The following is a 57,671-nucleotide window of genomic DNA, read 5'->3' on the forward strand; positions in this document are numbered from 1 at the left end:
CTGCACGCCGGTGCTGCGGGGCAAGGAAATCATCTGGCGGCGCGCGGCTTCGGCCACCGGACGACCCTATCTCGCCCGCGCCGCGGAAGAGCATTCCGGCCCGCACGAACCCTGGTTCTGGCAGGGCGACAAGCAGGGCGGCGGCGTGCTTTCCGACATGATGTGCCATTCGGTCGAAGTGGCCCGCTATTTGCTCACCGCGCCCGGCGCATCGCGCAATTCGCTGAAGATCAAGTCGGTGAACGGCACCGTCGCCAACCTCAAATGGACGCGGCCCAACTACGCCGACCAGTTGCGCGCGCGCTTCGGCGCGGAAGTGGATTACCGCAACCGGCCTTCGGAGGACTTCGCACGCGGCACCATCGCGCTGGAAGACGAGGACGGCAACGAACTGATGATCGAGGCGACGACCTCATGGGCCTATGTCGGGGCCGGTCTGCGCATCCAGCTCGAACTGCTGGGGCCAGAATATGCGATGGAGTTCAACTCGCTGGCCACCGGGCTCAAGGTGTTCATGTCGCGCGCCGTAACCGGATCGGAGGGCGAGGACCTTGTCGAGAAGCAGAACGCCGAGCAGGGCCTGATGCCGGTGCTGGAGGACGAGCCCGGCATCTATGGCTATACCGACGAAAACCGCCACATGGTCGAATGCTTCCGCAAAGGCGAAAAGCCGATAGAGACCTTCGAGGACGGGCTAGGTGTGGTCGAGATGCTGATGGGCCTCTATCGCTCGGCCGAGATTGGCGAGACGGTCCGTTTCCCGGCGCCTGAACTGGAGCACTACGTGCCGGTTGTCGCCCGCAAGGGTTCGTAAGGAAAAGACCGGTCAGGCCGATCCTGCCGGCCTCATCGCCCGCAAATCCTGAACCGGCTTGAAGCGGATCGCCGCCATCAGCGCCGTGCACAGGACATCGATGTCGGTCCGTTCGTTCGGAGACCAGTTGCAAGGGCAGGCGTTCGGGCCGGAGTGGGTTTCCGCAATCTCGCGATAGATCGAGCCGACCGCCTGTGCGGCAAGCCGCATGACCGCCATAGGCGGCAAGCCGCTGCGGCTCATGACATGGCAGAATTCGGTCATGATCGTCGCGCGAATATGGGCCTGGGCCTCTTCGTGGCGACGTTCGATCTCCATCATGTTCGACAAGGTTCGAAGGCTCCTACATCCGGCGATTGCGGGTTTGCAGAGCCTGCATATTAAAGTAGATAAAAACAATCAAGATTTAATTTCGAAGCTGCCCGCTGAAGCTTCAGGCGGGTTATCCTGCCTTGCAGGCCGCAAAGAACTCGAGGGCGGCTTCGCGGGCACCGTCGAGAGGATATTCCTCAGCACCGTCTTCGATGGTCATGACCAGCGGTCCAGCCGAGGTGATCAGATCCTGGAAACGAGGATCGAGCGAGGTTTCACCTTCGAGAATGAACAGGTCGTCCATTTCAAGCCGGGTGCCGGTCGTTGCAACCGGCACTTCGATATCGCCGGCCGAGAACAGAACCTCGACCCCCACCCCGTCTGCCGCGTTGACGGGTTCGTGCTCGACCGTCACCGCAAGCGTGTCGCCGTTCCCGTCGCAGCGAAACGATATCGGCGCGTAGCCGCTATCCGGCGTCCCATATGCCAGAGTGGCTCCCGGTCCCTCCGCCGGCAAAACGAACCAGGACAGATCCTCGGCCGTGGCAGCGGAAGCGGCCATGAGCAATCCGGCGGTGAAAAGAACGGTCGATTTCACGAAGTGCCTCCTCGAGTGAACTGCAACTATTGCCGCGTCAGAGCGGAACTGCGAGCCCCAAGCGGCATCAATTACAGGAACAAGGCCCGTTCCCGCTCGACGGCCTTGGTAATGAAGCTCGCCACCGTCTGCACCCGGCGCAACGGCCTGACCGTCTCGTGATAGACCAGCCAGTAGGCGCGGCGGATGGGCGCGATGATCTCGACCGGCACCAGTTCCGGCATCGAGCGGGCGACGAAAGTGTGCAAAATGCCGATGCCGGCGCCGGAGCGCACCGCTTCCGCCTGGCCGAGCGCCGACGAAATGGCGAAGGCCGAGCGCCAGTCGGCGCTGAATTCGGCCTCGTAGTCGAGCGAGGGGCTAACGATCAGGTCCGGCACATAGCCGATCAGCGTATGGCCCGAAAGTTCGGCTGCGGACTTGGGCAAGCCGTGCGCTTCGGCATAGGATCGCGAGGCGAACAGGCCGAGCGAGTAATCAACCAGCTTGCCGGCCACAAGCCGTCCTTCCGTCGGCCGCTCGACCGTAATCACGATATCGGCCTCGCGCCGCGACAGCGAAAACGAGCGTGGCACCGGCACGAGCTGGATCGTCAGTTCCCGATGCTGCGCGGTAAGTTCGCCAAGATGCCTGGCAAGAAACGCAACGCCGAATCCATCCGGCGCGCCGATGCGCACCGTGCCGGAAATGTCGTCGCCCTCACCCGCCACGGCGGAGCGTGCGGCGATCACGTCGGCTTCCATCCGCTCGGCGATTTCGAGGAAGCGCTGGCCGGCCGGCGTCAGTTCGCTGCCGGTGGTGAGGCGCCTGAACAGCTTCGCCCGCAGCGCTTCCTCCAGCGTCGCGATCCGGCGCGAAACAGTGGCGTGGTTGAGTTCCAGTCGCTTTGCCGCGCCGAGGATTTGCCCGGCACGGGCGACAGCCAGAAAAACGCGGACATCATCCCAATTCATATGCGCATCCATATGCAGAAAATAATGTTCAATGCAAGAATGCTCTACACTTCATGCACAACGGTTGCGTTTCCGCTCACGTTGCCATCAGCGCCGCGAAAGCCGACAATGCAGCATCGAGATTTCAGGGAGCGATATGATGGATCACTACGGTCACTTTATCGGCGGCAAGAACGTCAAGAGCACCTCCGGGCGCGAGCAGGACGTCTTCCAGCCGCTCGACGGCACGGTGCGCGCCAAGGTGGCGCTCGGCTCGAAGGCCGAACTCGACGCCGCCGTCGCCAACGCCAAGGCAGCACAGCCGGCCTGGGCGGCAACCAACCCGCAGCGCCGGGCGCGCATATTCATGAAGTTCCTCGAACTGGTGGCGCGCGACAATGACGCGCTTGCCGAGTTGCTGGCCCGCGAGCATGGCAAGACCATTCCCGACGCCAAGGGCGACATCCTGCGCGGCGTCGAAGTCGTCGAGTTCGCGCTTGGCATTCCGCACCTGATGAAGGGCGAATACACGGAAGGCGCCGGCCCCGGCATCGACCTCTATTCGATCCGCCAGCCGCTCGGCGTGGTCGCCGGCATCACGCCATTCAACTTCCCCGCCATGATCCCGATGTGGAAGTTCGCACCGGCCATCGCCTGCGGCAACGCCTTCATCCTCAAGCCCTCGGAACGCGATCCGGGCGTACCGATGAAGCTTGCCGAACTGATGCTGGAGGCCGGATTGCCGGCAGGCATCCTCAACGTCGTCAATGGCGACAAGGAAGTGGTCGACGCCATCCTCGACCATGAGGATATTTCGGCCATCGGCTTCGTCGGCTCCTCCTCCATCGCGCAGTACATCTATTCGCGCGGCTGCGCCAACGGCAAGCGCGTGCAGTGCTTCGGCGGCGCCAAGAACCACATGATCATCATGCCCGACGCCGACCTCGACCAGACGGTCGATGCGCTGATCGGCGCAGGTTATGGCGCAGCAGGCGAGCGTTGCATGGCGGTTTCGGTTGCCGTTCCCGTCGGCCAGGCAACCGCCGACAGGTTGATGGAAAAGCTGATCCCGCGTGTCGAGAACCTGAAGATCGGCCCTTCGACCGATCCGGCAGCCGATTTCGGCCCGCTGGTCACCAAGGCAGCGCTTGAGCGCGTGAAGAACTATGTCGAGATCGGCGTCAAGGAAGGCGCCAAGCTTGCCGTCGACGGGCGCGGCTTCAAGATGCAGGGCTATGAAGACGGCTTCTACATGGGCGGCTGCCTATTCGACAACGTGACGTCGGACATGCGCATCTACAAGGAAGAAATCTTCGGCCCGGTGCTCTCGGTCGTTCGCGCGCACGATTTCGAAGAAGCGGTGCGGCTGCCATCCGAGCATGAATACGGCAATGGCGTCGCCATCTTCACCCGCGACGGCGATGCTGCGCGTGAATTTGCAGCCCGCGTCCAGGTCGGCATGGTCGGCATCAACGTGCCGATCCCGGTGCCGGTTTCCTACTACACCTTCGGCGGCTGGAAGAAGTCTGGCTTCGGCGACCTCAACCAGTACGGCCCGGATTCGGTGCGCTTCTACACCAAGACCAAGACGGTGACCTCGCGTTGGCCGTCAGGGGTGAAAGAGGGTGCCGAATTCGCCATGCCGACGATGAAGTGACACCTGACGTCTTTTCGCTTGCGGATCCTCGCCTTCGGCTGCGGGCGCGCGGGCCAATGATGAAGTGACACTCAAGATCACTCCGCACTAGATTCGCATCAAAGCGGGATGGCTATGGCCGTCCCGCTTTTCTTTTGGGCAGCCGCAGCACCATACCGCCTTTTCAACGTGTCGCCGCGGACTCCGCCAGAGAGCGCAGCAGGCTCATGAGCCGGTCCGCATTTGCCGAAGCGGCCTCCTCATCTGCGTCCAGTATCGACTGGATCAGCGCGACATGATGCGCGGCCGAATCCGCCAGCCCGGTATCTGCCCGGAAGCGATACCAGAAGCGGCGGCTGTGCGATTGCAAGGGAGCGGCGACGCGTGCGGCAAAGACGTTGTCGGCGGCCAGCGCCAGCGCCTCGTCCATCGCCTTGTCGGCGGCCAGGAATGCCAGAACGTCGCCGGTAATTACGGCCTTCTGCATGGACAGTGCTGCGGCATGGAACCGATCCGCCGCCTCTCGTGTGACAAAGCGGGCGGCAGAGCGGGCAAGAACGATCTCGACGCCGCGGCGCGCATCGATGACGCGCAGCCAGTCACCGGCATGAAGGGCGGCGATGGCGATACCGGCGCGAGGCCTGACCTCAAGCAAGCCCTCCCAGGCCAGCCGCTGGATCGCCTCGCGCACCGGAGTGCGCCCCAGCCCGAGTTTCTCGATGATCGACCCTTCGGTGACGAAACTGCCGGGTGACAATTCCAGGGTGACGATCATCCGCTCAAGGGCATGATAGGCCTTTGAGGCCGCCGGTTCGGAACCGGTGCTTTCTTCCGTCGTAGTCACATATTTCTCCTTGATATGCTTATGATATATCACACTCAGATTTGGATTGACAGCCTCGTTTGCTCAAGATATGCATGTGATATATCAGATGGAGCGAGCAAATGTGGTCTGGAATATTCCCCGCCGTCACAACCAAGTTCACCGAGGATGACCGCCTCGACCACGCCGAGATGGAACGCTGCTTCGGGCTCCAGATGGATGCAGGCTGCGACGGTATCGTCGCTTGCGGCTCGCTTGGCGAAGGTCCGATGCTTTCTGTCGACGAACAGTTCGAAGTGCTGGGCCTCGCCCGCAAGGTCGCCGGCAAGAAGCCGGTCCTGCTGACCATCAACACCGCCGGCACCCGCGAGGCGGCCAGCATAGCCAAGCGTGCCGCCAAGGAAGGGGCCGATGGCCTGATGGTGGTGCCAAGCCCGATCTACCACACCAATCCCAAGGAGACGGTGGATGCGCTGAAGGCTGTCGCCGCTGCAGGCGACCTGCCGGTGATGATCTATTCGAACAGGGTTGCCTACCGTGTCGATGTCAGTGTCGACGACATGGAAGAACTGGCCAAGGACAAGCGCTTCGTCGCCATCAAGGAATCGTCCGACGACATTCGCCGCTCGACGGAAATCATCAACCGCTTCGGCGACCGCTTCGACCTGTTCACCGGCGTCGACAATCTCGCCTTCGAGGCGCTGTCGGTGGGAGCCATCGGCTGGGTTGCCGGACTGGTCGTGGCATTCCCGCGCGAAACGGTTGCGATCTACCAGTTGATGAAGCAGGGCCGCCGGGACGAGGCGCTGGCCATCTATCGCTGGTTCCGCCCGTTGCTCGACCTCGACGTGTCGACCTATCTGGTCCAGAATATCAAACTTGTGGAGGTCCATGCGATCGGTACGAACGACCGCGTGCGCATGCCGCGCCAGCCGCTGTCGGGCGAGCGCCGCAAGGCGGCGGAAAAGATCGTCAAGGATGCTCTGGCCGCGCGCCCTGCGCTGCCGAAATTCTGAGGCATTCGGTTTGAGGTAATTCCTTCATGCCCCTCACATCTTTCGGTGAGTGCGATCGATGAATGGCGGTCTGGGTGACGACATCACCTCGGAAATCGCCATCGTCGGTGGCGGCATCATCGGCATTTGTGCGGCGGCCTGTCTGGCGGAGACCGGCCGCCCGGTCACCCTCTTCGACCGGACCGGCATCTGCGAGGAGACGAGTTCCGGCAACGCCGCCGCCTTCGCCTTTTCCGACGTGTTGCCGTTGGCCCAGAAGGGCATGATGCGCAATTTACCAAAATGGGTGGCCGATCCGCTGGGACCGCTCTCCATCCCGCCAGCATACCTGCCGAAGCTGGCGCCATGGCTATGGCGTTTCTGGCGTGCCGGCGCCCCGGACAAATATGAGACAGCCCTCGCCGCCCAGGCAAGCATGATGAAACTTGCCGAGACCGAGTGGTCCGGCCTGATGCAGCGTTCCGGCACACGCCACATGTTGCATGAGGATGGCTCGCTCGAACTCTACGAGAGTGAGGCCGAATTCCACGCCTCTCTACCCGGCTGGGCCGCGCGCGACCGTTTCGGCATCGGCTACCGGCATGTCGAAGGAACGCATCTGGCCGAGTTGCAACCGGGGCTGTCGCCGCGCTTCACCAAGGGCACCTTCGTGCCGGGGTGGAAAACGGTGAGCGATCCGAAACAGCTTGGCAAGGCGCTATGGGCTTATGCTGCAGGACTTGGCGCACGCTTTGAGCAGGCTGGAGTCGACAGCATCGAGGCAAGCGCCGATGGCACAAGCCTCAAACTTGCCGACGGCAGCCGCAGGATGGCGACACAAATCATTATTGCCGCCGGCGCATGGTCGCATCTGCTGGCGAAGACGATCGGTGACCGTTTCCCGCTAGAAACCGAACGCGGCTACAACACGACGCTTCCGTCCTCAGCTTTCGATGTGAAGCGCCAGCTTATTTTCTCCGGCCATGGTTTCGTCATCACGCCACTTTCGACAGGCTTGCGCATCGGTGGTGCTGTTGAACTTGGCGGCATCGAGCGGCCGCCCAACTACGCGCGTTCGAAAGCACTGCTTGCCAAGGCCGGGCGGTTCCTGCCCGGTCTCGATGCCAGCGACGGCCGCGAATGGATGGGCTACCGCCCGTCCCTGCCCGACTCGCTGCCAGCCATCGGCAAGGCGCCCGGCGCGCAGGGTATCGTCTACGCTTTCGGGCATGGCCATCTCGGCCTTACCCAGGCCGCCGCAACCGGAGGGCTTGTGCGCGACCTCATCCTGGGGAAGGCTCCGGCCATCGACCTTTCCCCTTTCTCTCCAAACCGCTTCTGACAAGGACAGGACTATGGCGCGTCACTCCTTCTTCTGTATCGACGGCCATACCTGCGGCAATCCGGTTCGCCTCGTCGCCGGCGGCGGTCCGCGCCTTCAGGGCTCCACTATGATGGAGCGGCGTGCGCATTTCCTCGCCGAATACGACTGGATCCGCACCGGGCTGATGTTCGAACCGCGTGGCCACGACATGATGTCGGGCTCCATCCTCTACCCGCCGACACGCGACGACTGCGACATCGCCATCCTGTTCATAGAGACGTCGGGTTGCCTGCCCATGTGCGGCCACGGCACCATCGGCACGGTGACGATGGGCATCGAACACGGCCTGATCAAGCCGAAGACGCCGGGCATGCTGCGCCTCGACACGCCGGCCGGCCTGGTGACGGCCGAATACAGGCAGGTGGGCGAGCATGTCGAGGAAGTACGCATTACCAATGTGCCATCCTTCCTCTATGCCGAGGGGCTGACGGTCGAGTGCCCGGTGCTGGGAGAGATCAAGGTCGACGTGGCCTATGGCGGCAATTTCTACGCCATCGTCGATCCGCAGAAGAATTTCCGCGACATGGCCGACCATACAGCCGGCGATCTCGTTGCCTGGAGCCCGGTGGTGCGCCAGCGCCTCAACGAGAAATACACCTTCGTTCATCCAGAAAATCCCGGCATCGACCGGCTCACGCACATGCTTTGGACAGGCGCGCCGACCCACCCGGAAGCGCATGCCCGCAACGCCGTCTTCTATGGCGACAAAGCCATCGACCGCTCACCGTGCGGCACTGGCACTTCGGCGCGCATGGCCCAGTTGCACGCCAAGGGCAAATTGAAGGAAGGCGACGATTTCATCCATGAATCGATCATCGGCTCCCTGTTCAAGGGCAGGGTCGAAAAGAAGGTTGAGGTAGCCGGCAAGCCGGCGATCATCCCCTCGATCGGCGGCTGGGCCCGCATGACCGGGTTGAACACGATATTCATTGATGACCGCGATCCGTTCGCTCACGGCTTCAGCGTCAAATAATCCATCCGATGCAAGGAAACGGCCATGCAGGCGGCAAAAACGACTAATCTTGATTATCCACACTTGTGCAAAAATCCATCAAGTTGCGATCGACATCCGGAGTTTCCTTCGAAAGAGAGCCGGTAAACGTTCGGAATCATCAATGACATTGCGTTGTGCCAATGATAGGTTCCGCCGCAGTCCAGCAACCAGTTGCACCTCGCGATGGATGCCCGGAAGCACCTTCGAAGTCGCACGCGTGACATGAAATTTGGAGTTGCAATCCGAGCTTGAAACTTTAGGACTAGGGGAAATAAGAGAAGGAATGCGCTGTCAAAGGCGACATTCCAGGGGAGCCGCTTAGACATGCAATATTTCATCCAGCAGCTTATTAATGGGCTGACGCTGGGGTCTATCTATGGCCTGATCGCGATCGGCTATACGATGGTCTACGGCATCATCGGCATGATCAATTTCGCCCATGGCGACATCTTCATGGTCGGTGCTTTTGTGGCGCTGATCGTGTTTTTGATCCTTGGAGCGCTCTTTTATTCAGTGCCTGTGGTCATCGCCCTTTTGATCATGATGGTCGTATCCATGCTGCTGGTGAGCCTTTACAACTGGGTCATCGAGAAGGCCGCCTACCGGCCGCTGCGCGGCTCGTTCCGGCTGGCGCCCCTGATCACCGCTATCGGCATGTCGATCGCCTTGTCGAACTTCGTGCAGGTCACCCAGGGTCCGCGCAACAAGCCGATCCCGCCGATGATCAGCAAAGTCTACGACGTCTACGGCATCAGCATTTCCCTGAAGCAGATCGTCATCGTTCTGGTCACCGCAATTCTGCTGGCGATCTTCTGGTACGTGGTCAACAAGACGGCACTCGGCCGCGCCCAGCGGGCCTGCGAGCAGGACCAGAAGATGGCGGCGCTGCTCGGCGTCAACGTGGACCGCACCATCTCCATCACCTTCATCATCGGCGCGTCGCTTGCTGCCGTCGCCGGTACGCTCTTTCTCATGTACTATGGCGTCGTGGTCTTCTCGGACGGCTTCGTGCCGGGCGTGAAAGCCTTCACCGCGGCCGTGCTGGGCGGCATCGGCTCGATCCCCGGCGCCGTCATCGGCGGGCTTGCCATCGGCTTCATCGAGAGCATCTGGTCCGCCTACTTCTCCATCGACTACAAGGACGTGGCGGCCTTCTCGATCCTCGCCATCGTGCTGATTTTCCTGCCATCCGGCATCCTTGGCCGGCCAGAAGTCGAAAAGGTCTGATCCGATGGCTCTGGCTGAATCAAGCAAAGTCGCCGGCGGCGAAAACAACATCGCGAAGGGTCTTCGGGAAGCGTTCTACGCGAGCCTTATCGCCTTTTTCATGTTCGTTCTTCTGATCGGGCTGAAGACCGACCAGAATATCCACAACGAACTCATTCTCGTGCCGCGCTGGGGCTTGCTCGCCGCCGTGGTGGCGCTGACGGCGATCGGCCGCTTCGTTCATGTGATCTATATCGCACCGTTCCTGGCCGAGCAAAAAGTCGTCGACGCGAAGTCGGGCCTGCTGCCCACCACCATCGCAAAGCGTTTCTTCAGCAAGCGCAACCTTATTATCGGCGCAGTCACGGCGGCGGTTCTTCTCGCCGTCGGCAATGACATTCAGGCCGCTGTCGGACCGTATTGGGGCGTCTATGTCGGCATGGTGCGCGGCTTTGCCATCGTCTATGTCATCGCCTGGGCCATCTTCTACTACCGCCGCTTCATCGGCGCGCATTCCTATTCGATCGGCTTCACCCTCCTGGTCATCTACCCGGTCGCCATGGTCGCGTTGTTCGGCTTCCAGGGCTCGTTGAAGTGGGTCGACAATTTCGGCATCCAGATCCTCATCTACGTGATGCTGGCCTGGGGCCTGAACATCGTCGTCGGCCTGGCCGGGCTCCTCGATCTCGGCTACGTCGCCTTCTACGCAGTCGGCGCCTATTCCTACGCCCTGCTCGGCACGCATTTCGGCTGGTCGTTCTGGATCCTGCTGCCTGCCGCCGGCGCCATGGCGGCGTTGTGGGGCGTCATCCTTGGTTTTCCGGTGCTGCGCCTGCGCGGCGACTATCTCGCCATTGTCACGCTTGCATTCGGCGAGATCATCCGTCTTGTGCTGATCAACTGGCGCGAAGTCACCAATGGCGCCGCCGGCATCTCGGGCGTGCCCAAGATCAGCTTCTTCGGGTTGATCTCCTTCAACGTGTCCGATCCCAACTACGTCGCCAAGGTGTTCGGCATCGCCCAGTCGGGCGCCTACTACAAGATATTCCTCTACTACCTCATTCTGGCGCTGTGCGTGCTGACAGCCTTCGTCACCGTCAGGCTGCGCTCGATGCCGGTGGGCCGTGCCTGGGAAGCGCTGCGCGAGGACGAGATCGCCTGCCGCTCGCTCGGCATCAATACGACAACGACCAAGCTTACCGCCTTTGCGACGGGCGCCATGTTCGGCGGCTTCGCCGGCTCGTTCTTTGCCGCGCGCCAAGGCTTCGTCAGCCCCGAATCCTTCATCTTCCTGGAATCGGCCATCATTCTGGCCATCGTCGTGCTCGGCGGCATGGGATCGCTCGGCGGTATCGCAGTGGCCTCCGTGGTCATGATCGGCGGCACCGAGATCCTGCGCGAGATGCAGTTCCTGAAGATGATCTTCGGACCGGACTTTACCCCCGAACTCTATCGCATGCTGCTGTTCGGCGTTGCCATGGTCATCGTCATGGTGTGGAAGCCGCGCGGATTTGTCGGCAGTCGAGAGCCAACGGCCTTCCTCAAGGAGCGAAAAGCTGTGTCAGGTGAATTCACTAAGGAAGGACACGGCTGATGACCTTGAGTACAGATTCAACCAGCCCCATCCTCCAGGTGGAGCATCTGTCGATGAAGTTCGGCGGGCTGGTCGCCATCGGCGACCTGTCCTTCGACGCCCGGCGCGGCGAGATCACCGCGTTGATCGGCCCGAACGGCGCCGGCAAGACCACGGTGTTCAACTGCATCACCGGCTTCTACAAGCCGACTGAAGGCATGATCCGTTTTACGGGCAAGGCCGGCGGCGAATTCCTGCTCGAACGGATGCCGGACTTCCAGATCACGGCCAAGGCCAAGGTTGCCAGAACCTTCCAGAACATCCGGCTTTTCTCCGGCATGACCGTTCTGGAAAACCTTCTCGTGGCCCAGCACAACAAGCTGATGAAAGCCTCGGGCTATACGATCCTGGGCTTGCTGGGCATTGGCGGCTATCGCCAGGCCTCGGCGGAATCGGTCGAGAAGGCCAAGTACTGGCTGGAGAAAGCCGAACTGGTCGACCGCGCCGATGATCCGGCCGGTGACCTGCCCTATGGTGCCCAGCGACGGCTCGAGATTGCCCGCGCCATGTGCACCGACCCCGAGTTGCTTTGCCTCGACGAACCGGCTGCCGGCCTCAATCCGAAGGAATCGCTGGCGCTCAACAGCCTGCTCAACGACATCAAGACGAACACCGGTACATCCATTCTGCTCATCGAGCACGACATGTCAGTCGTCATGGAAATCTCCGACCACATCGTCGTGCTCGAATATGGGCGCAAGATTTCCGATGGCGATCCGACGTCGGTGAGAACCGATCCGCGCGTCATCGCAGCCTATCTCGGCGTCGACGACGAAGAAGTCGAAGACGTTCTGACCCAGGTTGGCGACGAAAACGTCATCGAAGAACTGGATACGGGCCCAGATGCGGACCACGGTCCCAGCGCCTCTGCGTCAATGCTGGCCGGGCCGGTCAGCGATACCGTCGTCCACGGCAATGGCGAACGCGTTACTGTCGAAAAGGGAGCCTCGAAGGCGGCGCAGGTAAAGCCGGCGGCGAAGACAAAGACTGTTGTAACGCCAAAGGCTGCGGCGGCAAAAGTGGCGCAGGCAAAACCGGTAGCGGTGAAGGCCGCGCCCGTCACCCAGCCCAAGGCCTCAGCGGTCAAGGCACCCGTAGCAAAAGAAGCCGCACCGGCAACCAAGGCGAAGCCGGTACAGGCAACGGTCAAGCCTGCGGCTGCCAAGCCCGCAACCGTCAAGACTGTGGCGGCCAAGGCCGCGCCCAAACCGGCACCCAAGGCTGAGGCGCCGAAGGCAAAAGTCGGCAAGCCGGCAGCAACGGCCGTGAAAAAGCCGGTTGCCAAGGCTGCGGCAAAGCCCGCCGCAAGCCCTGCGGCGAAGGTGATTTCCAACCGCCTGGCCGCTCCGCGCGGCGGCAGGCCCGACGATCTTCTGGCCATCAACGGAATCGGCCCGGTCAATCTGAGGAAGCTTAACGAGCACGGCATCTTCCACTTCGATCAGATCGCAGCGTGGAAAAAAGCCGATATCCAGGCGGCGGAAGCCTATCTTGCTTTTGACGGTCGTATTGCTCGCGAAGATTGGGTCGGCCAAGCAAAAGCTCTGTCCAAGAAGGCCGCATCCGATGCGGCAGCCAAGCGCGGGGGACGCAAATAATGGCCAACGCACCGCTGCTCGACATAAAGGGCGTCCAGACGTTCTACGGCAACATCAAAGCGCTGAACGGCGTCGATGTGTCCGTCAACGAAGGCGAGATCGTCGCCTTGATCGGCGCCAACGGCGCCGGCAAGTCGACGCTGATGATGACCATCTTCGGATCGCCGCGGGCGCGCGCCGGCACGATCACCTTTGCCGGCACCAACATCACCCAAATGCCCACGCACGAGATCGCGCGCATGCGTATCGCGCAGTCGCCGGAAGGGCGCCGGATTTTTCCGCGCATGACGGTGATGGAAAACCTGCAGATGGGCGCGAGCCTCGACAACCTCAAATATTACGACGAGGACGTGGAAAAGGTGTTCACCCTGTTCCCGCGCCTGAAGGAACGTATTGGCCAGCGTGGCGGCACCTTGTCAGGCGGCGAACAGCAGATGCTGTCGATCGGCCGTGCCTTGATGGCAAGGCCCAAGCTGCTCCTGCTCGACGAGCCGTCGCTCGGGCTCGCACCGCTCATCGTCAAGCAGATCTTCGATGCCATCAGAGAACTCAACCGTACGCAGGGACTGACAGTATTCCTCGTCGAGCAGAACGCATTCGGTGCCCTAAAGCTCGCCACACGCGGTTACGTCATGGTCAACGGCAACGTGACCATGAGCGGCACCGGCAAGGACCTGTTGGCAGACCCGGAAGTGCGCGCCGCCTATCTCGAAGGCGGCCGGCACTGAACCTGGAGGAATCATCATGCAAGGCATTCTCTATGAAGAGGCCTCGATCTGGCAGTTTTTCTTCGTCACCTGCCTGCTTGGCGGATGGGCGGCATGGATGACCGGCAGGGCGTGCGCACAGACGTGGCGTCCGCCCATGGCCCTCTTTTTCTACGTCCTCGGCCTCGGTCTCGGCATTCGTTTCATCCATCACGCCCTGTTCGAGGGCACGATGTTCTCGTTGCAGTATTATGTGGTCGATACGGTTGTGCTTATGATCCTTGCTTTCGTCGGCTATCAATACACGCGCACCAACCAGATGGTCACACAGTACAACTGGCTCTACGAGAAAGTCTCTCCGCTTAGCTGGAAATCAAAGAGTTAAGGTTCACTATTAACGTCGCTTCAAAGATGAATCGACGTGACAACTGCCGGAAAATCGGCAAAGTTGGCTTTCTGCGATTAGGGTGGGCATCGCATGAAAGTATCATCCACGCCCACTCCGTAAATGGGAGCGTCTAAATGAAGAAATCACTCTTGTCCGCGGTAGCCCTGACCGCGCTCGTCGCGTTCAGCGGCGCTGCGTGGGCTGACGTACTGATCGGCGTCGGTGGCCCGATCACCGGCCCGAACGCCGCCTTCGGCGCGCAGCTGCAGAAGGGTGCGGAAATGGCTGCGGCCGACATCAACGCGGCCGGCGGCATGAACGGTGAGCAGATCAAGATCAGCGTCGGCGACGACGTGTCCGATCCGAAGCAGGGTATCTCGGTAGCCAACAAGTTCGTTGCCGATGGCGTCAAGTTCGTGGTGGGCCACTTCAACTCGGGCGTATCGATCCCGGCTTCGGAAGTCTACGCGGAGAACGGCATCCTGGAAGTCACCCCGGCTGCCACCAACCCGACCTTCACCGAGCGTGGCCTGTGGAACACCATCCGCGTCTGCGGTCGTGACGACCAGCAGGGCGAGGTTGCCGGCGCCTACATCGCCGCCAATTTCAAGGACGCCAAGGTGGCCGTGATCCACGACAAGACGCCTTACGGCCAGGGCCTGGCCGACGAGACCAAGAAGGCGCTCAATGCCGCTGGTGTCACGGAAGCCATGTATGAAGGCGTCAACATCGGCGACAAGGACTTCTCGGCCCTCATCGCCAAGATGAAGGAAGCCGGCGTGACCCTCATCTATTGGGGCGGCCTGCACACCGAGGCTGGCCTGATCATCCGCCAGTCGGCTGACCAGGGTCTGAAGGCTCCGCTGTTCTCCGGCGACGGCATCGTCTCCAACGAACTCGCTTCGATCGCCGGCGACGCTGTTGCCGGCACCTACAATACCTTCGGTCCGGATCCGCGCCGCAACCCGGCAGCCAAGGACGTCGTGGAGAAGTTCCGCGCCGCCGGCTTCGAGCCCGAGGCTTACACGCTCTACTCCTATGCTTCCACCCAGGTCATCGCGCAGGCGGCTGCCGCTGCCGGCTCGAACGATCCGCAGGAAGTGGCCAAGGCCATCAAGGAAAAGGGTCCGTTCAAGACCGTGCTCGGCGATCTGTCCTTCAACGAGAAGGGTGACCGTACCGACGCCGACTATGTCGTCTACCAGTGGAAGAAGGGTGACGACGGCAAGTACAACTACTTCCAGCTCGACTAAGCCAATCCTGTTGGCAAAGGAAATGCCCGGCGCACGCGCCGGGCATTTTCATTTTGCCCCTTACCGTACGTCATTCTCGTTTGCACCGCAGCATTTTCGCGCTATTCATGCGCGCCTTTTGATCCTCCTTGCTTGCGGAGCACCTCATTGCCCATAACGAAGATCCTCGTCGCCAACCGGTCCGAAATAGCCATCCGTGTGTTTCGGGCGGCTACCGAACTCGGCCTCAGGACCGTCGCGATCTGGGCCGAGGAGGACAAGTACTCCCTGCACCGTTTCAAGGCCGACGAGAGCTACGAGGTCGGACGCGGCCCCCATCTCAGCAAGGAGATGGGTCCGATCGAAAGCTATCTTTCGATTGAAGAGGTGCTGCGCGTCGCCAAGCTCTCCGGGGCCGACGCCATTCATCCCGGCTACGGGCTCCTGTCCGAAAGCCCCGAATTCGCCGAGGCCTGCGCCGAAGCAGGCATCATCTTCATCGGGCCGAAGGCTGAAACGATGCGGCGCCTGGGCAACAAGGTTGCCGCGCGCAATCTTGCCAACGAAGTCGGCGTGCCGGTGGTGCCCGCCACGCAACCGTTGCCCGACGACATGGAAGAGGTCAAGAAATTGGCTCATTCCATCGGCTATCCGGTGATGCTGAAGGCCTCCTGGGGCGGCGGCGGGCGCGGCATGCGCGCCATCCGCTCCGAGGCCGATCTCACCCGCGAGGTGATGGAAGGCAAGCGCGAGGCCAAGGCCGCCTTCGGCAAGGACGAAGTCTATCTCGAAAAGCTGGTCGAGCGCGCGCGCCATGTCGAGGTGCAGGTGCTGGGCGACACGCACGGCAACGCCGTCCACCTGTTCGAGCGCGACTGTTCGATCCAGCGCCGCAACCAAAAGGTGGTGGAGCGCGCGCCCGCGCCCTATCTCGATGCCGCCCAGCGCGAAGAGCTTTGCGGCCATGCCCTGAAGATCGCGCGCGAAACCGCCTATATCGGTGCCGGTACCGTCGAATTCCTGATGGATGCGGACACCGGAAAATTCTATTTCATCGAAGTCAATCCGCGCATTCAGGTCGAACATACCGTCACCGAGCAGGTGACCGGCATCGACATCGTCAAGGCCCAGATCCATATCCTCGACGGCTTCGCCATCGGCTCGCCCGAATCCGGCGTACCGGCGCAGCAGAATATCCGCCTCAACGGCCATGCGCTTCAGTGCCGGATCACGACCGAGGACCCCGAGCACAATTTCATCCCGGACTATGGCCGCATCACCGCCTATCGCGGAGCGACCGGCTTCGGCATAAGGCTGGATGGCGGCACCGCCTATTCGGGCGCGGTCATTACCCGTTTCTACGATCCGCTGCTGGAGAAGGTGACGGCCTGGGCGCCGACGCCGGGCGAGACGATCTCGCGCATGACGCGGGCGCTGCGCGAGTTCCGCATTCGCGGCGTCGCCACCAATCTCACCTTCCTCGAAGCGATCATCAATCACCCGAGCTTTGCCGACAATTCCTACACAACCAAGTTCATCGACAACACGCCGGAACTGTTCGAGCGTGTGAAGCGGCAGGACCGCGCCACCAAACTGCTCAACTATCTGGCCGACGTATCGGTCAATGGCCATCCGGAAACGCGCGGCCGCGCCCGCCCCAATCCGGATGCTGCCGCGCCCGTCATTCCGTGGTTCACCAGTTCCGTTCCCGAAGGCACCAAGAACAAGCTTGATGCGCTTGGTCCGGAGAAATTCGGCCAGTGGATGCGCGCGCAACGCGAGGTGCTGGTCACCGATACCACCATGCGCGACGGCCACCAGTCTCTGCTGGCCACCCGCGTGCGCACGCATGACATCGCGGCGATCGCCGGCACCTATGCCCGCGCCCTGCCGCAGCTTCTGTCGCTGGAATGCTGGGGCGGCGCCACGTTCGACGTGGCCATGCGCTTCCTCACCGAGGACCCATGGGAGCGTCTCGCGCTGATCCGCGAAAAGGCGCCGAACATCCTGTTGCAGATGCTTCTGCGCGGCGCCAACGGCGTCGGCTACACCAACTATCCCGACAATGTCGTCCAGCATTTCGTCAAGCAGGCAGCGTCGGGCGGTATCGATCTGTTCCGCGTCTTCGACTGCCTGAACTGGGTCGAGAACATGCGCGTCGCCATGGATGCGGTCGCGGCCGAGGGCAAGCTTTGCGAAGCCGCGATGTGCTACACGGGCGACATCCTCGACCCTGCCCGCGCCAAGTACGATCTCAAATACTATGTGGCGCTGGCCAAGGAACTGGAAGCGGCAGGCGCCCACATCATCGCGGTCAAGGACATGGCCGGCCTGTTGAAGCCGGCAGCGGCGCGCGTTCTGTTCAAGGCGCTGCGCGAAGCGACCGACCTGCCGATCCATTTCCACACCCACGATACGTCCGGCCTGTCGGCGGCAACCGTGCTGGCGGCGGTGGAGGCGGGTGTCGACGCCATCGACGCGGCGATGGATTCCTTCTCGGGCAACACTTCGCAGCCGTGCCTCGGATCGATCGTCGAGGCCTTGAAGGGAAGCGAGCGTGACCCCGGTCTCGATCCGCAATGGATCAGGAAGATTTCCTTCTACTGGGAGGCGGTGCGCAACCAGTATTCCGCTTTCGAAAATGACCTCAAGGGACCGGCTTCGGAAGTCTATCTACACGAAATGCCGGGCGGCCAGTTCACCAATCTGAAGGAGCAGGCTCGCTCGCTAGGGTTGGAAACGCGCTGGCACGCAGTGGCGCAGACCTACCACGACGTCAATCTGATGCTCGGCGATATCGTCAAGGTGACGCCGTCGTCGAAGGTGGTCGGCGACATGGCCCTGATGATGGTGAGCCAGGACCTTTCCGTCGCCGATGTCGAAAACCCGTCGCGCGACATCGCCTTCCCGGACTCCGTCGTCTCCATGCTGCGCGGCGATCTCGGCCAGTCGCCGGGGGGCTGGCCGGAAGGCTTGCAGAAGAAGGCGTTGAAGGGCGACAAGCCCTACACGGCCAGGCCAGGCTCGCTGCTTCCGGCCGCCGATCTTGCGGCCAACCGCAAAGACGTCGAGGAAAAGATCGGGCGAAAGCTTTCCGAGCAGGAATTCGCGTCCTGGCTGATGTACCCGAAGGTTTTTTCTGATTTCGCCGCTGCGCAGGAAATCTATGGGCCGGTCAGCGTTCTGCCGACTTTGACCTATTTTTACGGCATGCGGCCCGAAGACGAGATTTTCGTCGAGATAGAGAGGGGCAAGACGCTGGTGGTGCGCTGCCTCGGCACCGCCGAGGTCGACGACAAGGGCATGGCGACTGTGTTCTTCGAACTCAACGGCCAGCCGCGCCGGGTGAAAGTGCCGGATCGCGCGCATGGCGCTTCGGCGGCCAAGGCCCGACGCAAGGCTGAGCCGGGCAACGAACTGCATGTCGGCGCGCCGATGCCGGGCGTCGTTTCGACGGTGGCGGTGTCTGCCGGGCAAGCGGTCAAGGCCGGCGATGTCGTTTTGTCCATCGAAGCCATGAAAATGGAGACGGCACTGCATGCCGAGCGCGACGGCGTCATCGCTGAAGTTCTGGTGCGAACCGGTGACCAGATCGACGCCAAGGATTTGCTTGTCGTGTTCGGATAACGCCGACGCGGCATATCCCGGGAGATTTTTCCACAAGCCTCTCGGCGCCTGACAAACAGCTTGACCGGCCGACACCTGTCGGGCATCGAACCCCACGAAAAGTTGCCGCGACCCTTGCGAGTCGCGGCCATTCCAACATTGCGGAGAATGACATGGCCGACGACATCACCGAAACCAGCCAGACCGTTGCCGCCGGCCAGTTGCGCGCTTTCATCGAGCGCATCGAGCGGCTCGAAGAAGAAAAGAAGACCATCGCCGACGACATCAAGGAAGTGTATGCCGAATGCAAGGGAACCGGCTTCGAAGTGAAGGCGGTCCGGCAGTTGATCCGGCTCAGGAAACAGGATCAGGCGGAGCGCCAGGAGGCTGAAGCAATCCTCGACCTCTACAAGGCAGCTCTCGGGATGGTCTGATCTCCCAGGCGATCTATCCTCGGAATGGGGCGGAAGCAAAGATCCGCATCCTATTGAAGGGTCGCGAACGGCAGGATTCCGAAATCAGCTTTTCTACCGGACCCGACCGCGCCACCCTTCACATACCGGATCCTTGCGCTGCGATCAGTTCACCCGTCCCGAATGCGGCAGCGAAGGCTATCGCACAACCAGAACCGGAATGGCTGAGGACTGGACAACCTCTGCCGTTTGGCTGCCGAGCAGAAGCCTGGTGACTCCACGGCGTCCGTGAGAGGCCATCACGATAAGATCACAGCCAAGTTTCTGCGCCGTTTCCACGATCGCTTCAGCCGCGGATTCGTTCTTGGCGTGCACGACGTGCGCCTGGACGCCCATCTTGAAGGCCACCTTTCTGATTGGCGCCAAAACCTCGTCGGCATGCTCTTTCTGGCCGGCCTCCCAGGCATCCGCCGTCGTGGCGCTGCGCAAAGGATATGGCCGCGTTACCGTCAAAGCAGTGACCTTGCTGCCGAGTTCTTTTGCGAGCCTCAGCCCATGGTCAACGCCCCGCTGTGCGAGTTCCGAACCATCGGTCGTCAAGAGAATGTGAATGTACACCATGCCCCTCCTCAGTGATTGGCGTACATATCTGAGCATTGATGGTAGAGAACGTCCATAGCTGCAGGCGACGGCCCAAGCCGGGAACGCTGATTGTCGTTGTGGCGTTCGACCGGTGCGAGGACGGGGAGTTGTTCCCGGCATTCGGACCAGCCGATCAGCAGAACGAAGAACAGCCGATCCGCGCGGCCAGAGCGCTTGCTGACAAGCATGTCGGCGTCATCGCCTGGAGCCGCGAGGCAACCCCGACATTGGCGAGTATGGGCCGACGACCACGCTGTTCGTCTCTGGCGTCGTGCCGGAAATGGAGTGACAGTTGCTTGTGATCAGCGGGAAAAGAGGGTTAGATCGGGCATGATTGGCCTCAACCCTTGCGTATCCGCCGTTGCCGCCCACAGTACTCCGATGAGGCAAGCATCGGCGGGCGCAGTTTGCCTGCTGGTGGCAGCGCTCGCCGGCTGCACGACATCGCCCGCGGACTATGCAGCCACGCTTTCGAAGCAAGACCCTAAATGGCAGTCGCCGCAATGCGAACAAATCCGCTTGGCCGCTACGGAATATGAGTCGGTGGAAAAGCAGACCATGAGCGTGGGATCCGGTCTCTTGCTTGGCCCCTATGGGCTCGGGATCGCTCTGGCTGGCAAAGAGCACCGGGAAAAGCAACGCAAGTTATTTGTCCGCGACATTCATATGCGATGCTCAAGCCTGCCATTGCCACGGAAACTTCAGATCACTCCTTCATCCATGCGACCGGGCAATTAAGGCGGCGCGGGTGTTATGGATGCCAAGCTGGAGATATTGGGCTTGCCTAAGGACGGCGCTTAGCGGGTAAGGCGGCTATGGAAGAGCTTCGGATGCGCTTCGAGATCAATTTTCTTCAGACGGATCTGTGGTGACCAAAGAAGGTGAATACATCGGGACGTGGGATACTGATGAAACCGGCGCACTCTATGAGTTTACGCCCGATGGAGCGACGGAGCCGCTTTTGCGCGACGTGTCTATGGGGTTCTTTTGCAAGGCCATCGCTAATTGGCATGCCCACTCAACGGGAGAGCCGGAGGGCAAGGCGTAGACGCACGATATTGGATATGTGACCCGGTTGGGGGCTTGGGGGAAACCCTCGCGACCTAGTCTCTTGGCTGAATGTTTACTGAACATCGCGTTCAACGCGAGTTCAAAGCGCGAATGGCATTCTTCTCATGCATCCAACGGGAGGAAGAAGCCATGAACCTCAAGAACATCGTCAAAATCGCCATCGCATCCGCCGTGTTGCTGGCACCAAACTCCAGTGCCTACGCTTACTCGATCCACTACAAGGACGGGAAGTACTCGGTCACTTGCGAAAACGGCGACAAATGGACCCGAGGTGACGGCACCCAGCAGATTACCCATGCGGACGCCGCGAACATCTGCGCCAAGCGCGGGAGCAGCATTATAGCCCCGGACGGCACTAAGCCAGGAACCATGAGGAAGGCTCCGTCCGGCGTGATAAAGCTCAACTAGTTGCGCCCAACAAGGCCCCGCTCCGGCGGGGTTTTTCTTTGCCGCGGCGCAAAGCAGCCTCATCCCTGTTCGGCTAATCGTTCTCGACCCCCATCTTGTGATCGAGAGGATCCGATGAACTACGTTGCCTATCTAGCCGCCTTCACCGTGATTGTGGTGGTTGTCCTGTCGTCCTTGGGCTTCGCGTGATCCGCTTGGAGTTCCTGCAGTACATTTGCCCCAGCGCAAAGTAGCCCGGCTTCCAAAGCACTAACCTGGCACGGTGCCTACCCCAAACGGCACAGTGCTGCGCAAGCACCAACTCAGCCCCGGCCTCGCGCCGGGGTTTTTGCTTGTAGACCGGCGGAGTGCCGGACGTGGGGTGACGAATAGGCCCACTGGCGGCGGAAGAGCTCAGGCGTAAGCCGTTGAAAATATTGGTGCCCAGGGCCGGAATCGAACCAGCGACACGCGGATTTTCAATCCGCTGCTCTACCAACTGAGCTACCTGGGCGTTGAACGGAAAGGCTGGATTGACCGCGCTCCCGGCTTTCGCAACATACATCCATACCTACGAAAGCGCGTGGGTTATAGCATGAGAATCTTGCCTGTCTAGCCGCGTCGGAGGGTTTTAGATTGCATATCGACGGTACATATCCAGCGATGCGCCAAGAGGGTGAAGTCCGGCTCCCCCACACTGAGTTGGCGTAGAATTGCTTGTGCTGGCGGGTTGGGCATTCACCGGATGTCGGCAGACATACCGGATCGGAAGTATTTGCAGCTACCCAAGGCGCCGATAGCGTGTCAGGCTCACATAGCGCTTGCGCGGTCCACGCACGCGCCAGAATTCTGACCAACAATTCCTGTTTTGAAACAGAAATCGACCGCGATACATATCGGCGCCACAACAATGGTGCACCGTTTGACAAGCGGCAAGGTCGAGCCTGACGAATTCCAGGCCAGTGGCGAACCGGACGATGACCCCGCCGTCGTCCATGGTCAGTTGGTAGGTTCGGCTTGCCTCGATTGCGGCATCGCCAATCTGCAATTCGCCCCTCTCGACGATTGACGTTCCGGTTATCGTTGTCAAACCGGTGAAATCATGCCGTTGTCGATTGAAGTGGTCGATCACGGTGCGCCGCACTTGCCATTTGCCGGTGAAATCACGCGGCAAAACGCCGGCTGCCGATGCGGACACCACTCCAGCGACCGGTTCGCTGTCAGGAACTGCCGGGTGGCGGTCGGATTGCATAGTGAGCCCTATCAAAGTCCCCGGCCTTTTTGCCACTTTCACGCACAAAAGCAGTGTCCGCAGTCCTGCAGCCTGGTCTTTACCCGATCGAGCAGCTTTTTGCCAATCTTAGGCAGTGTCATCCCGACGTCCTCGAACACATTATCGGCCGTGCCTCTCGAGAACACGGCATTGAGCCAGGCCACGAAGATCGACCATCCCTGAATCTGTGTTGAGCGATTGAGCCGCATAATCTTGCAGATTGTGCCACAACAGAGACACAATCAAAGTGGCTTGAAAAGCCAGCCAATTTGACATCGCCGAGCCAGCCATGAAATTGCAGCGTCCCGTTATCGGCAGCACCGTTCTGTCGGTCATCGTTGCGGTCTACGTGCTTTTTCTGAACAACGCGACCTTCTGGAGCAAGATTTCCGGCCAATTTGCCGGGCATCCGCTGAACGTCGCGATTTTGGGCACTGCGGTATTGCTGCTCTATATCGTCTTTCTGGTCGCCTTCTCGGCCCCTTACGTGATCAAACCGGTGTTCATGGCGGTGGTGATGATCTCCGCCGGCGTGGCCTATTTCACGGATACGTTCGGTACCATTCTGGATCGCGACATGATCCAGAACATTGCCCAGACCACCGGGCCTGAATCGAGCCATCTGATCACGTCCGAATTCCTGCTGCAGCTGCTGCTCTTCGGTGTCGTTCCTAGCCTGCTGATCGCCTGGGTGCGCATCAAGCACAAACCGTTTTGGCAAAAGGTCAGGACGAACACCGTGCTGTGCCTCGGTCTCGTCGCGCTTTCCGTGCTGCTGGTTGCCAGCAATTTCCGCACCTACATCCCGTTCTGGCAGCATGAGCGCAAGGTGACGATGGTTTACCTGAACCCCGCCATGGCGCTGGTTGGATCAGTCGACTACGGGGTGCACCAGTTCCGGGACGCCAACATCGTTGCCCAGCCCTATGGCGAAGATGCCAGGCAAGGCCCCAGACTCACGGCAGCCAGGAAGAAGACGGTGCTGGTCCTGGTTGTCGGCGAGACCGCACGGGCACAGAACTTCAGCCTCAACGGCTATGCCCGCGACACCAATCCCGAACTTGCCGCCCGCAACGTCATCGCCTTCCAGAACGTGACGAGTTGCGGCACCGCCACCGCCGTCTCGATGCCTTGCATGTTTTCCCATCTCGGCCGCGACAATTATTCGAAGCGCGCCGCGCTCGGCTCTGAAAATCTGGTGGACGTGCTCCGGCACGCGGGCCTGACCGTCGAATGGTGGGAAAACAACACCGGCACCAAGAACATTGCCGACCGCGTTCCCACCATGCTGATGACGGCGCATCCCGACCCCAAGCTATGCAGCGGCGGCGAGTGTCTCGATCAGGTTCTTGTCGACAAACTCACTACGCGTCTCGACAATCTCGACGGCAACGCGGTTCTGATCCTGCACACCATGGGCAGCCACGGCCCTGCCTACTACCAGCGCTATCCGGAAAGTTTCGAGCGCTTCAAGCCGGCATGCCGAACGGCCGAACTCGCCAACTGCTCTGCGCAGGAACTGACGAATGTCTATGACAATACGATCCTCTACACGGATCATATCCTGGCTGCGATCATCGATGTGCTGAAGCAGCACGGCGACGCCTATGCCTCGGCCATGTACTACATGTCCGACCACGGCGAGTCGCTCGGCGAAAACGGCCTCTACCTTCACGGCGCGCCCTACCTGATCGCGCCGGAAACGCAAACATCGATTCCGTTCATCGTCTGGTTCTCGGACGATTTCGTCACGCAGGCCGGTCTTGACCTCGGCTGCCTCGGCGCCCGCACGGAAGAGCCGCTATCGCATGACAACATGTTCGATACGGTTCTGGGCCTGATGGACGTGCAGACCAAGGTCTACGATGCTGGGCGCGATGCCTTTGCCGCGTGCCGCAGCCAGGGAACTTGATCCGGCGCCCTATCGGATCTCAGCGGCCACGCCGTTTCATGCCGCTGAGCGCATTCCCGACGATACGGCTTCACATCTGGCACCGATGCTCCAAGCGGGTACACCAAACCCGCCAGCCTCACGGCCGGCGGGTTTTTTTGTAACTGGCCTCAGGCGGCCTTCGGCTTGCGGCCTCGTTTGGCGGGAGCCGCCGTGGGCGCCGACTCGGCCTTGGCTTTGCGGCCAAGCCCCATCTTCTTGGCGAGTGCCGAACGGGCAGCGGCATAATTGGGAGCCACCATCGGATAGTCGGCCGCCAGCTTCCATTTGGCCCGATATTCATCGGGCGTCATGCCGAGCAAACCAAGATGCCGCTTCATCGACTTGAATTTCCGCCCGTCCTCCAGGCTCACGATGTAGTCCGGGAATACGGACTTTTTCGGATTGACGGCCGGCGTCAACGAGACGGCCTCAACCTCGCCGGGTTGCCCCAGCCTCGAAAGCGCGGCACTGACGCTGACTATGAGAGATGCCAGTTCAGTTGTCGGAACCGGATTGTTCGAAACATAGGCAGAAACAATGTCTGCTGTCAGTTCCAGATGGGTTTCGTTGTTTTCCAGCTGATCACTCATTTATTATTGCTCTTTCAATATTGATCGGTATAGAGGCCCTCCAATAGTGAACATTTCCGACAATGTCACCCTATTTCCAACATGTCGCCCGCCGTTATCAGGAAGAACCGCTTTCTGCCCGCAGACTTCGGCAGGTATGCGCGCTGATCGAGGGAACATAACAGCGGCTCGCGAGTTGATGGCGGCGCCCGTTCGCGGGAGCGTCTTAGGCAACAGGCCCGTCGTCTCCTATGAGGCGACGGGCTCTCCGTCGCAATCGTCAGGCCTGGCCGTCAGGCTGAAGCGGTCGACCTGAGCCCCTTGTATCCATGCGCGTTCTCGCCTGCTGGAGCTGAGATCGAGTGGATACGGGCGATGGTGACACAGAGCGATTAACCCGACGCCATCGGCCCAAAGGATAGCAGCGGCGGCAAAATGAGCCTTAGTGGCCCATTTTTACTTAGGCCAAAGCATAGCAATTGAGGTATTCATATTAGAAATTTAGCAAGTACATACCCGAAGCAGTATTCTTACATAAGGTAGTATTACTAAATGTATTAGTGGTTTCTTTACATTTTTTCTGCGAATGTTCCCATGGGTTAGTCGGCTTGGAATACGGATGGGGGCATCGTGCTTAAAGTAGTTTCGTGTCTCGCCTACGAGCATGATTATTCTTTCGTCGTCGTTGCCGCGATTGTCTGCATCGCCGGCGCGGTGATGACGATCCAGCTCTTTGACCGAGCCCAAAGGCTCACCGCCCAGGCCCAAACCACCTGGGTCGTTCTGTCGGGCATTGCCGGCGGCGCGGCGATCTGGACGACGCACTTCGTTGCGATGCTCGGTTTCCAAATGCCGATGGACCATGCTTTCAATCCTGTCTTGACCATCGCGTCGCTTTTGATCCCCATTGGTTTCACGACCATGGCAGGTCTCCAACTCGCCGCTGGCAGGGCCGCCAGCGTGCCGAGCGAAATCGGCGGTGTAATCATCGGGCTCGGCATTGTCGGCATGCACTTTACCGGAATGGCCGGACTGGAGGTAGCGGGCCGCATCGAATGGGATTGGTCCCTCGTTGCCATGTCGATTCTGTTCGCGATCGGTTTCGGCGTGCTGACGGCTCATATCCTGGCGCGGCATAGCTTCCGGCTTTCCCGGCCGCTTGCGGTGGCTACGCTCGTTCTTGCCATTTGCAGCATGCATTTCACCGCCATGGGCGCCGCAACGCTGATCCCGGATCCGTCGGTTGCAGTCCCGCCGCGGATGTTCTCCAGCGAATTCCTCGCCGTACTCGTCCTTGCCACCATGGCGGTCGTGGCCGGGGTGGCGCTCTATGTCATGGATGCGCGCTCGCAGCGCGAACTGATCGACAGCTTCCGGCATGCGGCCATGCATGACGCACTGACCGGTTTGCCTAACCGCGCCTTCCTGTCGGCCAACCTTCCCGAAATGCTCGAACGCAGCCGGGCGGCCGGGCAGAAGGCGGCTGTGGTCGTCGTCGACCTCGACCGGTTCAAGGAAATCAACGATGTTCACGGACATCTTGCCGGGGATCTGTTGCTGCAAAATCTTGCCGGCCGGCTCAGCCAAATTCTCGAGGCGGACGAAGTGATTGCCCGCGTCGGCGGCGATGAATTCGTCGCCGTAAGGCAGCATGTCCAGCACAAGCGAGAGGTCGATGAATTCGTGGATCGGCTTGTCGCCTGCGCCGTGGAGCCGCTTCAAAGAGGGGGCAGCACCTTGTCGGTGGGGGCGAGTGTCGGCGTCAGCCTTTACCCCAACGATGCCGACGATGTCGACGACCTGATCGGTGCCGCCGACCTCGCCATGTACCGTGCCAAGCGTTCCATCGGCGACAAGATCTGCTACTACGAACCGTCGATGGACGAGGGGCGGCGTGAACGCAGCGCGCTGGCCATCGAGCTTCGCCCCGCAGTCACGCGTAACGAACTGGAACTGTACTATCAGCCGCAGTTCGACGTCCGCACCGGCGCAGTCAGCGGGTACGAGGCGCTGCTGCGCTGGCACCACCGCGAGCGCGGCATCGTTTCTCCCGTCGAATTCATTCCGATAGCCGAGGAAACCGGGCTGATCATACCGATCGGCGAATGGGTGCTGAGGACCGCTTGCGCGGAGGCGGCCGGTTGGGGAAAGCCATATCGGGTGGCCGTCAATATTGCGTCGGCCCAACTCACGCAGGCAGACCTGCCGAGGATCGTCCACGAGACACTTCTGACGACCGGGCTGGCGGCCTCCAGGCTGGAACTCGAAATCACCGAGGCCAGCATCATAGAGGATCGCAACCGGGCCCTGTATGTCGTTCGCCAGTTAAAGGCGCTGGGAGTCAGCATCGCCATGGATGACTACGGAACCGGTTACTCGTCACTTTCGACATTGCGCATATTCCCCTTCGACAAGGTCAAGATAGACCGCTCCTTCATCGAGGGCGTGACCACCGACGACGCTTCGGCGGCGATCGTCAAGGCGACGATCCTGCTGGCTTCCGGTCTCCACATATCGGTGCTGGCCGAAGGCGTGGAGCGGCAGGAACATTTCGATTTCCTGCAGGCCGAGGGTTGCACCGAGGTTCAGGGTTTCCTCTTCGGGTACCCGCAACCGCTGTCGGAAATCGCCGAACTGGCCAATCGCGGCGGTCGCAAAAGCAAGACGGCCGCACCACGTGTTGCCTGGCCCATGGACGTACAGATCGCCAGCGCCGCGGGCAGATAGCGGCCGGCATCCCAGTCATCGCCACCCCGGCCGGGGAACACGGGCGCAAGGCGCTGCGCGAGGCTCTTCAGCGATCCTCATCGGCTTCGCGCAGCCGGTATCCGACGCCTGTTTCGGTCGTAATGTATTGGGGCTCGTCCGGACTCCGCTCGATTTTCTGGCGAAGTTGGCGAACATAGACCCGGAGATACTGAACGTCGGTCGTTCCGTCCCAAATCTGATTCAACAAGTAGCGGTGGGTGAGGACCTTTCCCGCATGCTGCACGAGAATGCGCAGGATGTCGTATTCCTTGGGCGACAGCTTTACCTCCTCGCCGGTAACCCTGACGATGCGCCTGACGAGATCGACGCTCAGGTCGCCGGTTTGGAATATCGCCCGCTCGCCCTTTTGCTGGAGCTTGTGGCGCAACGCGACCCGGATGCGCGCCACCAGTTCCTTCATGCCGAAAGGCTTGGTCACATAATCGTCGGCGCCAAGTTCCAGCGCCCTGACGATGCCGGCTTCGTCGGTGCGGCTGGACAAAATGACGACAGGCAGGTCCAGAAGCTCGCCCTGCCATTTCGCCACAAGATCGTGCCCGGCCATATCGGGCAGGCCAAGATCGAGAATGATAAGATCGGGCCGCTCCTGCTCGACCATGGCGATGGCGTGCCGTGCATTCGAGGCCTCGACAACCGCATAGCCCTCCGCCGCAAGGCCGACGCGAAGAAGCTTCCGGATTGGCGGCTCGTCGTCGACGACCAATATTGTCACGGCGGCGTTCGTCATCGCAGATCGTCCAGTTGTGGTCCCCCGGCCGGTATCGGCATGCGGATCGTAAACACCGCCCCCGAACGGTCGGTCCTGTTTTCCGCTGAAATGGTCCCGCCCATTGCGTCGATGAACCCACGACAGATCGACAGCCCAAGGCCGGTTCCTGCAAGCACATGGTCGGCCTTGCGAACGCGGTAGAATGTGTCGAACACATGCTCCAGATCGGTTGACGGGATGCCGGGGCCTTCATCCAGCACCTGAAGGAAGAGGCAAGCGCTGTCGGCCCAGCCCTGGATCCGGATTTTCGAGCCGGACGGAGCGTATTTGGCCGCATTGTCGAGCAGATTGAAAAGAACCTGCTCAAACAGAACCGGATCGATCTTCAACATCGGCAGATCGGCGGGAATGTCGACCGCGGTTTCATGCCGAGCCAGAATTTTCGCGGCCCGCCGCAGAGCCGCCCCGACAATATCGCCGGCATAGTGCAACGACGCATTCGGTTTCATTGCACCCGATTCGATCCTGGTCATGTCGAGAAGGTTAGCGATGAAACGGTTCAGCCGCTCGGATTCGTCGACAATGGTGGAAAGAAGCTCCGCGCGATCCGGCTCAAGCAATGACTTTGAATAGTCCCCCAGCGCGCCGGCAGCACCCAGGATCGCCGCCAGGGGCGTCTTCAAATCGTGTGAAATCGATGTGAGTAGAGCAGAACGAAGCCGGTCGGCCTCCGTCGCAAGCCGCGCCTGATCGACATCCGCGACAAGCTGAACGCGTTCGATCGCCAGTGCCGCCTGATCTGCGAGTGCATCCAAGAGGCGTTGCTCTGCCGGCGTGAACAGCGGCCCCTGTCTGTCATTGTCAAGGCCGACGACCCCGATGGCGGTCCTGCCGGTCTTGAGTGGAAGGTAGAGGCGCTTTGCGCCGGGAAGCGTATCGGCACCGCGACCGGCGGGCCGGTCGTGTTCCCACGCCCAGCGCGCGGCCGCGATATCAGAGTCGATCAGAGTATCATCCGGGGGGAAGCCGGCCCTGACCGCGAGCGTGCCATCTTCGGGAAGAAGTATGACGACACGAACCTTGAGCATCGCGGCGATCTGGTGCGCCGTGGTCCAAAGCACATCGTCAAGCGTGCCTGTGCCGGCAAGTTTCTTTGAGAAAAGATAAAGGCTTTCCGTCGTGCGAACCCGCTGGCGAGCGGCGGCGGCCTGCTGCTGGACCCGCGCCGTCAAGTTACTGGCAATGACGGCGACACCCAGGAAAAACACAAATGCGATCACACTTTCAGGATCGCCCAGATCGAGGGTGTAGACAGGCGGCAAGAAGAAGAAGTTGTAGGCAAGCGCGCCGAGCACCGACGCAAACAGCGCCGGCCAGAGCCCCCCTGTGACCGCCGTCGCCAACACCGCCATGAGAAAGACCAGTGCGATGTTGCGCACGTCGAAAGTGCGAAAGAGAAGCGTGCTGAAAGCCAGCGCGACCCCGACATAAACCGCACCAAGCAGGTACGGCTGGGGTTGGAAGCGCCGAGGCGGAGCGAGAGCCAATCCGCGTGTCGCCGCCGCATCATGCTCATTGCCAGAGATGACATGGACGCTGATGTCACCGGCATAGCGGATCAGTTCATGGGATACCGATCCTTCGAAGAATTCTCGCCAGCGCGATCTGCTGGGTTTGCCAATGATCACATGGCTATAATTGTTTGAGGCCGCGTAGCGCAGTATCTCCTTGGCGATGTCTTCCCCCGGCGACGTGATCGCGTCGCCACCGAGTTGCTGGGCCAGCCGCAGGCTTGCCGCCACCCGATCCTTGCCGACCTCTGACAACCTCGCCGAACGAGGTGTTTCGACGTAGAGGGCCGCCCACGACGCCCGAAGCCGATCTGCCTGCCGCTTGGCGTAGCGGACAAGCGAAGCGCTGCGCGATTGATCGTCGATGCATACCAACACCCGATCGCCCGCGGCCCAGGGACCTGGGATTGCATGGGCTTGCATGTGCCGGAGGAGTTGGTCGTCGACCCGCTGTGCCGTTCGCCGTAGCGCCAGTTCCCTGAGCGCCGTCAAATTGCCAGGCGAGAAATAGTTCTCGATGGCCTGTTTCGCGGTCTTCGGGAGATAGACCTTGCCCTCATGCAGACGCTGAATGAGGTCGTCGGGGGTCAGGTCCACGATCTCGATGTCGTCCGCGCGGTCGATGATGGAGTCGGGTACGGTTTCGCGGACTCGTATGCGTGTAATTTGCGCTACGATATCGTTCAGGCTCTCGACATGCTGGATGTTGAGAGTTGTGTAGACGTCAATCCCCCGGTCGAGAAGTTCCACCACATCGAGGTAGCGTTTGGGGTGCCGGCTTCCTGGCGCATTGGTGTGAGCCAACTCATCGACGAGGATGAGAGCGGGTTTGCGCGCGAGGATCGCGTCAAGGTCCATTTCGTCGAGTGCGCGTCCCTTGTAGTCCACCTTGTAGCGAGGAACGATCTCGAAGCCTTCCAGAAGCGCTTGCGTTTCCTTGCGGCCGTGGGTCTCGACGACACCGATGGCAACGTCGACGCCATCGGCCTTACGAGCCCGGCCGGCGGTGAGCATCTCGTATGTCTTGCCGACGCCCGGAGCAGCGCCAAGGAAGATCTTCAGGCGACCGCGAGTCTCCCGCTTGGCGTTCTCCAGAAGGGCTTCCGGGGACGGCCTGTTTTCGGTCCTGAGATCGTCTTCCGTCATCGGCCCTTCTTTTCGCCATCAGGCTGCCCGGCCCAATATATACATATAAGGGAGCTTCGGCCGCTGTTTTACTGCGAGCCAGCAGCATCAAGCGCCAGGTTCAGGCTAAGGACATTGACAACGGCCTCGCCGATGAAACCAAGCTGGCCGGTCTCGATGTGGCTGTCGATCAAGGCCTTGACGGCGGCCTCGTCCATGCCTCGGGCGGTCGCCACCCGCGGCACTTGGAAATAGGCGGCTTCGGGGGAAATGTGCGGATCGAGGCCACTGCCGGAGGCAGTGACCAAATCCATAGGCACGGCCGCCTGCGGATTTTCTGACCGCAGCGCCGCGGCATCCGCCTTGATCCGCTCGATCAGCTTTGGGTTGGTGGGGCCGAGATTGGAGCCGCTTGAATTGGCCGCGTCGTAACCTTCGCCGGCTGCCGAAGGGCGCCCATGGAAATAGCGGTCGCTCGTGAAAGCCTGTCCGATAAGCTCCGAGCCGATCACTCGGCCGCTCCTCTCGATCAGGCTGCCGTTGGCCTGATGCGGGAAAAAGACCTGGGCAATGCCTGTCGTGCCGAGCGGATAGATCACGCCGGTGATAATGGTGAAAGCGACGATCAGGACGATCGCGGGCTGGAGTTGCTTCAACATTTTTAGACTCCTTTACGCCAGGCCAAGGCTGGTGACGGCCATGTCGATGGCCTTGATGCCGATGAAAGGAACGATCACCCCGCCAAGGCCGTAGACGAGGAGGTTGCGCGATAGCAGCGCGCCTGCGCCGATCGCGCGATACTTCACGCCCCTGAGCGACAGCGGGATCAAGGCCACGATGATCAGCGCATTGAAGATGATTGCCGACAGGATGGCACTTTGAGGCGTTGACAGCCCCATGACGTTGAGCGCCCCGAGTTGCGGGTAGAAGGCCAAGAACATCGCCGGGATGATGGCGAAATATTTGGCGACGTCGTTGGCGATGGAGAAGGTCGTCAGTGCGCCCCGCGTCATCAGGAGTTGCTTGCCGATTTCGACGATCTCGATGAGCTTGGTCGGGTCGGAATCGAGGTCGATCATGTTGCCGGCCTCGCGGGCCGCCACCGTGCCGGTGTTCATGGCCACGCCGACGTCGGCCTGGGCGAGCGCCGGCGCATCGTTGGTGCCGTCACCGCACATCGCCACCAGTTTGCCCTTGGCCTGTTCCTCGCGGATAAGCGACAGCTTGTTCTCGGGTGTGGCCTGCGCGAGGAAATCGTCGACACCCGCCTCGGCGGCAATCGCGGCCGCCGTCATCGGGTTGTCGCCGGTGATCATCACGGTGCGGATGCCCATGCGGCGCAATTCCGAGAAACGCTCCCTGATCCCTCCCTTGACGATATCCTTCAGGTGGACGACGCCGAGCAGCCTGCCATCCTTGACCACGGCAAGCGGCGTGCCGCCGGACTTCGCGATCTCGTCGGCGATCGACTGGATCTCGCGTGCGGTTTCGCCGCTGGCGCGCGTGCTTGCGGCTGCCGTCGTCGCCAGGTCGACATGCTTGAGCACTGCATCGACGGCGCCCTTGCGAATGCTGGAGCCATCGAAATCCACGCCGCTCATGCGGCTTTGAGCCGTGAACGGAACGAATGCAGCGTGCAGGCTCACCATGTCACGGGCGCGGATGCCGTATTTCTCCTTGGCAAGTACCACGATGGAGCGGCCCTCCGGCGTTTCGTCTGCGAGAGACGCCAGTTGTGCAGCGTCCGCCAATTGCTGCTCGGTAACACCGCGCACGGGCCGCAACTCGGTCGCCTGGCGGTTGCCCAGCGTAATCGTGCCGGTCTTGTCGAGCAGCAAGGTATCGACGTCACCGGCGGCTTCGACGGCGCGGCCAGACATAGCAAGCACGTTGAAGCGCACCAGCCGATCCATGCCGGCGATGCCGATAGCCGACAGCAACGCGCCGATGGTGGTCGGAATCAGGGTCACGAACAGCGCGACGAGCACGATGACGGGAATGTAGCCGCCGGCATAGGTCGCGAAGCTCGGAATAGATACCACGGCGAACACGAAGATCAGCGTCATGCCGGCCAGCAGTATGTTCAACGCGATCTCGTTCGGCGTTTTCTGGCGCTCCGCTCCTTCGACGAGCGCGATCATGCGGTCGATGAAGGTCGATCCCGTCGCCGCCGTGATGCGGACCCGTATCCAGTCGGAGAGAACCTGCGTGCCGCCGGTGACGGCCGACCGATCGCCGCCCGATTCGCGGATGACCGGCGCGGATTCGCCCGTAATCGCCGCCTCGTTCACGGACGCGATACCCTCGATGACCTCGCCGTCCGAGGGGATGACGTCGCCTGCTTCGACTAGGACGACATCGCCGACCTTCAGGCTATTGCCCGGCACCGATCTGTAGTCCGCACGATCGTCACCACTGAGCAACTTGGCCTGGGTTTCGGCGCGGGTGCGCCTGAGCGAATCTGCCTGCGCCTTACCCCGGCCTTCGGCAACGGCTTCGGCGAAATTGGCGAACAACACCGTGAACCAGAGCCAGATCACGATCTGCAACGAAAAGCCGAGGTTCTCAGCTCCGCTCGCCAGGTCCTTGATGAGCAAAACGGTGGTCAGAGCCGAGACAACGGCGACAACGAACATCACCGGGTTCTTGGCAAGGCTACGTGGATCGAGCTTGCGGAAGGCGTCGCCGACCGCGGGCACGAGGATGCGAGCGTCGAGAATGCTCGTGGATTGCAACTGGCTCATGGGAGACTCCAGCTTTGATTTTCTGTGTCAGAAGGTCTGGCCTTGAACCATCGCCAGATGTTCGACGATGGGTCCGAGCGCGAGAGCCGGGAAATATTCCAGTCCACCCACGATCACGATGACGCCGAGCAAAAGGCCGACGAACAGGGGGCCGTGCGTCGGAAACGTGCCGGCCGATTCCGGTGCCGCTTTCTTCGTGACAAGGGAGCCGGCCATCGCCATGATCGGAACGATCATCAGGAAGCGTCCGACCAGCATCGCTATACCCAAGGTGATGTTGTACCAGGGCGTGTTCGCCGACAGGCCGGCAAAGGCCGAGCCATTGTTGGCCGTCGCCGAGACGTAAGCGTAGAGCGCTTCGGAAAAGCCGTGAGGACCGGGATTGGCCATCGACGCCACGCCCGTGGGAAGCACGACGGCAAACGCGGTGAAGCCGAGCATGGAGAGCGGCAGGATCAAGAGGGCGAGCATCGCCATCTTGACTTCCTTTGCCTCGATCTTCTTGCCGAGATATTCCGGCGTGCGCCCCACCATCAGTCCGGCGACGAAGATCGAAACGACCACGAACAGCAGCATCCCGTAGAGGCCCGCGCCGACGCCGCCGATGACGATCTCGCCCAGCATCATGTTGACCAGCGGAACCATGCCGCCGAGCGCCATGAAGCTGTCGTGCATCGCATTGACCGCGCCGCAGGATGCCGCCGTCGTGATGACGGCGAAGAGTGCAGAAAGGGCAATGCCGAAGCGGGTTTCCTTGCCCTCCATGTTGCCGCCTTCGATACCGAGCGCATGGACAAGCGGATTGCCGGCTGCTTCCGCCCAATAACAGACCGCGACGCCAACGACGAACAGGATGCCCATTGCAGCAAAGATCGCCCAGCCTTGGCGCTGATTGCCGACCATTCGGCCGAATACATTGGTCAGTGCGGCGCCGATGGCGAAGATCGAGACCATGTGGATGAGATTGGTCAGCGCCGTAGGGTTCTCGAACGGGTGAGCCGCATTGGCATTGAAGAAGCCGCCGCCATTGGTGCCGAGATGCTTGATCATCATCTGCGCGGCGACCGGCCCCTGGGCGATGGTCTGCTGCGCCCCTTCGAGCGTCGTTGCGACGCGATAGGGATTGAGGTTTTGAGGCACGCCCTGCCAGACAAGGACGATTGTGCCGACAACGCAGACAGGTAGCAGGATGTAGAAGACCGTGCGGGTCAGGTCGACCCAGAAGTTGCCGAGGGTGTTGACCGACTTGCGGGAAAACGCCCGGATCAACGCCACGGCTATCCCGATGCCCGATGCGGCTGAGACGAAGTTCTGCACCGTCAATCCGGCCATCTGGGTCAGATACAACATGGTGCTTTCGCCGCCGTAGGATTGCCAGTTGGTGTTGGTGACGAAGCTTACAGCGGTGTTGAACGCCAACTCCGGCGGCACGGCGCCCACACCTGCAGGATTGAGCGGCAAGATTCCCTGCAAGCGCTGGAGGAAATACAAGAGCACCACCCCGGCAAGGCTGAAGAACAGCAGCGCCGCCGTGTAGACGGTCCAATGCTGCTCCTCCGTCTCGCTCGTGCCGGCGATGCGGTAAAGGCCGCGCTCGATTGGAGCAAAGATCGGCGACAGCAAGGTGCGTTCGCCGTTGAAGACGCGCGTCATGTAGCCGCCAAGCGGCCTCACGAGGAGAATGATGATCCCGCAGAAGACGAGGATCTGTATCCATCCGTTAAGGGTCATTGGCTGAGCTTTCCGAGCTGCGGGCTTCTGCGATCAGAAGTGTTCGGGACGAACGAGAGCGTAGGTCAGGTAGAGGAGCAGAAAGACAGCAACGACACCGCCAAGAGCGTATTCAAAAAGCATCGTTCTTCTCCTGTGTTCTAAAGAATGTCGCAGGCCCGGATGTAGACAAATGACAGCGCGAAAAACGCGGCGGCTATACCAAGAACGACGACATCCATGGCTGTGGCTCCACTTCTTTCTCTCGACCGGAACGCCGCGTTTTCCTGCGTGCCAGGACGCAACCGCATCCCATTCGGACGTCATGCCGACAGATCGAAATCTGACGTGAATATGGGGCGGAACCGCATAAAGGTTCGAGAGGAACCGGAGCGGAAAGAAATAGGAATCTCATAGGGATTTCAGGCCAGCGCCGGCCTGCACGGCCGAGAACTGGTCCACATAAAGCGTCAAGTCGGGACCAACCGCTTGGAAAGCGTGTCCGGCACGGTTTGGGTCGTCCGCTTGGGCAGGCTGAGCCTTAGACGATCCCGCCGCTGCTACCAGAGACCGCAGGGCGCTCGTCCGCCACCTTGGCGCGATAGTCTGCGGCACGGTAGGCGGAGACCGGGTCGATTACCCCACCAGCGCGCAGGCGCGCCATGGCAAGGATCGGCTCGACATCGGTGCGGTAGGCGACTTTCAACGTCTGGGTCGCCATCAGGGCGTCATTGCTATCCTGGAAACCTTCGAGGGCTTTGCGATCGACCAGCAGGGCTTGGGCATAGGCACGCTGCACTTCGACCGCCGACAGCATGAGGCTTTCGATAGGATCGGTGACGTTATGGCTCTGGTCGAGCATATGGGCTGGATTGAAGCCCTTGGCGCCATTGATCTCGGCATCGACGAGTTCGTTGAAGACCAGGAACAGGCGGTAGGGATCGATCGAACCGGCGTCGAGATCGTCGTCGCCATATTTCGAATCGTTGAAGTGGAATCCGCCAAGCTTGCCGAACTGGATCAGCCGCGACACGATCATCTCGATGTTGACGTTGGGCGCATGGTGGCCGAGATCGACGAGGCAGAACGCCTTTTCGCCCAGCTCGCGGGCAATGATGTAGTTGGTGCCCCAGTCCTGAACCACGGTGGAATAGAAGGCCGGCTCATACATCTTGTGCTCGGTGAACAGCCTCCAGTCGTCAGGAAGCCCACGATAGATGTCGCGCATCGCTTCGAGGTAACGCTCGAAGGCGCGTGCGAAATTGACCTGTCCGGGGAAGTTCGAGCCATCGCCGATCCATACGGTGAGGGCCTTGGAGCCGATCTCGCGGCCGATTTCGATGCATTCGAGATTGTGGTCGACGGCCTGTCGGCGCGTGCCGGCATCGGCGTGGCTGAGCGAGCCGAACTTGTAGGATCGCTTTTGGTCAACGGCGTCGGAAAAGGTGTTGGAATTCATCGCGTCGAAGCCGAGGCCAAAACGTGAGGCGGCCTGCTTCAGCCGTTTCGGGTCCGCCTTATCCCACGGAATATGCAGCGACACGCTGGGCGTCGCCTGGGTGAGTTGCTGAATGACTGCGCAGTCTTCGATCTTGTCGAAGATGTCGCGCGGCTCTCCCGGACCAGGAAAGCGGGCAAAGCGCGTACCGCCGGTGCCGACGCCCCAGGATGGGATGGCGACGTGGAAAGCCGCGACCTTGTCGCAAATGGCGTCGATGGCAATGCCGCGCCGGTCCAGCCGCTCGCCAAGGGTTTCGTAGTCACAGCGCAGATCCGCCTCGCGCGCAGCATTGTCTTTTTCAACGACATTGGCCGGGATGATCTGTTCGCCCATCTGCCTTCCTCCCGTCAGTTTGTTCTAGGGTCACGCCCTAGCGCGTAAAGCTCTGCGCGTTGCCGGCATCGACGTTGATGATGTTGCCGGTTGATTTGGCGGACATGTCCGATGCGAGAAAATAGACGGCTTCGGCAATATCTTCGGGATAGACCGAGCGCTTCAGCATGGATCGCGAACGATAATGCTCCTCGAGGTCGTCGGTGGACATCTTGTAGGCTGCTGCTCGCTGCTCTTTCCACTCGCCGGTCCATATCTTGGAGCCGCGCAACACAGCGTCCGGGTTGACGACGTTGACCCTGATCTGTGCTTCCGCGCCTTCGAGCGCCAGGCATCGCGCAAGGTGGATTTCGGCGGCCTTGGCAGTGCAATAGGCTGAGGCATTGGGCGATGCCGCAAGCCCGTTCTTCGACGCGACGAAGACCACGTTGCCACCGAGTTTCTGAACCCGGAACAATTTGAAGGCTTCCCGACTGACCAGGAAATAGCCGGTCGCCAGAATGTCCATGTTCCGGTTCCACAGAGCGAGCGTCGTTTCTTCCACCGGCGCGGACGATGCAAGGCCGGCATTCGACACCAGGATATCGACGCCGCCGAACTCCACCGCCGTTTCGGTGAACCCGACAGCAACCTGCTCTTCCGCCGTGACGTCAAGGCGAACAGGGCGCACGAAGTCCTTGCCGTGCAAGGCGGCAAGTTCCTCATGCGCCTTGGCAAGGGCCGTTTCGTCGATGTCGGCAAGCACAACGCAGGCGCCTTCGCGCAACAGGCGCGCGGCGGTCGCCCTGCCGATGCCGCCCGCACCGCCGGTGACCAGTGCGATCTGGCCGGCCAAGGCCTTCGGCTTGGGCATGCGCTGGAGCTTGGCTTCTTCGAGAAGCCAGTATTCGATGTCGAAGGCCTCCTGCTCGGGCAGGCCAACATAGGTCGAGACGCTCGAAGCACCGCGCATGACGTTGATGGCGTTGACGTAGAATTCACCGGAAATGCGTGCCGTTGCCTTGTCGTTGGCAAAGGTGAACATGCCGACGCCGGGCATCAGGTAGACCACGGCGTTGGGGTCGCGCATGGCGGGAGAGTCAGTGTGTTTGCAACGCTTGTAGTAGGCCTGATAGCCGGCCCGATAGGCGGTTATGTCGTCAGCGAGTCGCACTACTACCGCATCCGTGTCCGGTTTTGCCGGATCGAATTCGATAACCAGAGGCCTGATCTTGGTGCGCAGGAAATGGTCGGGGCACGAAGTCCCAAGCGCCGCCAGTTCGTGCAGGTTCGCTGAATTGACGAACTCCAGTACGGTATCGGAATCGTCGAAATGCCCAACCTTGTGGGATTTCTCGGATATGAGGCCGCGGATCGCCGGCATCAGCCTGGCTGCGATAGTGCGGCGCTGGCCTGCGTCGAGCGATTTGACGACTGCGCCGCCGAAAGCTGGTTTTCCCTCGCTCCTGCGCTCGAACCAGTCGATAGCCTGGTTGATAACCGCAATGGTCGTTTCGTAGCAGGCCTTCGGGGTGTCGCCCCACGTGAACAGCCCGTGACTTTCGAGGATCACGCCCTTGGCGGCAGGGTTTTCAAGGCAGAATTTTTCCAGCCACAGCCCGAGTTCGAAGCCGGGCCTTTTCCACGGCAGCCAGCCGATTTCGCCGCCGAAAATCTCTTCGGTCAGCGCCCTGGAATCCTTGGCTGCAGCAATTGCAATGATGGCGTCCGGGTGCATGTGGTCGACATAAGCGTGCGGCACGTAAGCGTGCAACGGCGTGTCGATGGACGCCGCGCGCGGATTGAGGTTGAAGGTGCAGTGCGGCAGGAAGCCGACCATCTCGTCTTCATGCGCAAGGCCGCGATAAAGACCTTTCAATGCGCGCAGCTTGTCCATGTAGAGCGTGGCGAAGCCATCGAGCTTGATGGAGGCGCTATCGCCACCCGAACCCTTGACCCAAAGAACCTCGACCTGCTCGCCGGTCAGCGGGTCCGCCTGCGCTATCTTCGACGAGGTGTTGCCGCCGCCATAGTTGGTGACGCGCTTGTCGGAGCCGAGGATATTGGAACGGTAAACGAGTTGCTCCGCCTCGTTCATTGCAGCCGCTTTGGTGTCATCCCACAGATTTGCGAGGCGCGAGCCGGTGCGCTTGTCGAGCATGATGCAAATCCTCCCAAAGGCGCGCAGATCGCTGCGCAATATTAGTCGCAAACTTCCACGATCGTTTGCGCACGTCAATCAAAAACAATCAAATACAATCATATTGCGCTGCACAATGGAATTATTTGATTGGAAATGATTGACGTTGCGCGAAATGCGTGCGTAGATGAGAAGCAGGGAGGAACCATGCACGAGAAAGAACGCCACAGGATCATTCTGTCCGCCGTCCAGGAAAAACCTGTCGTGACGGTGCAGGAATTGGTCGATCTGACCGATGCTTCGGAGGCGACGATCCGGCGCGATATTGCCGCGCTGCACGTGCAAAAGCGGCTACGCCGGGTGCGAGGCGGTGCCGAGGCTATTTCTCCTCCGGCGTTCGTCGGTCTGGCCGGGCGCCCGTTCTCCGTCAATGAAACCATCAATGCCGTGCAAAAGCGGGCGATTGCCCGCGAGGCGGTTGAACTTTGCAGGGATGGCGAGCCGATCATCATCAATGGCGGCACCACCACCTTCCAGATGGTGCATTTCCTCACCAATCGGCGCATGCCGATCTTCACCAATTCGTTTCCTATCGCCGAGCATCTGCTCAAGCATTCCAAGAACACGGTGATGCTGTCCGGCGGCACCATCTATCGCGAGCAGAACATTATCCTGTCGCCGTTCGAGAACGACGTGACCCGTAATTTCTATGCACGGCGCATGTTCATGGGCGCGCAAGGGCTGGGACCGCTCGGGCTGATGGAAGGCGACCCGCTGCTGATCCAGGCCGAGCAGAAACTGATCGACCAAGCGGACGAACTGGTCGTGCTCGTCGACTCCTCGAAGTTCCGCCAGCGTTCGAGCCTGATCTTGTGCGGCCTGTCGCGCATCGCCACCGTGATCACCGACGAAGGCATCGAGGACCGGGAGGCCAAGATGCTGGAGACCGCCGGCGTCACGCTGATCGTCGCCAAGGTGGCGGCCAAACCGCAAGAATCTTCGCTGCAGGCCTGAACCAGGCGCCGCAGTGCTGATGAGAATGCAACGCTCAAGGGAGGTATTTCGATGAGCATCTGGAAAAAACTGCTGGTGACGGCAGCGTTCTCGGCCGCCATGGTCGTGAACGCGGCCTATGCAGACAACGTCAAGATCGCGCTGGTGGTGAAGTCGCTGGGCAACGGCTTCTTCGACGCCGCCAACAAGGGTGCCGAGGAAGCGGCCAAGGAACTGGGCGACGTGGAATTGATCTACACTGGCCCCACCAAGGCGACCGCCGAGGCCCAGATCGAGGTGGTCAACGCGCTGATCGCTCAAAAGGTCAACGCCATTGCCATCTCGGCCAATGATGCCGATGCACTGGTGCCTGCGCTGAAGAAGGCGATGGAACGCGGCATCACGGTGATCTCGTGGGATTCCGGTGTGGCGCCGGAAGGCCGGCAACTTCACCTCAATCCGTCCGACACCAACTTGATCGGTGAAACCATCATCAAGCTCGCCGCAGACTACCTGCCTGAGGGTGGCGACGTCGCCATCCTGTCGGCCGCCTCGACGGCGACCAACCAGAACGCCTGGATCGATGCGGCAAAAAAGGTGCTGCCGGAGAAATTCCCGAAGATCAATCTCGTCGCCACCGTGTATGGCGATGACGATTCTGCCAAGAGCACCGACGAGGCCAAAGGCCTGCTGAAGTCCTATCCGAACCTGAAGGCGATCATTGCACCGACCACCGTCGGTGTCGTTGCGGCCGCCCAGGTGGTGACCGACGAGGGGCTGATCGGCAAGGTCAACGTGACCGGCCTGGCGCTACCTTCGGAATTCAAGAAGTTTATCGACAATGGCGCCAGCCAGGCAGTTGCGCTGTGGAATCCGATCGACCTCGGCTACTCGGCGATCTATCTGGCGCACGACCTCGCCGTGAAGAAGGAAGAGGCAAAGCCCGGTGCCACGCTGTCGATCGGCCGCGTCGGCACGGTTACGCTCGACGACACCAACTCGGCTGCGATGGCGCCGCCCTTCCAGTTCGACAAGTCGAACATCGAAGAGTTCTCGAAGATCTACTGATCGGGCAAGTCTGGCGGGCGGCCGGGTCGCACTCGGCCGCCCCTTTCGACCAAGGCGTTCAGGACCAAAGACATTCAGGGCTTGATACGGATATGGACACGACAGCCCGGCGCAACGGAGCAAATGAGCGGCCGCTGGCTTCGACGGCGCGCCTGACGCTCTCCGGCATCAGCAAGAGCTTTCCAGGCGTGCGCGCGCTCCACGATGTCGGTCTGTCGCTCTATCCGGGCGAGGTGACGGCGCTGGTCGGCGAAAACGGTGCCGGCAAATCGACGCTGGTCAAGATTATGACCGGCATCTACCAGCCGGACAGCGGCACCATCGCCGTGGACGGCAAGCCGGTTACGCTGCCGAGCGCGCATGCGGCCTTCGCCCATGGCATCACCGCGATCCACCAGGAAACTGTCCTGTTCGACGATCTGTCGGTGGCGGAGAACATTTTCCTCGGGCACGCTCCGCGCACCCGTCTCGGATTTATCGACTGGGCCATGATGCGGGCCAATGCGCACGAAGTGCTGACCACCATGCAGGCTGGGCATATCGATCCCGATTCCCGCCTCAAGGATCTCGGCATCGCCAACAAGCATCTGGTCGCCGTTGCGCGCGCCATGTCGATCGATGCCCAGATCGTGACCATGGACGAGCCGACAGCCGCACTTTCGATGAAGGAGATCGAGGAGCTTTTCCTGCTGATCGAATTTCTCAAGAGCCAAGGCAAGGCGATCCTGTTCATCAGCCACAAGTTCGATGAGATTTTCCGCATCGCGGACCGCTATACCGTTTTCCGTGACGGCGAGAAGGTTGGCGAGGGCCTGCTCAGCGAGACCAACCAGAACGAACTCGTCAAGGCGATGGTCGGACGCTCCATCGACCATATCTTCCCGCAGCGCACCGTCTCCATCGGCGAGCCGGTGCTGGCCATCGAGGGCTTGTCTCACCCGACTGAATTCGACGATATCGGCTTCAAGCTGCACAAGGGCGAGGTCCTCGGCTTCTACGGGCTTGTCGGCGCAGGACGAAGCGAAGTCATGCAGGCAATCACCGGCATTACCCGCACTAGCCGCGGCACGATTTCTCTTGAAGGCGCAGAGATCGCACCGAGATCGGCAGCCGATGCCATCGAGGCGGGTATCGTCTACGTGCCGGAGGAACGCGGCAAGCAAGGTGTGGTCATCGGCCTGCCGATTTTCCAGAACGTCTCCTTGCCTTCGCTGAAGCGCACAGGCAAGTCCGGCTTGTTGCGACTGGCCGAAGAGTTCACATTGGCCCGCACCTACACGCAGCGGCTCGACCTGCGCGCCTCCTCGCTCAGCCAGGATGTCGGCACGCTCTCCGGCGGCAACCAGCAGAAGGTTGTCATCGCCAAGTGGCTGGCCACGCAACCAAAAGTCATCATTCTCGACGAACCCACCAAGGGCATCGACATCGGCTCCAAGGCTGCCGTGCACGGCTTCATGGGCGAACTGGTCACTGAGGGGCTTTCGGTCATCATGGTGTCTTCCGAACTGCCCGAAATCCTCGGCATGTCGGATCGAGTCGTGGTCATGCGCGAAGGGCGGATCGCAGCTGTTTACGACAACAAGGAGCTTGACGCCGAGACGCTGGTGCGGGCAGCCGCGGGGATCGCCGCATGAAGAACCTCTTCAAATATCGCGAAGCCTGGCTGCTCTTGGCGATTGCCGTTGTGGTCGGGCTCATCTCCACCCGCTTCCCGGCCTTCGCGCGACCGGACAATCTCGCCCAGGTCTTCAACGACACGTCGATCCTGATGATCCTGGCGCTCGGCCAGATGGTGGTGATCCTGACGCGCGGCATCGATCTGTCGATGGCCGCGAACCTGTGCTTTACCGGCATGGTCGTGGCAATGCTCAACGCCGCCTATCCGGGCATTCCGATCCCGTTGCTGATTGTCATTGCGCTGGCGGTCGGGCTGGTTTTGGGCGCCATCAACGGGCTGTTGGTCTGGCGTCTCGACATCCCGTCGATCGTGGTTACGCTTGGCACGCTCACCATCTATCGCGGCGCGACCTTTGTCTTGTCAGGCGGCGCATGGGTCAATGCCGACCAGATGAGCCCGGCCTTCATCGGATTCCAGCGAGCCGTTGTGGCGGGCATTCCAGTGCTATCCTGGGTCGCCATCGGTGTCATCGCGCTGTTCTTCGTGCTGATGACGCGCACGGCGCTTGGGCGCTCGATCTACGCTGCCGGAGTCAATCCGACGGCAGCCGTTTATGCCGGCATAAATGTCGGCCGCACGCAGTTCGTGGCGTTCTGCATTTCCGGCATGATTTCCGGCCTATGCGGCTATTTGTGGATTTCACGCTACGTCATCGCCTCGGTCGAGGTCGCAAACGGCTACGAACTCAACATCATCGCAGCCTGTGTGATCGGTGGCGTGTCGATCGCTGGCGGTATTGGCTCGGTCGGCGGGGCTGTGCTCGGGGCGTTGTTTCTCGGCATAATCTCCAACGCGCTGCCGGTCATCAACATCTCGCCATTCTGGCAGATGGCGATCTCAGGTTCGGCAATCATCCTCGCTGTCGTGCTCAATGCGCGCGGCGAACGCCGCCAGGGCCGCATCATCCTCAAGAAGGCAGAAGCGCGATGAGCGATACGCCAACCCCACGTCGCATACCCGACAGGCTCGACAAGCCGCTCAAATCGGCCGTGTTTTCCTGGGAGGCGCTGCTGGTGGTGGTAGCTGTCGCGATATTCATCGCCAACAGCCTGGCGTCGCCCTACTTTCTCGATCCATGGTCGTTGTCGGACCTGACATTCAACTTCACTGAAAAGGCCATTGTCGCGCTCGCGATGGCATTGCTGATCATCGCCGGTGAGATCGACCTATCTGTCGCGGCAATCATTGCACTGGCGTCCACTTTGATGGGCATGGCCGTGCAAGTGGGCGTCGGCACGCCTGGATTGGTCTTGATCGGCATTGCAGTCGGTCTTGCCTGCGGCGCCTTCAACGGGCTTCTGGTAACGCGCCTTGGCCTGCCGTCCATCGTGGTGACAATCGGCACGATGACGCTTTATCGAGGCATTGCCTTCATCATCCTCGGCGACCAGGCCTATAAGGGATACCCGTCCAGCTTCGCCTTCTTCGGGCAGGGCTATGTCTGGTGGGTGGTTTCATTCGAGGTCACGTTGTTTCTCGTCGCCGCAGCCATCTATTGGGCCTTGCTGCATCGCACGAGTTTCGGGCGGCGCATCTTCGCCATCGGCAACAATCCGGTCGCAGCGCAATTTTCCGGCGTGCGCGTCGGGCGCACCAAGTTCATCCTGTTTTGCCTGACCGGGCTTATGTCGGGCGTCGCGGCGATCCTCATCACATCGCGGCTGGGCTCGACTCGGCCCTCGATTGCGCAGGGCTATGAGCTTGAGATCATCACCATGGTGGTGCTGGGTGGCGTCAATATCCTCGGCGGCGCGGGCAGCATTCCGGGCGTGGTGATAGCCGCCTTCATCATGGGGCTGGTCACCTTCGGCCTCGGCCTGCTCAATGTGCCGGGCATCGTCATGTCGATCTTCGTCGGCCTGCTGCTCATCGTGGTGATCGCGCTGCCAATCGTCTGGCGGCGCCTGCGCCGGGAGAAGTTGGCCTGATGCCAGACAAATATGCCTTCCGCATGCGGCTCAACCCCGGCATGAAAGCCGAATACAAGCGGCGCCACGATGAAATCTGGCACGAGCTTGTGACGTTGCTCAAAGATGCCGGCGTTTCCGACTACTCCATTCATCTCGATGAAGCGACCAACTGCCTGTTCGGCGTCTTGTGGCGCGCCGACAATCACGGCATGACCGACCTGCCCCGCCACCCGGTGATGCAGCGTTGGTGGGCTTACATGGCGGACTTGATGGAAACCAGACCGGACAACGAACCGGTGGTGGTGCCGCTCGAAACCGTTTTTCAAATGGAATGACGATGGCCGATATCCGCCACGTCGCCGTCATCGACATCGGCAAGACCAACGCCAAAGTGGCGATGGTCGACCTTGAGACGCTATCGGAGACAGAGGTCAGAAAGACCGTCAATCGCCCTTTGCCCGATGGGCCTTATCGCCATCACGATGTCGAAGCGATCTGGAATTTCATCCTTGAAAGCCTTGCCGCGCTGGGGCGCGAACAAAGGGTCGATGCCATTTCCGTGACAACGCACGGCGCAACGGCTGTCTTGCTTGGCGCCGACCGGGCGCTGGCGATGCCGGTGCTGGACTATGAGGATAGCGGCCCCGACATGCTGCGCGAACGCTATGACGCCGTGCGGCCAGAATTCGAGGAAACCGGCTCACCAGCTCTACCGTTCGGCCTCAATCTTGGAGCGCAGCTTTTCTGGCAGAGCGAAACTTATCCCGAGGCGTTTGCCCGCGTCGCGAAAATCCTGACCTATCCGCAATACTGGAGTTGGCGGTTGACGGGTATCGCGGCCAGCGAGGTGACCTCGCTGGGCTGCCACACCGATCTATGGAACCCCTATCGTGGAGATTTCTCCACACTCGTCGATCACATGGCGTGGCGTCGGCTGTTCCCTCCGCTGAAGGCCGCGCGTGCGCCACTGGGCAGTATCCTGCCCGAACTCGCCCTGAGCACGGGGATCGGTCCATCGACACCGGTCCAATGCGGCATTCACGATTCCAACGCTTCGCTGCTGCCGCACCTGTTGGCAAGGCAGGCCCCATTTTCGGTCGTCTCGACGGGCACCTGGGTTGTCTCCATGGCGATCGGCGGCCGAAAAACAGCCCTCGAACCGGCCCGCGATACGCTAGTCAATGTCAACGCATTCGGCGATCCGGTTCCTTCCGCCAGATTCATGGGCGGGCGCGAATTCGAGGTGCTGTCCGGCGGCGTGAGTTCGACGTCAAGTGACGAGGATCTGGCATCGGTGCTCGATCGCAAGATCATGCTCCTGCCTTCGGTGCAGCAGGGTTCCGGGCCATTTCCAACGGCGACCGCGCACTGGACCGATAGGCCTTCGCCCGGCGAACGCAATGTTGCGATTGCTTTCTACCTCGCCATGATGACCGCCACTTGCCTCGATCTGATAGGCGGCGACGGCAGCACCGTCATTGAAGGCCCGTTTGCCGCGAACCAGCACTACTGCGACATGTTGCAGGCGGCAACGGAGCGGCCAGTTCTGCCTCAAAGCGGACAAGCTACCGGCACGAGCATTGGCGCGGCACTATTGGCGAGTGCGCCCCGATTACCGCCGGTCGGCCAAGCCGAGCGAGCGAATCCGCCCTATGGATGGAGCCGCTACGCACAGGCGTGGCGTGAGGCGGTCAAAACCCTATAGCTATCCAGGCAAGGCGACGCGCCCTCACGTCTAGGCCGACCATAATTCCTACTCAGCCGCCTGCCTTACCGAAAGGAGCCGCTGCTCGACCTGCTGCAGATGCTGTCGCATCGCCGCAGCGGCCCCGCTGAGATCGCGCACGGCAATCGCTTCGACGATCCTGTCATGATCTGCAAAGCTGTGGTGGTCTTCTGGAGGACGCGCGCCCTCTGAACGCAGGCGTCCCCAAACCACGGTGCGGCGGATTGCGTTCAGTACGTCGAACAGGCCAAGCAGCACGTTGTTGCTGCTGGCTTGAGCGATCTGCCGGTGCAACAGGTTGTCGATGTTCTCATACTGGCGCCAGGTTGCGGCCTCGCGCGTCTGAACGAGCGACTGGCGCATCGCGGCAATATCGGCAAGCGTGGCGTGAAGCGCTGCTTCGCGGGCGATTTCCGGCTCGATGATCAAACGTGCGCGCATCACATCGGTCGGATTGGTTCGCCCGGCAATCTCGGAGATGCCGATGGTCTCCTCGACCGGCCCGCTTCCCACGAAGGTGCCCTTGCCGACATGCCGCCAGATGTGGCCGTCCTTCTCCAGAACATCGAGCGCCTTGCGCAAGTCGCCGCGGGAAACGCCGAGGCTCTCGCAAAGCTCACGCTCCGGCGGCAATCTGCCGTCGCTCGGCAGATCTATCTGCGTAAGAAAAGCCTGAAGCTGCACCAATGCCGCATGGCCGCCATTTCCAATTTTGTCCATTGGTTCGACCAATCGTGAATCCATCGCTGAGCATTGGTAATAATGCGAATGCCCAAAACGGTCAACTGTACGGCAAACAAGGGTTTGGTGGCTGAAGTTTTTGGTTGACACCTGACGGTTATTGACCAATTCTGCCGTAGAGTTAAACCAATCAGAAAATTGGTTATGGGAGGAAGTGACATGATCGAACTTTCCAGACGTACCGTCCTGGCTGCGGCATTCGCCGCCGCGCTTGGGAGCACAATGACCCTTCCGGCAGCAAGTGCCGGCGAAATGAAGATCGCATTCGGCGACCTTCCGGGGATCGAATCCATCCAGACGCTGGCTGCGATCGAACGCGCCAAGGAGCGCGGCGTCGGCGTTGAGCTGATCATCCTCAATGACGAGGACCTGGCCGCCCAGGCAATCGTCGGCGGGCAGGCCGATGTCGGCATCGGCGCACCCTATACGCTGATCCAGAAGGCTGGGGTGCCGATCCGCATGTTTGCGCAAATCTCGACGCAGCGCTTCTTCCCGGTGGTCAACGCGGAGGTCTACAAGACGTGGAAGGATCTCGACGGCCAGGAGATCGCCGTACAGGCGCGCGGGTCCGGCACCGAAGCGGTGATGATGCTGATGGCAAAGAACAACGGCATCTCGTTCGGCAAGGTCAGCTACGTGCCCGGTTCGGAAGTCCGGCGCAACGCGCTGCTCCAGGGCACGATCAAGGCCTCCATTGTGGATGCGGCCAACCGTCGGGCACTGGAGACGGAAGCTCCTGGAAAATTCACCGTGCTTCCAGTCGAAAATGTCAGCGCCACCGACGAGGCGGTCTTTGCTACTGCGGATTATCTGAAGAACAATGCGGCCGACGTCGATATCCTGGTCGAGGAATTGATGAAGACTGGACGCGAAATCACCGAAAATCCGAATGCGGCGGTCGAACTGCGCAACAAATACAAGCTTCTGCCGGATCTTGGAGCGGACGCCGATGCGGAAATCGCTGCCTATTACAAGGAGACGGCAGAAGCCGGCAGTCTTGCACTGAATGGTGGTGGCGCAGAAGCTGCGGCCGACGATTTTGCCTTCTTTAGCGCCGCCGGCCAGATTGAAGGCGACCCGGCTTCGCTCAAGACGGAAGACTTCTGGGATACCAGCTCAATCGACCGCGTGCTGGCCACGCTCGGCAAGAAATAGGCGAAGGCCCGATGTCTTCAGGATCGGGAGTGGGCGGGGCCGCCAGCCTCGCCTCGCCTTCGCGGGGCGTGCAGGCAGGAAGGCTGATCGAGCGACCGATCGTCTTGCGGTTGGTTTCGATCGCGCTGTTTGCAGCGATCTGGCAGGTTGCGGGGCTCATTCCGGTGAGCTTCGCCTTTCCAACCTTCTCCGACACGATGGTCGCCTTCGTCCGCATGATCGCGGATGGCAGCCTGCCCACGGCTTATATCTCGACCCTGCAGCCGCTCATCCTTGGCGTCATCCTGGCGACATTCGCCGGGGTCGGCGTCGGCACGCTGTGCGGCTTGTCGCGTCCGGGGGAATGGCTGCTCATTCCGGTCTTCATCGTATTGCAGGCTGCCCCGGTCGCTGCCTTCATTCCGCTGGTCACCTTCATCTACGGCATCGGGATGACCGCCAAGACGCTCGCCGTGATCATCCTGGCCCTGCCGGTGATCGTCCTCAATACCTACAAGGCCGTCCGCAATGTCAATGAATCGCTATTGGTCATGAACCGGTCCTTCATGGGCACGAGATGGCAGGAAGTGACCAAGATCGTCCTGCCGGACGCCAGCCCGGTGATCTTCGCCGGGTTGCGCCTCGGTGTCGCCGCCGGTTTCGTCGGCGTCGTCCTGGCCGAACTGCTGATTACGCCGACGGGCATCGGCGACCTCATCACCTTCGCGCGTTCCCGTGCCAACTATGCCGGGATGTATGCCACGATCGCTTCGGTCATAGCCCTTTCGACCGTGACGCTGGTGGCTTTGCAGTGGATCGAAATCCGTGTCTTCAGGCCGGAAAAAAGGGGAGGCTGAAGATGCATGCCGCCATTGTTAGAAATGACGCCGTTCCGACCAATGTTGTATCAGACGCCATCGTCGAAGTGCGTGGCATCTCCAAGACCTATAGCGGCGTCGAGGCGCTGCGAGACGTCGATCTGGATTTTCCGCGCGGCAAGCTGACCAGCCTGCTTGGACCGAGCGGATGTGGCAAGACAACGCTGCTCAAGATCATCGCCGGTCTGATCGGAGCCGATCGCGGCACTGTTGCGGTAAATGGAAAAAAAGTAAGCGCGCCGGGTCCTGAACGCGCCTTCGTTTTCCAGGATTTTGCCTTGCTGCCCTGGGCGACCGTTCTGCGCAATGTGGCTTTCGGGCTGGAACTGCGCGGTACGGCGAAAGAGGAACGCGAGGCGATCGCCCGCCGTTATGTCGTCGATGTCGGGCTTGCCGGCTTCGAGGACAAATATCCGCACGAATTGTCGGGCGGCATGCGCCAGCGGGTCGGGTTGGCAAGGGCGCTGTGCGTCGATGCCGACGTGCTTCTGCTCGACGAGCCGTTTTCGGCGGTGGACGAACAGAACCGACGCAAATTCCAGGAAGACCTGATCCGGCTGCGCACCAACCAGAACAAGACCTTTATCTTCGTCACCCACTCGATCGAGGAGGCCGTCTATATTTCCGACCGCATCGTGCTGCTTTCGCCACGGCCGGGGCGAGTGTCGCGGATCATCGAACCGGAAATCGACCGGTCCGGCGATCCCGATCGTATCCATCGCGACAAGCACTATCTCGATACGGTTCAGGAAATCTGGCAAGGGCTGAAGCAATATGTGGAGTAGCCCGCGATGACCCTTTTTGGCTACCGCGTGCCGATGATGGCCTCGCTGCTCGTCTGGTGCATTCTGTGGGAAATCGTTGGCCGGATGGACCTGATGTTCATCCTGCCGCCATTCAGCGACGTGCTGGTTGCTGCCGTCGATCTGGTGCAGCTTCCTTCCTGGCAGAGTGCGACCGTGACAACGCTGCGGGCCTTTTTCATCGGCATGGTGTTGTCGGTTGTCGTAGGCATTCCGCTCGGCATGCTGATGGGCCGGGTCAAGATCGCCGACGATCTGCTCGGCATGTGGGTCAACATCTTCTCCAGCGCGCCGCTTTCTGCCATCGTGCCGGTGCTGATGATCCTGTTCGGCTTCGGCGAAAACACCATCATCGCTGCCGTTTTCCTGTTTGCGATCTGGATCATCGTACTCGATACGCGCGCCGGTGTTCGCCACATCTCCCCCTCGCTCATCGAGATGGCGCGTTCCTACGGCGCCTCGCGGCCGGCGCTCTACAGCAAGATCATCGTCTGGGCGGCGCTGCCCGAAATCCTCGCCGGCATCCGGCTTGGCCTGATAAGGGGCGTCAAAGGTGTGGTCATCGGCCAGTTGCTGGTCGCCATCGTCGGCTACGGGGCGCTGTTCGAGACCTTCTCGCGTAATTTCCGCATGCCCCAGTTCTGGGCGCTGACCATCATTCTGTTTGCCTTCGCACTCGTGGTTTCTGCACTGATCGAGTGGGCCGAGGCGAAAGTCGAATTCTATGCAGGAGTAAGGTAATGAACATCCAGGGTGCGGCCTCCAACTACATCATCGAACCAACGGCAATCGCGACATTGCCCGTGGTCGGCTCCGACCGCCTGTTTCCCGTGCATCGCGTCTATTGCGTCGGGCGCAACTATGCGGCCCATGCCGTGGAAATGGGGCACGATCCCAACAAGGAACCGCCGTTCTTCTTCCAGAAAAACCCCGACAATCTCGACGTCAGCGGAAAGTTTCCCTATCCGCCGGCCTCCAGCGACGTCCATCACGAGATCGAGATGATGGTGGCGCTGAAAAGCGGCGGCAAGGACATCCCGTTGGAAAAGGCGCTCGACTGTGTCTATGGCTATGGCGTGTCCCTCGACATGACGCGGCGCGATTTGCAAGGCCAGGCCAAGGAGATGGGCCGCCCGTGGGAGGTCGGTAAGGCCTTCGAGGCATCCGCACCATGCGGCGCACTGGTGCCGGTGGAGAAGATCGGCCACCCGGAGCATGGCGCGGTCTGGCTCGACGTGAATGGCGAGCGCAAGCAGACCGGCGATCTCAACCAGATGATCTGGAAGGTGCCGGAGATGATCAGCTATCTGTCGGGCCTGTTTACTCTGATGCCGGGCGATGTCATCCTTTCGGGAACGCCGTCGGGCGTCGGGCCAGTCAAGCGCGGCGACGTGCTGCGTGGTCATGTTGACGGCGTCGGAGATATCGAGGTTCGCGTTGTCTGAGGCAGGATCGATCATCCAGCGGCTGGCACGGGGGCAACATGATGCGCCTGCCGTGTCGGCACCTGACCGGGCGACGCTGACACATGGCGGGCTGCGCCAATTGATGTCGGACGTTGCCGATCAGTTGCACGCGCGCGGCGTCGGGCGCGGCGATCGTGTCGCTATCGTGCTGCCGAACGGACCCGAAATGGCGACGGCCTTTCTCAGCGTTGCCGCCGCCGCCACGACCGCGCCGCTCAATCCCGCCTATCGTGCGGACGAACTGGATTTTTACCTGACCGATATCGGCGCCAAGGCCATCCTTGTCGCCGAGGAAGAAACCGGTCCTGCCGTTACCGTTGCCGAGCGGCTGGGGATCGGCATTCTTCGGCTTGTCGCGCTGCGTGACCAACCGGCAGGCAGCTTCCGGATCGAGGGCGATGCGGTTGGGCCAGCTGCCCCGCCCGACCTCGCCAAGGCCGATGATGCAGCCCTTTTGCTGCACACATCGGGAACCACTTCACGGCCGAAGCTGGTGCCTCTGCGCCATGCCAATCTCGCCGCTTCAGCCGCGCATATCGGCGCGACACTGAGGCTAAGCGCGACTGACCGTTGCCTCAACATCATGCCCTTGTTCCACATCCACGGACTGGTCGCGGCGGTGCTGTCTTCGCTTGCCGCCGGCGCCAGCGTTTTTTGCACGCCGGGATTCAATGCACTGAAATTCTTCCATTGGCTGAACGAGGCGCAGCCGAGCTGGTATACGGCTGTGCCGACCATGCATCAGGCGATTCTGGCCCGGGCGGCGCGCAATGCCGAAGCGGTGGCCGCCTCACAATTGCGCTTCATCCGCTCGTCTTCCGCCTCGCTGCCGGCGCAGGTCATGGCCGAACTGGAAACCACCTTCCGCTGTCCGGTGGTCGAGGCCTATGGCATGACCGAAGCGGCCCACCAGATGGCGTCTAACCAATTGCCGCCGGGTATGCGCAAGCCTGGTAGCGTCGGTCCGGCAGCAGGTCCGGAAATTGCAGTCATGGCGGTGGACGGGCGGCTTCTGGGGCCGGGCGAAATCGGCGAAGTGGTCATTCGCGGCCCCAATGTCACCGCCGGCTACGAAAAGAACCCGGGCGCCAACGAGACTGCCTTCGCGCATGGCTGGTTCCATACAGGCGACCAGGGCGTGCTTGATCAGGACCGCTATTTGCGTGTGACCGGGCGGCTCAAGGAGATCATCAATCGCGGTGGCGAGAAGATCTCACCGCTTGAGGTCGATGAGGTCTTGATGGATCATCCCGCCGTCGCCCAGGTGGTGACCTTTGCCATGCCGCATGACAAGCTCGGCGAAGAGGTCGCGGCGGCGATCGTGCTGCGCGACGGTAGCACCGCCAACGAGAGCGAAATCCGTGATTTCGCGTCCGGCCGGCTGGCCGATTTCAAGGTGCCGCGGCGAATCGTGATTCTGGAGGAAATTCCGAAAGGCGCTACTGGTAAGTTGCAACGCATAGGTCTTGCAGCCAAACTCGGCCTTGGCTGATGCGCATTGCGGTCTTCGGTGCGGGAGCGATTGGCGGCTATGTTGCGGCGAAACTCGCCGCCGCAGATAGGGCCGACCTGTCGATCGTGGCGCGCGGCGCACACCTTGCGGCCATGCGTGACACGGGGCTGCGCCTAATAGAAAGTGGGCAAGAACGCGTGCTTCAGGTGAGAGCGGCAGCGGACGCGCGCGAACTTGGGGTTCAGGACTATGTCGTGCTGGCGCTGAAGGCGCATTCGCTTGGCGGTGCGCTCGACCAGATTGCCCCGCTTATCGGCGAGCAGACCGCAGTGGTCACCATGCAGAACGGCGTGCCTTGGTGGTATTTCCACAAGATCGGCGGGCCGTTGGAAGGTGCGCGCGTCGCGGCTGTCGATCCGGGAGGGACAATCTGGGACCGGATCGGTCCCAACCGGGCGATAGGTGCGGTCGTTTATCCGGCCGTCGAAGTCGATTCACCGGGCGTGGTGCGGCATGTCGACGGCAATCGCTTTTCGTTGGGGGAGCCATCCGGTGACAAAAGCGAGCGGGTGACGCACCTTGCCGCGGAAATGATTGCAGCCGGGCTTCAGGCGCCGGTGCGTGAGGACATCCGCAGCGAGATCTGGGTCAAGCTATGGGGCAATCTGTGCTTCAACCCGATCTCGGCGCTGACTGGCAGCACGCTTGCCGAGATCGTCGCCGACGAAGGAACGCGGCTATTGGCGCGCACCATGATGCTGGAGGCGCAATCGATCGGCGAAAGCCTCGGCGTGAAGTTCCCCATCGGCGTCGACCGCCGCATCAAGGGGGCGGGCGATGTCGGTGCTCACAAGACCTCAATGCTGCAGGACCTTGAGCGCGGCCGGCCAATGGAGATCGATGCGCTGGTGACCGCCGTACAGGAACTTGGTCGGCTCACCGGCCAGCTGACACCGGCCATCGATACCGTATTATCGCTGGTTCGCAGGCTCGCCATCCAACGCGGTTGCTATCCCGCCTAGTGCATGTCGCCCGAAAGCGGGCCGGTTTCAGGCAACGACATGCATTAAAAACAAACACTTAAAGCGCGGCCAGTAAATCTGAAAGATCGCGACGTGCTTAGGGAAACGGACCGGAAATTGGAATCCGGCTTTAAGGATATTCGACGCTCTGAAAGAGCAATACCAGCAGAGAGGAGAAGACTACCCTCGGTTGCCGGAAAGTTGGACGCGCAAAAAGCGGTATGGGACACCGCGATCTTGCGTTCCTGTCCGGCTTCAGGAAACCGAACCCGTATGAAGCCATAATCTGTCCGCGGTGCGCCAATGTTTGGGCGACTCGGCGTCCGTCTCCAAATGCCGGAAGAATCAAACCTTCAAGCGGCTTGAGCCATTCGCTCATTGGTCATGCGGTACGAAATGGCTTCCGCCAGATGAATGCGGCCGACCGTTTCGCTGCCATCGAGATCGGCGAGGGTCCGGCCAACCTTCAGCACGCGATGATAGGCGCGCGCCGAGAAGCCGAGCTTTTCGCTGGCATCGCGCAACAGCGCCAAGCCGGCCGCATCAGGCATCGCGATCTCCTCGATCAATGCGGGCGGGCAGTGTGCATTGGTGGAAGCACCGCCAACCCCCAGGCGCTCGAACCGTTCGCGTTGCAAGGCCCGGGCCACGGCCACGCGCTGGCCCACGGCTGCACTGGTTTCGGCCTTTCCTGGACGGATGAGGTCAGCGGCGGAGACTGCCGGGACCTCGATCCGGAGATCGATGCGGTCGAGCAATGGCCCGGAAATGCGCGCCTGATATTCTGTGCGGCAGCGCTCGCCACGTGCGCATCGGTAACCCGGCTCGCCGGCCATGCCGCACCGGCACGGGTTCATCGCTGCGACAAGTTGGATACGCGCCGGATATGTGACGCGGTGATTGGCCCGCGCGATCATGCACTCACCGGTTTCGAGCGGTTGGCGCAACGCATCGAGTGTCTGCGGCGAGAATTCCGGAAATTCGTCGAGGAACAAGACACCGTGATGCGCGAGAGACACTTCACCAGGACGTGCTCTCAACCCGCCACCGACCATGGCCGCCATCGATGCCGAGTGGTGCGGCGAACGAAACGGCCTCCTGTCCGTCAACTTGCCTTCGGCCAGTTCTCCGGCAACCGAGGCGATCATCGACACTTCCAGCAGTTCTTTCGGCACCAGAGGCGGCAATATCGACGGCAGCCGCTGCGCCAGCATCGATTTTCCGGACCCCGGCGGGCCAATCATCAGCAGGTTATGCCCTCCAGCAGCCGCGACCTCGATCGCCCGCTTGGCGCTTTCCTGCCCCTTGATGTCAGCCAGGTCCGGCAGATCGTTGGGGGCGGCGCGAATGCCGGCCTGAGGCCGCGACAGAACCTGCGAACCGCGAAAATGGTTGGCGATCGCGATCAGGCTGCGTGGTGCGAGGATGTCGATGTCGCTACCCGCCCATGCGGCCTCCGGGCCGCAACCATATGGGCAAATCAGTCCCTTGCCGTCCGCATTGGCGCCAATAGCCGCCGGCAGTGCGCCAGCGACCGCGGCTATGGTGCCGTCCAGCGACAACTCGCCCAACACGACATAGGCAGCCAGCATGTCGCCGGGAATGGCGCCCAGCGCCGCCATCAGCCCAAGTGCGATCGGCAGGTCGTAATGGCTGCCTTCCTTCGGCAAATCAGCCGGCGCCAAGTTGATGGTGACCTTCTTGGCGGGCATCGACAGACCGGAAGCATGAAGGGCAGCTTGCACGCGCTCCCGGCTCTCGGCCACGGCCTTGTCCGGCAGGCCGACGATCGACATACCCACCTTGCCGGGCGCCACCATGACCTGGACGTCGACGGGCACGGCCTCGATGCCCTGAAAAGCCACTGTACGAACGCGCGAAACCATTCCGCCCCCGGATGGGGAACGTCCCCTTGCCCGCCTGTTCGCGGGCTCCCTCGACGACCCCGTTGGGACGTAACCACAGCCGGACGATCAAATCAAGAACATTTAGAGAACGATCTAAAGCACAGGCTGCAATCCGGTTGTGCGAAGTTGCAAGAGTAGAACAAATGCGAGCCTTGAACGGCTGCCTATCGGCGCTTTTCCTCGACTGCGTCCCAGAACAAGGCGGTGATATCTGCACCGCCGAAGCGCTGAATCTCGCGTATGCCCGTCGGTGAGGTGACGTTGATCTCGGTCATGTAGTCGCCGATCACGTCGATGCCGACCAGAATGAAGCCACGCTCTTTCAGCGACGGGCCGATTGCCGCGCAAATCTCGCGTTCGCGCTTGGTCAGATCCGCCTTCTCTGCGCGGCCGCCTACATGCATGTTGGAACGTGATTCCGATTCTGCCGGCACGCGGTTGACCGCACCGACCGGTTCGCCGTCGATCAGGATGATGCGCTTGTCGCCAGAGCGCACTTCCTTGAGGTAGCGCTGGACGATGAACGGTTCGCGAAACAGTTGCGAGAACATCTCAAGAAGGGAAGCGAGATTGCGGTCGGCTTCATGCAGATGGAAGATGCCGGCACCACCATTGCCGTAGAGCGGCTTGACGATGATATCGCCGAACTCCTTGCGGAAGGCGGCCACTTCCTGCGGGTCCTTGGTGATCAAGGTTTCCGGCATCAGATCCGCAAACTCGGTGACGAAGATCTTTTCAGGGCTGTTGCGCACCCAGGCCGGGTCGTTGACCACCAGCGTTTTCGGGTGGATACGCTCCAGGATGTGCGTGGTGGTGATGTAGTTCATGTCGAAGGGAGGGTCCTGTCTGAGCAGGATCACGTCCATCTCCGAAAGATCGGTGCGCACCGGCTCGCCAAGAGAGAAATGGTTGCCCTTCTCATCGCGTACGGTCATCTCCTCGATGCGGGCAAATACCTTGCCGTTCATCAGAGAGAGCCGGTCAGGCGTGTAATGATAGAGGGCGTGGCCCCGACGCTGCGCCTCCAGGGCAAGTGCGAAGCTGGTATCGCCGACAATCGACACGGTGGAGATATGGTCCATCTGGACGGCGATCTTGAGCGGCATTGCAAAGGCTCTCCGAAGTCACGACGCGTGTCATATACGAGACTTGCCGCACCCTGCCA

At 61.0% G+C, this 57,671-nt stretch carries 49 protein-coding genes, 1 tRNA gene and 1 pseudogene (1 of these 51 running past the window's edge); 32 read left to right on the forward strand and 19 right to left on the reverse strand.

Features of this window, described 5'->3' with window-relative positions; genetic code table 11:
• Nucleotides 1-814, forward strand: partial view of a Gfo/Idh/MocA family protein gene (locus ASD64_RS14735; RefSeq protein ID WP_056106306.1) — the 3' portion only. Its footprint begins 431 nt before the window's first position; only the last 814 of its 1,245 coding nucleotides appear in the window; the start codon falls outside the window, past its left edge; its stop codon occupies nt 812-814.
• A gap of 12 nt (nt 815-826) precedes the next feature.
• Here the strand turns inward: ASD64_RS14735 and ASD64_RS14740 are convergent, their stop codons facing one another.
• The 3 genes from ASD64_RS14740 to ASD64_RS14750 all read right to left on the reverse strand — a co-directional run bounded on the left by ASD64_RS14740 (nt 827) and on the right by ASD64_RS14750 (nt 2,677).
• Nucleotides 827-1,144: a hypothetical protein gene (locus ASD64_RS14740; protein WP_156460169.1), complete on the reverse strand. Its 318-nt coding sequence runs from the start codon at nt 1,142-1,144 to the stop codon at nt 827-829.
• A 112-nt stretch (nt 1,145-1,256) separates the two neighbouring features.
• Nucleotides 1,257-1,724, reverse strand: a complete 468-nt coding sequence (locus ASD64_RS14745; RefSeq protein WP_056106311.1) for a hypothetical protein — start codon at nt 1,722-1,724, stop codon at nt 1,257-1,259.
• A 71-nt stretch (nt 1,725-1,795) separates the two neighbouring features.
• Entirely contained in the window at nt 1,796-2,677 is an 882-nt protein-coding gene (locus ASD64_RS14750) for a LysR family transcriptional regulator (protein WP_056106620.1), read from the reverse strand.
• A 139-nt stretch (nt 2,678-2,816) separates the two neighbouring features.
• On the opposite strand from ASD64_RS14750, the gene ASD64_RS14755 reads away from it, so the two are divergent.
• Nucleotides 2,817-4,313, forward strand: a complete 1,497-nt coding sequence (locus ASD64_RS14755) for a CoA-acylating methylmalonate-semialdehyde dehydrogenase (RefSeq protein WP_056106622.1) — start codon at nt 2,817-2,819, stop codon at nt 4,311-4,313.
• Between the two features lie 163 nt (nt 4,314-4,476).
• On the opposite strand, the gene ASD64_RS14760 is transcribed toward ASD64_RS14755, so the two are convergent.
• Complete coding sequence (locus ASD64_RS14760; RefSeq protein ID WP_056106624.1) at nt 4,477-5,136, reverse strand: GntR family transcriptional regulator; 660 nt, start codon at nt 5,134-5,136, stop codon at nt 4,477-4,479.
• A gap of 101 nt (nt 5,137-5,237) precedes the next feature.
• Between ASD64_RS14760 and ASD64_RS14765 the strand changes: the two genes are divergently transcribed.
• The 11 genes from ASD64_RS14765 (at nt 5,238) to ASD64_RS14815 (ending at nt 19,292) form a co-directional block, all read left to right on the forward strand.
• Complete coding sequence (locus ASD64_RS14765; RefSeq protein WP_056106314.1) at nt 5,238-6,131, forward strand: dihydrodipicolinate synthase family protein; 894 nt, start codon at nt 5,238-5,240, stop codon at nt 6,129-6,131.
• 58 nt (nt 6,132-6,189) lie between these two features.
• The gene (locus ASD64_RS14770) at nt 6,190-7,452 is read left to right on the forward strand and encodes an NAD(P)/FAD-dependent oxidoreductase (RefSeq protein WP_056106317.1); all 1,263 of its coding nucleotides are present in this window, start codon (nt 6,190-6,192) and stop codon (nt 7,450-7,452) included.
• A gap of 13 nt (nt 7,453-7,465) precedes the next feature.
• Nucleotides 7,466-8,467, forward strand: coding sequence for a 4-hydroxyproline epimerase (locus ASD64_RS14775; RefSeq protein WP_056106319.1), 1,002 nt, complete (start codon nt 7,466-7,468; stop codon nt 8,465-8,467).
• Nucleotides 8,468-8,812: 345 nt separating this feature from the next.
• Nucleotides 8,813-9,715: a branched-chain amino acid ABC transporter permease gene (locus ASD64_RS14780; RefSeq protein ID WP_056106322.1), complete on the forward strand. Its 903-nt coding sequence runs from the start codon at nt 8,813-8,815 to the stop codon at nt 9,713-9,715.
• A gap of 100 nt (nt 9,716-9,815) precedes the next feature.
• Nucleotides 9,816-11,288 carry a high-affinity branched-chain amino acid ABC transporter permease LivM gene (livM, locus tag ASD64_RS14785; protein ID WP_413813611.1) on the forward strand — a complete coding sequence of 491 codons (1,473 nt, stop codon included), beginning with the start codon at nt 9,816-9,818 and terminating at the stop codon, nt 11,286-11,288.
• Nucleotides 11,288-12,925 carry an ATP-binding cassette domain-containing protein gene (locus ASD64_RS14790; protein ID WP_056106329.1) on the forward strand — a complete coding sequence of 546 codons (1,638 nt, stop codon included), beginning with the start codon at nt 11,288-11,290 and terminating at the stop codon, nt 12,923-12,925. The genes livM and ASD64_RS14790 overlap by 1 nt, the downstream gene beginning before the upstream one ends.
• The gene (locus tag ASD64_RS14795; protein WP_056106332.1) at nt 12,925-13,653 is read left to right on the forward strand and encodes an ABC transporter ATP-binding protein; all 729 of its coding nucleotides are present in this window, start codon (nt 12,925-12,927) and stop codon (nt 13,651-13,653) included. The genes ASD64_RS14790 and ASD64_RS14795 overlap by 1 nt, the downstream gene beginning before the upstream one ends.
• A gap of 16 nt (nt 13,654-13,669) precedes the next feature.
• A complete protein-coding gene (locus ASD64_RS14800; protein ID WP_056106335.1) occupies nt 13,670-14,017 on the forward strand; it encodes a DUF6867 family protein in 348 nt (115 codons plus the stop codon).
• A 137-nt stretch (nt 14,018-14,154) separates the two neighbouring features.
• Entirely contained in the window at nt 14,155-15,273 is a 1,119-nt protein-coding gene (locus ASD64_RS14805) for a branched-chain amino acid ABC transporter substrate-binding protein (RefSeq protein ID WP_056106337.1), read from the forward strand.
• Between the two features lie 147 nt (nt 15,274-15,420).
• A complete protein-coding gene (gene pyc / locus ASD64_RS14810; RefSeq protein ID WP_056106338.1) occupies nt 15,421-18,879 on the forward strand; it encodes a pyruvate carboxylase in 3,459 nt (1,152 codons plus the stop codon).
• Nucleotides 18,880-19,031: 152 nt separating this feature from the next.
• Nucleotides 19,032-19,292 (forward strand): DUF2312 domain-containing protein, encoded by a 261-nt coding sequence (locus ASD64_RS14815; RefSeq protein WP_056106340.1) that lies wholly within the window; start codon nt 19,032-19,034, stop codon nt 19,290-19,292.
• 177 nt (nt 19,293-19,469) lie between these two features.
• Here ASD64_RS14815 and ASD64_RS14820 read toward each other — a convergent pair whose 3' ends face one another.
• Nucleotides 19,470-19,889 carry a universal stress protein gene (locus tag ASD64_RS14820; RefSeq protein WP_056106626.1) on the reverse strand — a complete coding sequence of 140 codons (420 nt, stop codon included), beginning with the start codon at nt 19,887-19,889 and terminating at the stop codon, nt 19,470-19,472.
• 41 nt (nt 19,890-19,930) lie between these two features.
• On the opposite strand from ASD64_RS14820, the pseudogene ASD64_RS21740 reads away from it, so the two are divergent.
• The 3 genes and pseudogenes from ASD64_RS21740 (at nt 19,931) to ASD64_RS14840 (ending at nt 21,392) form a co-directional block, all read left to right on the forward strand.
• A pseudogene (locus ASD64_RS21740) lies at nt 19,931-20,202 on the forward strand (hypothetical protein).
• A gap of 41 nt (nt 20,203-20,243) precedes the next feature.
• Nucleotides 20,244-20,651, forward strand: a complete 408-nt coding sequence (locus ASD64_RS14830) for a hypothetical protein (RefSeq protein WP_413813609.1) — start codon at nt 20,244-20,246, stop codon at nt 20,649-20,651.
• A 462-nt stretch (nt 20,652-21,113) separates the two neighbouring features.
• Nucleotides 21,114-21,392: a hypothetical protein gene (locus ASD64_RS14840; protein ID WP_156460170.1), complete on the forward strand. Its 279-nt coding sequence runs from the start codon at nt 21,114-21,116 to the stop codon at nt 21,390-21,392.
• A 417-nt stretch (nt 21,393-21,809) separates the two neighbouring features.
• Here ASD64_RS14840 and ASD64_RS14845 read toward each other — a convergent pair.
• A tRNA-Phe gene (locus ASD64_RS14845) sits at nt 21,810-21,885 on the reverse strand.
• A gap of 267 nt (nt 21,886-22,152) precedes the next feature.
• Nucleotides 22,153-22,665 (reverse strand): DUF6314 family protein, encoded by a 513-nt coding sequence (locus ASD64_RS14850; RefSeq protein ID WP_156460171.1) that lies wholly within the window; start codon nt 22,663-22,665, stop codon nt 22,153-22,155.
• Between the two features lie 268 nt (nt 22,666-22,933).
• Here ASD64_RS14850 and ASD64_RS14860 point away from each other — a divergent pair, with 268 nt between their 5' ends.
• The gene (locus ASD64_RS14860) at nt 22,934-24,556 is read left to right on the forward strand and encodes a phosphoethanolamine transferase (RefSeq protein WP_056106353.1); all 1,623 of its coding nucleotides are present in this window, start codon (nt 22,934-22,936) and stop codon (nt 24,554-24,556) included.
• Nucleotides 24,557-24,705: 149 nt separating this feature from the next.
• Here the strand turns inward: ASD64_RS14860 and ASD64_RS14865 are convergent, their stop codons facing one another.
• Entirely contained in the window at nt 24,706-25,167 is a 462-nt protein-coding gene (locus tag ASD64_RS14865) for a MucR family transcriptional regulator (RefSeq protein ID WP_056106355.1), read from the reverse strand.
• Nucleotides 25,168-25,776: 609 nt separating this feature from the next.
• On the opposite strand from ASD64_RS14865, the gene ASD64_RS14870 reads away from it, so the two are divergent.
• Nucleotides 25,777-27,873, forward strand: coding sequence for a putative bifunctional diguanylate cyclase/phosphodiesterase (locus ASD64_RS14870; protein ID WP_056106357.1), 2,097 nt, complete (start codon nt 25,777-25,779; stop codon nt 27,871-27,873).
• Nucleotides 27,874-27,940: 67 nt separating this feature from the next.
• Here ASD64_RS14870 and ASD64_RS14875 read toward each other — a convergent pair whose 3' ends face one another.
• The 8 genes from ASD64_RS14875 to ASD64_RS14905 form a co-directional block, all read right to left on the reverse strand.
• Nucleotides 27,941-28,642 carry a response regulator transcription factor gene (locus tag ASD64_RS14875; RefSeq protein ID WP_056106358.1) on the reverse strand — a complete coding sequence of 234 codons (702 nt, stop codon included), beginning with the start codon at nt 28,640-28,642 and terminating at the stop codon, nt 27,941-27,943.
• Nucleotides 28,639-31,341 carry a sensor histidine kinase gene (locus ASD64_RS14880; protein ID WP_056106360.1) on the reverse strand — a complete coding sequence of 901 codons (2,703 nt, stop codon included), beginning with the start codon at nt 31,339-31,341 and terminating at the stop codon, nt 28,639-28,641. The genes ASD64_RS14875 and ASD64_RS14880 overlap by 4 nt, the downstream gene beginning before the upstream one ends.
• 68 nt (nt 31,342-31,409) lie before the next feature.
• Complete coding sequence (gene kdpC / locus ASD64_RS14885) at nt 31,410-31,979, reverse strand: potassium-transporting ATPase subunit KdpC (RefSeq protein WP_056106362.1); 570 nt, start codon at nt 31,977-31,979, stop codon at nt 31,410-31,412.
• Nucleotides 31,980-31,991: 12 nt separating this feature from the next.
• Entirely contained in the window at nt 31,992-34,064 is a 2,073-nt protein-coding gene (kdpB, locus tag ASD64_RS14890; protein WP_056106364.1) for a potassium-transporting ATPase subunit KdpB, read from the reverse strand.
• Nucleotides 34,065-34,091: 27 nt separating this feature from the next.
• Nucleotides 34,092-35,795: a potassium-transporting ATPase subunit KdpA gene (gene kdpA, locus ASD64_RS14895; protein WP_056106366.1), complete on the reverse strand. Its 1,704-nt coding sequence runs from the start codon at nt 35,793-35,795 to the stop codon at nt 34,092-34,094.
• A 33-nt stretch (nt 35,796-35,828) separates the two neighbouring features.
• The gene (gene kdpF / locus ASD64_RS21090) at nt 35,829-35,918 is read right to left on the reverse strand and encodes a K(+)-transporting ATPase subunit F (protein WP_156460172.1); all 90 of its coding nucleotides are present in this window, start codon (nt 35,916-35,918) and stop codon (nt 35,829-35,831) included.
• Nucleotides 35,919-36,315: 397 nt separating this feature from the next.
• Nucleotides 36,316-37,608 carry an L-rhamnose catabolism isomerase gene (rhaI, locus tag ASD64_RS14900; RefSeq protein WP_056106368.1) on the reverse strand — a complete coding sequence of 431 codons (1,293 nt, stop codon included), beginning with the start codon at nt 37,606-37,608 and terminating at the stop codon, nt 36,316-36,318.
• A gap of 37 nt (nt 37,609-37,645) precedes the next feature.
• A complete protein-coding gene (locus ASD64_RS14905) occupies nt 37,646-39,748 on the reverse strand; it encodes a bifunctional rhamnulose-1-phosphate aldolase/short-chain dehydrogenase (protein WP_056106370.1) in 2,103 nt (700 codons plus the stop codon).
• Nucleotides 39,749-39,934: 186 nt separating this feature from the next.
• On the opposite strand from ASD64_RS14905, the gene ASD64_RS14910 reads away from it, so the two are divergent.
• The 7 genes from ASD64_RS14910 (at nt 39,935) to ASD64_RS14940 (ending at nt 47,081) form a co-directional block, all read left to right on the forward strand.
• On the forward strand, nt 39,935-40,741 hold the full coding sequence (locus ASD64_RS14910) for a DeoR/GlpR family DNA-binding transcription regulator (protein WP_056106371.1): 807 nt from the start codon (nt 39,935-39,937) through the stop codon (nt 40,739-40,741).
• A gap of 51 nt (nt 40,742-40,792) precedes the next feature.
• Nucleotides 40,793-41,788: a rhamnose ABC transporter substrate-binding protein gene (rhaS, locus tag ASD64_RS14915; RefSeq protein WP_056106373.1), complete on the forward strand. Its 996-nt coding sequence runs from the start codon at nt 40,793-40,795 to the stop codon at nt 41,786-41,788.
• A gap of 92 nt (nt 41,789-41,880) precedes the next feature.
• Entirely contained in the window at nt 41,881-43,422 is a 1,542-nt protein-coding gene (locus ASD64_RS14920; RefSeq protein WP_056106375.1) for a sugar ABC transporter ATP-binding protein, read from the forward strand.
• Entirely contained in the window at nt 43,419-44,396 is a 978-nt protein-coding gene (locus ASD64_RS14925) for an ABC transporter permease (RefSeq protein WP_056106376.1), read from the forward strand. The genes ASD64_RS14920 and ASD64_RS14925 overlap by 4 nt, the downstream gene beginning before the upstream one ends.
• Complete coding sequence (locus ASD64_RS14930) at nt 44,393-45,394, forward strand: ABC transporter permease (protein WP_056106378.1); 1,002 nt, start codon at nt 44,393-44,395, stop codon at nt 45,392-45,394. The genes ASD64_RS14925 and ASD64_RS14930 overlap by 4 nt, the downstream gene beginning before the upstream one ends.
• Nucleotides 45,394-45,711 carry an L-rhamnose mutarotase gene (gene rhaM, locus ASD64_RS14935; RefSeq protein ID WP_056106380.1) on the forward strand — a complete coding sequence of 106 codons (318 nt, stop codon included), beginning with the start codon at nt 45,394-45,396 and terminating at the stop codon, nt 45,709-45,711. Before ASD64_RS14930 ends, rhaM begins: the two co-directional genes overlap by 1 nt.
• Nucleotides 45,712-45,713: 2 nt before the next feature.
• Nucleotides 45,714-47,081, forward strand: coding sequence for an FGGY-family carbohydrate kinase (locus ASD64_RS14940; protein WP_056106382.1), 1,368 nt, complete (start codon nt 45,714-45,716; stop codon nt 47,079-47,081).
• Between the two features lie 48 nt (nt 47,082-47,129).
• Here the strand turns inward: ASD64_RS14940 and ASD64_RS14945 are convergent, their stop codons facing one another.
• The gene (locus ASD64_RS14945) at nt 47,130-47,822 is read right to left on the reverse strand and encodes a FadR/GntR family transcriptional regulator (protein WP_056106384.1); all 693 of its coding nucleotides are present in this window, start codon (nt 47,820-47,822) and stop codon (nt 47,130-47,132) included.
• 180 nt (nt 47,823-48,002) lie between these two features.
• On the opposite strand from ASD64_RS14945, the gene ASD64_RS14950 reads away from it, so the two are divergent.
• The 7 genes from ASD64_RS14950 to ASD64_RS14980 are packed head-to-tail and all read left to right on the forward strand — an operon-like array spanning nt 48,003 to nt 54,599.
• The gene (locus ASD64_RS14950) at nt 48,003-48,998 is read left to right on the forward strand and encodes an ABC transporter substrate-binding protein (protein WP_056106386.1); all 996 of its coding nucleotides are present in this window, start codon (nt 48,003-48,005) and stop codon (nt 48,996-48,998) included.
• An 11-nt stretch (nt 48,999-49,009) separates the two neighbouring features.
• Complete coding sequence (locus ASD64_RS14955; protein ID WP_056106388.1) at nt 49,010-49,834, forward strand: ABC transporter permease; 825 nt, start codon at nt 49,010-49,012, stop codon at nt 49,832-49,834.
• 2 nt (nt 49,835-49,836) lie between these two features.
• Complete coding sequence (locus ASD64_RS14960; RefSeq protein ID WP_056106391.1) at nt 49,837-50,640, forward strand: ABC transporter ATP-binding protein; 804 nt, start codon at nt 49,837-49,839, stop codon at nt 50,638-50,640.
• Nucleotides 50,641-50,646: 6 nt separating this feature from the next.
• Nucleotides 50,647-51,399, forward strand: a complete 753-nt coding sequence (locus tag ASD64_RS14965) for an ABC transporter permease (protein ID WP_056106392.1) — start codon at nt 50,647-50,649, stop codon at nt 51,397-51,399.
• Nucleotides 51,399-52,103 (forward strand): fumarylacetoacetate hydrolase family protein, encoded by a 705-nt coding sequence (locus ASD64_RS14970; protein ID WP_056106628.1) that lies wholly within the window; start codon nt 51,399-51,401, stop codon nt 52,101-52,103. The genes ASD64_RS14965 and ASD64_RS14970 overlap by 1 nt, the downstream gene beginning before the upstream one ends.
• Nucleotides 52,063-53,616 carry an acyl--CoA ligase gene (locus ASD64_RS14975; RefSeq protein ID WP_056106394.1) on the forward strand — a complete coding sequence of 518 codons (1,554 nt, stop codon included), beginning with the start codon at nt 52,063-52,065 and terminating at the stop codon, nt 53,614-53,616. The genes ASD64_RS14970 and ASD64_RS14975 overlap by 41 nt, the downstream gene beginning before the upstream one ends.
• Nucleotides 53,616-54,599, forward strand: a complete 984-nt coding sequence (locus ASD64_RS14980; RefSeq protein WP_056106396.1) for a 2-dehydropantoate 2-reductase — start codon at nt 53,616-53,618, stop codon at nt 54,597-54,599. The genes ASD64_RS14975 and ASD64_RS14980 overlap by 1 nt, the downstream gene beginning before the upstream one ends.
• A gap of 353 nt (nt 54,600-54,952) precedes the next feature.
• On the opposite strand, the gene ASD64_RS14985 is transcribed toward ASD64_RS14980, so the two are convergent.
• Both ASD64_RS14985 and gshB read right to left on the reverse strand, forming a co-directional pair.
• Entirely contained in the window at nt 54,953-56,485 is a 1,533-nt protein-coding gene (locus ASD64_RS14985; RefSeq protein ID WP_056106398.1) for a YifB family Mg chelatase-like AAA ATPase, read from the reverse strand.
• 185 nt (nt 56,486-56,670) lie between these two features.
• On the reverse strand, nt 56,671-57,612 hold the full coding sequence (gene gshB / locus ASD64_RS14990; RefSeq protein ID WP_056106399.1) for a glutathione synthase: 942 nt from the start codon (nt 57,610-57,612) through the stop codon (nt 56,671-56,673).
• Nucleotides 57,613-57,671 lie beyond the last annotated feature (59 nt).

The organism is Mesorhizobium sp. Root157, assembly GCF_001427385.1.
GTDB lineage: Bacteria > Pseudomonadota > Alphaproteobacteria > Rhizobiales > Rhizobiaceae > Mesorhizobium.

Excerpts from the sequence above, each read along its gene's own strand:
- ASD64_RS14750 (WP_056106620.1), bottom strand. The coding sequence starts at position 2,677 with ATGAATTGGGATGATGTCCGCGTTTTTCTGGCTGTCGCCCGTGCCGGG.
- ASD64_RS14755 (WP_056106622.1), top strand. The coding sequence starts at position 2,817 with ATGGATCACTACGGTCACTTTATCGGCGGCAAGAACGTCAAGAGCACC.
- ASD64_RS14765 (WP_056106314.1), top strand. The coding sequence starts at position 5,238 with ATGTGGTCTGGAATATTCCCCGCCGTCACAACCAAGTTCACCGAGGAT.
- ASD64_RS14770 (WP_056106317.1), top strand. The coding sequence starts at position 6,190 with ATGAATGGCGGTCTGGGTGACGACATCACCTCGGAAATCGCCATCGTC.
- ASD64_RS14775 (WP_056106319.1), top strand. The coding sequence starts at position 7,466 with ATGGCGCGTCACTCCTTCTTCTGTATCGACGGCCATACCTGCGGCAAT.
- ASD64_RS14780 (WP_056106322.1), top strand. The coding sequence starts at position 8,813 with ATGCAATATTTCATCCAGCAGCTTATTAATGGGCTGACGCTGGGGTCT.
- livM (WP_413813611.1), top strand. The coding sequence starts at position 9,816 with ATGTTCGTTCTTCTGATCGGGCTGAAGACCGACCAGAATATCCACAAC.
- ASD64_RS14790 (WP_056106329.1), top strand. The coding sequence starts at position 11,288 with ATGACCTTGAGTACAGATTCAACCAGCCCCATCCTCCAGGTGGAGCAT.
- ASD64_RS14795 (WP_056106332.1), top strand. The coding sequence starts at position 12,925 with ATGGCCAACGCACCGCTGCTCGACATAAAGGGCGTCCAGACGTTCTAC.
- ASD64_RS14800 (WP_056106335.1), top strand. The coding sequence starts at position 13,670 with ATGCAAGGCATTCTCTATGAAGAGGCCTCGATCTGGCAGTTTTTCTTC.
- ASD64_RS14805 (WP_056106337.1), top strand. The coding sequence starts at position 14,155 with ATGAAGAAATCACTCTTGTCCGCGGTAGCCCTGACCGCGCTCGTCGCG.
- ASD64_RS14815 (WP_056106340.1), top strand. The coding sequence starts at position 19,032 with ATGGCCGACGACATCACCGAAACCAGCCAGACCGTTGCCGCCGGCCAG.
- ASD64_RS14830 (WP_413813609.1), top strand. The coding sequence starts at position 20,244 with ATGATTGGCCTCAACCCTTGCGTATCCGCCGTTGCCGCCCACAGTACT.
- ASD64_RS14840 (WP_156460170.1), top strand. The coding sequence starts at position 21,114 with ATGAACCTCAAGAACATCGTCAAAATCGCCATCGCATCCGCCGTGTTG.
- ASD64_RS14860 (WP_056106353.1), top strand. The coding sequence starts at position 22,934 with ATGAAATTGCAGCGTCCCGTTATCGGCAGCACCGTTCTGTCGGTCATC.
- ASD64_RS14865 (WP_056106355.1), bottom strand. The coding sequence starts at position 25,167 with ATGAGTGATCAGCTGGAAAACAACGAAACCCATCTGGAACTGACAGCA.
- ASD64_RS14875 (WP_056106358.1), bottom strand. The coding sequence starts at position 28,642 with ATGACGAACGCCGCCGTGACAATATTGGTCGTCGACGACGAGCCGCCA.
- ASD64_RS14880 (WP_056106360.1), bottom strand. The coding sequence starts at position 31,341 with ATGACGGAAGACGATCTCAGGACCGAAAACAGGCCGTCCCCGGAAGCC.
- kdpC (WP_056106362.1), bottom strand. The coding sequence starts at position 31,979 with ATGTTGAAGCAACTCCAGCCCGCGATCGTCCTGATCGTCGCTTTCACC.
- kdpB (WP_056106364.1), bottom strand. The coding sequence starts at position 34,064 with ATGAGCCAGTTGCAATCCACGAGCATTCTCGACGCTCGCATCCTCGTG.
- kdpA (WP_056106366.1), bottom strand. The coding sequence starts at position 35,795 with ATGACCCTTAACGGATGGATACAGATCCTCGTCTTCTGCGGGATCATC.
- kdpF (WP_156460172.1), bottom strand. The coding sequence starts at position 35,918 with ATGCTTTTTGAATACGCTCTTGGCGGTGTCGTTGCTGTCTTTCTGCTC.
- rhaI (WP_056106368.1), bottom strand. The coding sequence starts at position 37,608 with ATGGGCGAACAGATCATCCCGGCCAATGTCGTTGAAAAAGACAATGCT.
- ASD64_RS14905 (WP_056106370.1), bottom strand. The coding sequence starts at position 39,748 with ATGCTCGACAAGCGCACCGGCTCGCGCCTCGCAAATCTGTGGGATGAC.
- ASD64_RS14910 (WP_056106371.1), top strand. The coding sequence starts at position 39,935 with ATGCACGAGAAAGAACGCCACAGGATCATTCTGTCCGCCGTCCAGGAA.
- rhaS (WP_056106373.1), top strand. The coding sequence starts at position 40,793 with ATGAGCATCTGGAAAAAACTGCTGGTGACGGCAGCGTTCTCGGCCGCC.
- ASD64_RS14920 (WP_056106375.1), top strand. The coding sequence starts at position 41,881 with ATGGACACGACAGCCCGGCGCAACGGAGCAAATGAGCGGCCGCTGGCT.
- ASD64_RS14925 (WP_056106376.1), top strand. The coding sequence starts at position 43,419 with ATGAAGAACCTCTTCAAATATCGCGAAGCCTGGCTGCTCTTGGCGATT.
- ASD64_RS14930 (WP_056106378.1), top strand. The coding sequence starts at position 44,393 with ATGAGCGATACGCCAACCCCACGTCGCATACCCGACAGGCTCGACAAG.
- rhaM (WP_056106380.1), top strand. The coding sequence starts at position 45,394 with ATGCCAGACAAATATGCCTTCCGCATGCGGCTCAACCCCGGCATGAAA.
- ASD64_RS14940 (WP_056106382.1), top strand. The coding sequence starts at position 45,714 with ATGGCCGATATCCGCCACGTCGCCGTCATCGACATCGGCAAGACCAAC.
- ASD64_RS14945 (WP_056106384.1), bottom strand. The coding sequence starts at position 47,822 with ATGGACAAAATTGGAAATGGCGGCCATGCGGCATTGGTGCAGCTTCAG.
- ASD64_RS14950 (WP_056106386.1), top strand. The coding sequence starts at position 48,003 with ATGATCGAACTTTCCAGACGTACCGTCCTGGCTGCGGCATTCGCCGCC.
- ASD64_RS14955 (WP_056106388.1), top strand. The coding sequence starts at position 49,010 with ATGTCTTCAGGATCGGGAGTGGGCGGGGCCGCCAGCCTCGCCTCGCCT.
- ASD64_RS14960 (WP_056106391.1), top strand. The coding sequence starts at position 49,837 with ATGCATGCCGCCATTGTTAGAAATGACGCCGTTCCGACCAATGTTGTA.
- ASD64_RS14965 (WP_056106392.1), top strand. The coding sequence starts at position 50,647 with ATGACCCTTTTTGGCTACCGCGTGCCGATGATGGCCTCGCTGCTCGTC.
- ASD64_RS14970 (WP_056106628.1), top strand. The coding sequence starts at position 51,399 with ATGAACATCCAGGGTGCGGCCTCCAACTACATCATCGAACCAACGGCA.
- ASD64_RS14975 (WP_056106394.1), top strand. The coding sequence starts at position 52,063 with ATGTTGACGGCGTCGGAGATATCGAGGTTCGCGTTGTCTGAGGCAGGA.
- ASD64_RS14980 (WP_056106396.1), top strand. The coding sequence starts at position 53,616 with ATGCGCATTGCGGTCTTCGGTGCGGGAGCGATTGGCGGCTATGTTGCG.
- ASD64_RS14985 (WP_056106398.1), bottom strand. The coding sequence starts at position 56,485 with ATGGTTTCGCGCGTTCGTACAGTGGCTTTTCAGGGCATCGAGGCCGTG.
- gshB (WP_056106399.1), bottom strand. The coding sequence starts at position 57,612 with ATGCCGCTCAAGATCGCCGTCCAGATGGACCATATCTCCACCGTGTCG.